General features: G+C 31.3%; 55 protein-coding genes, 1 other RNA gene and 1 pseudogene. 22 read left to right on the top strand and 35 right to left on the bottom strand.

Annotated elements, in window-relative coordinates:
* The first annotated feature begins 61 nt into the window (after positions 1 to 61).
* Complete coding sequence (gene gltX / locus H277_RS0116955) at positions 62 to 1,570, top strand: glutamate--tRNA ligase (protein WP_019976820.1); 1,509 nt, start codon at positions 62 to 64, stop codon at positions 1,568 to 1,570.
* 55 nt (positions 1,571 to 1,625) lie between these two features.
* On the opposite strand, the gene H277_RS0116950 is transcribed toward gltX, so the two are convergent.
* A complete protein-coding gene (locus H277_RS0116950) occupies positions 1,626 to 1,997 on the bottom strand; it encodes a DUF779 domain-containing protein (RefSeq protein ID WP_019976819.1) in 372 nt (123 codons plus the stop codon).
* Positions 1,998 to 2,029: 32 nt separating this feature from the next.
* A complete protein-coding gene (locus tag H277_RS0116945; protein WP_019976818.1) occupies positions 2,030 to 3,535 on the bottom strand; it encodes an aldehyde dehydrogenase family protein in 1,506 nt (501 codons plus the stop codon).
* Positions 3,536 to 3,674: 139 nt separating this feature from the next.
* On the opposite strand from H277_RS0116945, the gene ssrA reads away from it, so the two are divergent.
* Positions 3,675 to 4,072: a transfer-messenger RNA gene (gene ssrA, locus H277_RS20075) on the top strand.
* Between the two features lie 107 nt (positions 4,073 to 4,179).
* On the opposite strand, the gene H277_RS0116935 is transcribed toward ssrA, so the two are convergent.
* The 4 genes from H277_RS0116935 to H277_RS19370 all read right to left on the bottom strand — a co-directional run bounded on the left by H277_RS0116935 (position 4,180) and on the right by H277_RS19370 (position 6,435).
* A complete protein-coding gene (locus H277_RS0116935) occupies positions 4,180 to 4,764 on the bottom strand; it encodes a hypothetical protein (RefSeq protein WP_019976816.1) in 585 nt (194 codons plus the stop codon).
* Entirely contained in the window at positions 4,739 to 5,353 is a 615-nt protein-coding gene (locus tag H277_RS19375) for a histidine phosphatase family protein (protein ID WP_019976815.1), read from the bottom strand. Before H277_RS19375 ends, H277_RS0116935 begins: the two co-directional genes overlap by 26 nt.
* Before the next feature lie 26 nt (positions 5,354 to 5,379).
* Positions 5,380 to 5,592, bottom strand: coding sequence for a hypothetical protein (locus H277_RS0116925; protein ID WP_019976814.1), 213 nt, complete (start codon positions 5,590 to 5,592; stop codon positions 5,380 to 5,382).
* A 228-nt stretch (positions 5,593 to 5,820) separates the two neighbouring features.
* Positions 5,821 to 6,435 carry a hypothetical protein gene (locus H277_RS19370; protein ID WP_019976813.1) on the bottom strand — a complete coding sequence of 205 codons (615 nt, stop codon included), beginning with the start codon at positions 6,433 to 6,435 and terminating at the stop codon, positions 5,821 to 5,823.
* A gap of 108 nt (positions 6,436 to 6,543) precedes the next feature.
* Between H277_RS19370 and H277_RS0116915 the strand changes: the two genes are divergently transcribed.
* From H277_RS0116915 to H277_RS0116895, 6 genes are all read left to right on the top strand, one after another.
* Complete coding sequence (locus H277_RS0116915) at positions 6,544 to 9,234, top strand: class I SAM-dependent DNA methyltransferase (protein WP_019976812.1); 2,691 nt, start codon at positions 6,544 to 6,546, stop codon at positions 9,232 to 9,234.
* Positions 9,235 to 9,259: 25 nt separating this feature from the next.
* Complete coding sequence (locus H277_RS19515) at positions 9,260 to 10,411, top strand: RNA-binding domain-containing protein (protein ID WP_244874907.1); 1,152 nt, start codon at positions 9,260 to 9,262, stop codon at positions 10,409 to 10,411.
* Between the two features lie 131 nt (positions 10,412 to 10,542).
* Positions 10,543 to 10,704 carry a hypothetical protein gene (locus H277_RS20555; protein ID WP_019976811.1) on the top strand — a complete coding sequence of 54 codons (162 nt, stop codon included), beginning with the start codon at positions 10,543 to 10,545 and terminating at the stop codon, positions 10,702 to 10,704.
* Between the two features lie 262 nt (positions 10,705 to 10,966).
* Positions 10,967 to 12,961: a DEAD/DEAH box helicase gene (locus tag H277_RS0116905; RefSeq protein WP_019976810.1), complete on the top strand. Its 1,995-nt coding sequence runs from the start codon at positions 10,967 to 10,969 to the stop codon at positions 12,959 to 12,961.
* Positions 12,954 to 14,150, top strand: a complete 1,197-nt coding sequence (locus H277_RS0116900) for a GIY-YIG nuclease family protein (protein ID WP_033422786.1) — start codon at positions 12,954 to 12,956, stop codon at positions 14,148 to 14,150. The genes H277_RS0116905 and H277_RS0116900 overlap by 8 nt, the downstream gene beginning before the upstream one ends.
* A 20-nt stretch (positions 14,151 to 14,170) precedes the next feature.
* Positions 14,171 to 15,355, top strand: coding sequence for an AbiH family protein (locus H277_RS0116895; protein ID WP_019976808.1), 1,185 nt, complete (start codon positions 14,171 to 14,173; stop codon positions 15,353 to 15,355).
* A gap of 36 nt (positions 15,356 to 15,391) precedes the next feature.
* Here H277_RS0116895 and mobV read toward each other — a convergent pair whose 3' ends face one another.
* The 5 genes from mobV to H277_RS0116870 all read right to left on the bottom strand — a co-directional run bounded on the left by mobV (position 15,392) and on the right by H277_RS0116870 (position 20,573).
* Positions 15,392 to 16,612 (bottom strand): MobV family relaxase, encoded by a 1,221-nt coding sequence (gene mobV, locus H277_RS19360; protein WP_019976807.1) that lies wholly within the window; start codon positions 16,610 to 16,612, stop codon positions 15,392 to 15,394.
* 254 nt (positions 16,613 to 16,866) lie between these two features.
* Complete coding sequence (locus H277_RS0116885; protein ID WP_019976806.1) at positions 16,867 to 17,898, bottom strand: AAA family ATPase; 1,032 nt, start codon at positions 17,896 to 17,898, stop codon at positions 16,867 to 16,869.
* A complete protein-coding gene (locus H277_RS0116880; protein ID WP_026357695.1) occupies positions 17,898 to 18,188 on the bottom strand; it encodes a DUF3853 family protein in 291 nt (96 codons plus the stop codon). The genes H277_RS0116885 and H277_RS0116880 overlap by 1 nt, the downstream gene beginning before the upstream one ends.
* A gap of 169 nt (positions 18,189 to 18,357) precedes the next feature.
* Positions 18,358 to 19,302, bottom strand: a complete 945-nt coding sequence (locus tag H277_RS0116875) for a hypothetical protein (RefSeq protein WP_019976804.1) — start codon at positions 19,300 to 19,302, stop codon at positions 18,358 to 18,360.
* Complete coding sequence (locus H277_RS0116870) at positions 19,299 to 20,573, bottom strand: site-specific integrase (protein WP_019976803.1); 1,275 nt, start codon at positions 20,571 to 20,573, stop codon at positions 19,299 to 19,301. The genes H277_RS0116875 and H277_RS0116870 overlap by 4 nt, the downstream gene beginning before the upstream one ends.
* Positions 20,574 to 20,835: 262 nt before the next feature.
* Between H277_RS0116870 and H277_RS0116865 the strand changes: the two genes are divergently transcribed.
* Both H277_RS0116865 and H277_RS0116860 read left to right on the top strand, forming a co-directional pair.
* Positions 20,836 to 21,534: a Dph6-related ATP pyrophosphatase gene (locus H277_RS0116865; protein WP_019976802.1), complete on the top strand. Its 699-nt coding sequence runs from the start codon at positions 20,836 to 20,838 to the stop codon at positions 21,532 to 21,534.
* A 168-nt stretch (positions 21,535 to 21,702) separates the two neighbouring features.
* Complete coding sequence (locus H277_RS0116860; protein WP_019976801.1) at positions 21,703 to 22,404, top strand: hypothetical protein; 702 nt, start codon at positions 21,703 to 21,705, stop codon at positions 22,402 to 22,404.
* Positions 22,405 to 22,470: 66 nt separating this feature from the next.
* On the opposite strand, the gene H277_RS0116855 is transcribed toward H277_RS0116860, so the two are convergent.
* Positions 22,471 to 22,701, bottom strand: a complete 231-nt coding sequence (locus H277_RS0116855; protein ID WP_019976800.1) for a ferredoxin — start codon at positions 22,699 to 22,701, stop codon at positions 22,471 to 22,473.
* A 12-nt stretch (positions 22,702 to 22,713) separates the two neighbouring features.
* Positions 22,714 to 24,006, bottom strand: coding sequence for a peptidase U32 family protein (locus H277_RS0116850; protein ID WP_019976799.1), 1,293 nt, complete (start codon positions 24,004 to 24,006; stop codon positions 22,714 to 22,716).
* A 152-nt stretch (positions 24,007 to 24,158) separates the two neighbouring features.
* On the opposite strand from H277_RS0116850, the gene H277_RS0116845 reads away from it, so the two are divergent.
* Both H277_RS0116845 and H277_RS0116840 read left to right on the top strand, forming a co-directional pair.
* Positions 24,159 to 24,500 carry a DUF4377 domain-containing protein gene (locus H277_RS0116845; RefSeq protein WP_019976798.1) on the top strand — a complete coding sequence of 114 codons (342 nt, stop codon included), beginning with the start codon at positions 24,159 to 24,161 and terminating at the stop codon, positions 24,498 to 24,500.
* 41 nt (positions 24,501 to 24,541) lie between these two features.
* Positions 24,542 to 25,315, top strand: a complete 774-nt coding sequence (locus H277_RS0116840; RefSeq protein ID WP_019976797.1) for a TrmH family RNA methyltransferase — start codon at positions 24,542 to 24,544, stop codon at positions 25,313 to 25,315.
* Between the two features lie 55 nt (positions 25,316 to 25,370).
* Here the strand turns inward: H277_RS0116840 and H277_RS0116835 are convergent, their stop codons facing one another.
* The 4 genes from H277_RS0116835 to H277_RS0116820 form a co-directional block, all read right to left on the bottom strand.
* Positions 25,371 to 27,758, bottom strand: coding sequence for a GumC family protein (locus H277_RS0116835; RefSeq protein ID WP_019976796.1), 2,388 nt, complete (start codon positions 27,756 to 27,758; stop codon positions 25,371 to 25,373).
* Between the two features lies 1 nt (position 27,759).
* On the bottom strand, positions 27,760 to 28,524 hold the full coding sequence (locus H277_RS0116830; protein ID WP_019976795.1) for a polysaccharide biosynthesis/export family protein: 765 nt from the start codon (positions 28,522 to 28,524) through the stop codon (positions 27,760 to 27,762).
* Entirely contained in the window at positions 28,514 to 30,454 is a 1,941-nt protein-coding gene (locus H277_RS0116825) for a polysaccharide biosynthesis protein (protein WP_244874906.1), read from the bottom strand. The genes H277_RS0116830 and H277_RS0116825 overlap by 11 nt, the downstream gene beginning before the upstream one ends.
* Positions 30,455 to 30,561: 107 nt before the next feature.
* The gene (locus tag H277_RS0116820; protein WP_019976793.1) at positions 30,562 to 31,830 is read right to left on the bottom strand and encodes an OmpA family protein; all 1,269 of its coding nucleotides are present in this window, start codon (positions 31,828 to 31,830) and stop codon (positions 30,562 to 30,564) included.
* 219 nt (positions 31,831 to 32,049) lie between these two features.
* Here H277_RS0116820 and H277_RS0116815 point away from each other — a divergent pair, with 219 nt between their 5' ends.
* From H277_RS0116815 to H277_RS0116800, 4 genes are all read left to right on the top strand, one after another.
* Positions 32,050 to 32,985, top strand: a complete 936-nt coding sequence (locus H277_RS0116815) for a ribose-phosphate pyrophosphokinase (RefSeq protein WP_019976792.1) — start codon at positions 32,050 to 32,052, stop codon at positions 32,983 to 32,985.
* 45 nt (positions 32,986 to 33,030) lie between these two features.
* Positions 33,031 to 33,615, top strand: coding sequence for a 50S ribosomal protein L25/general stress protein Ctc (locus H277_RS0116810; RefSeq protein WP_019976791.1), 585 nt, complete (start codon positions 33,031 to 33,033; stop codon positions 33,613 to 33,615).
* 136 nt (positions 33,616 to 33,751) lie between these two features.
* Positions 33,752 to 34,186 (top strand): RrF2 family transcriptional regulator, encoded by a 435-nt coding sequence (locus tag H277_RS0116805; protein ID WP_019976790.1) that lies wholly within the window; start codon positions 33,752 to 33,754, stop codon positions 34,184 to 34,186.
* A 63-nt stretch (positions 34,187 to 34,249) separates the two neighbouring features.
* The gene (locus H277_RS0116800) at positions 34,250 to 34,747 is read left to right on the top strand and encodes a hypothetical protein (RefSeq protein WP_019976789.1); all 498 of its coding nucleotides are present in this window, start codon (positions 34,250 to 34,252) and stop codon (positions 34,745 to 34,747) included.
* Positions 34,748 to 34,837: 90 nt separating this feature from the next.
* Here H277_RS0116800 and H277_RS0116795 read toward each other — a convergent pair whose 3' ends face one another.
* The 5 genes from H277_RS0116795 to H277_RS0116775 form a co-directional block, all read right to left on the bottom strand.
* A complete protein-coding gene (locus H277_RS0116795) occupies positions 34,838 to 34,981 on the bottom strand; it encodes a hypothetical protein (RefSeq protein WP_154652452.1) in 144 nt (47 codons plus the stop codon).
* 57 nt (positions 34,982 to 35,038) lie between these two features.
* Entirely contained in the window at positions 35,039 to 36,097 is a 1,059-nt protein-coding gene (locus tag H277_RS0116790) for a glutaminyl-peptide cyclotransferase (protein ID WP_019976787.1), read from the bottom strand.
* Positions 36,098 to 36,150: 53 nt separating this feature from the next.
* Positions 36,151 to 36,699, bottom strand: a complete 549-nt coding sequence (gene ruvC / locus H277_RS0116785; RefSeq protein WP_019976786.1) for a crossover junction endodeoxyribonuclease RuvC — start codon at positions 36,697 to 36,699, stop codon at positions 36,151 to 36,153.
* Between the two features lie 30 nt (positions 36,700 to 36,729).
* The gene (locus H277_RS0116780; RefSeq protein ID WP_019976785.1) at positions 36,730 to 39,201 is read right to left on the bottom strand and encodes a phosphoenolpyruvate carboxylase; all 2,472 of its coding nucleotides are present in this window, start codon (positions 39,199 to 39,201) and stop codon (positions 36,730 to 36,732) included.
* A gap of 177 nt (positions 39,202 to 39,378) precedes the next feature.
* Positions 39,379 to 40,890, bottom strand: coding sequence for a GH3 auxin-responsive promoter family protein (locus H277_RS0116775; protein WP_019976784.1), 1,512 nt, complete (start codon positions 40,888 to 40,890; stop codon positions 39,379 to 39,381).
* A gap of 52 nt (positions 40,891 to 40,942) precedes the next feature.
* On the opposite strand from H277_RS0116775, the gene H277_RS0116770 reads away from it, so the two are divergent.
* The 6 genes from H277_RS0116770 to thrC all read left to right on the top strand — a co-directional run bounded on the left by H277_RS0116770 (position 40,943) and on the right by thrC (position 48,382).
* A complete protein-coding gene (locus tag H277_RS0116770; RefSeq protein ID WP_019976783.1) occupies positions 40,943 to 41,734 on the top strand; it encodes a DUF2797 domain-containing protein in 792 nt (263 codons plus the stop codon).
* A 149-nt stretch (positions 41,735 to 41,883) separates the two neighbouring features.
* Entirely contained in the window at positions 41,884 to 42,318 is a 435-nt protein-coding gene (locus H277_RS0116765) for a hypothetical protein (RefSeq protein ID WP_019976782.1), read from the top strand.
* Positions 42,319 to 42,415: 97 nt separating this feature from the next.
* Positions 42,416 to 43,390 (top strand): 3-oxoacyl-[acyl-carrier-protein] synthase III C-terminal domain-containing protein, encoded by a 975-nt coding sequence (locus tag H277_RS0116760; RefSeq protein ID WP_026357691.1) that lies wholly within the window; start codon positions 42,416 to 42,418, stop codon positions 43,388 to 43,390.
* 234 nt (positions 43,391 to 43,624) lie between these two features.
* Entirely contained in the window at positions 43,625 to 46,078 is a 2,454-nt protein-coding gene (gene thrA / locus H277_RS0116755) for a bifunctional aspartate kinase/homoserine dehydrogenase I (protein ID WP_026357690.1), read from the top strand.
* Positions 46,079 to 46,082: 4 nt separating this feature from the next.
* Entirely contained in the window at positions 46,083 to 47,066 is a 984-nt protein-coding gene (locus tag H277_RS0116750; RefSeq protein ID WP_019976779.1) for a homoserine kinase, read from the top strand.
* 2 nt (positions 47,067 to 47,068) lie between these two features.
* On the top strand, positions 47,069 to 48,382 hold the full coding sequence (thrC, locus tag H277_RS0116745) for a threonine synthase (RefSeq protein ID WP_019976778.1): 1,314 nt from the start codon (positions 47,069 to 47,071) through the stop codon (positions 48,380 to 48,382).
* A gap of 217 nt (positions 48,383 to 48,599) precedes the next feature.
* On the opposite strand, the gene H277_RS0116740 is transcribed toward thrC, so the two are convergent.
* The 13 genes and pseudogenes from H277_RS0116740 to H277_RS19875 form a co-directional block, all read right to left on the bottom strand.
* Positions 48,600 to 48,794, bottom strand: a complete 195-nt coding sequence (locus H277_RS0116740; RefSeq protein ID WP_019976777.1) for a DUF2283 domain-containing protein — start codon at positions 48,792 to 48,794, stop codon at positions 48,600 to 48,602.
* On the bottom strand, positions 48,795 to 49,592 hold the full coding sequence (locus tag H277_RS20585) for an RHS repeat domain-containing protein (RefSeq protein WP_260392639.1): 798 nt from the start codon (positions 49,590 to 49,592) through the stop codon (positions 48,795 to 48,797).
* Positions 49,593 to 49,673: 81 nt separating this feature from the next.
* Complete coding sequence (locus tag H277_RS0116730; RefSeq protein ID WP_019976775.1) at positions 49,674 to 50,318, bottom strand: DUF4304 domain-containing protein; 645 nt, start codon at positions 50,316 to 50,318, stop codon at positions 49,674 to 49,676.
* A 1,015-nt stretch (positions 50,319 to 51,333) separates the two neighbouring features.
* A complete protein-coding gene (locus tag H277_RS0116720) occupies positions 51,334 to 51,789 on the bottom strand; it encodes a hypothetical protein (RefSeq protein WP_019976773.1) in 456 nt (151 codons plus the stop codon).
* Positions 51,786 to 52,466, bottom strand: a complete 681-nt coding sequence (locus tag H277_RS0116715) for a hypothetical protein (RefSeq protein WP_019976772.1) — start codon at positions 52,464 to 52,466, stop codon at positions 51,786 to 51,788. Before H277_RS0116715 ends, H277_RS0116720 begins: the two co-directional genes overlap by 4 nt.
* Positions 52,467 to 52,475: 9 nt before the next feature.
* Positions 52,476 to 52,643, bottom strand: a pseudogene (locus tag H277_RS20545) (RHS repeat domain-containing protein); the annotation flags it as partial.
* An 18-nt stretch (positions 52,644 to 52,661) separates the two neighbouring features.
* Positions 52,662 to 53,150: a hypothetical protein gene (locus H277_RS0116710; protein ID WP_019976771.1), complete on the bottom strand. Its 489-nt coding sequence runs from the start codon at positions 53,148 to 53,150 to the stop codon at positions 52,662 to 52,664.
* A 2-nt stretch (positions 53,151 to 53,152) separates the two neighbouring features.
* A complete protein-coding gene (locus tag H277_RS0116705) occupies positions 53,153 to 53,896 on the bottom strand; it encodes a hypothetical protein (RefSeq protein WP_019976770.1) in 744 nt (247 codons plus the stop codon).
* A gap of 72 nt (positions 53,897 to 53,968) precedes the next feature.
* Positions 53,969 to 54,613 carry a hypothetical protein gene (locus tag H277_RS0116700; RefSeq protein ID WP_019976769.1) on the bottom strand — a complete coding sequence of 215 codons (645 nt, stop codon included), beginning with the start codon at positions 54,611 to 54,613 and terminating at the stop codon, positions 53,969 to 53,971.
* Between the two features lie 15 nt (positions 54,614 to 54,628).
* Positions 54,629 to 55,150 carry a zinc metalloprotease gene (locus H277_RS0116695; RefSeq protein WP_019976768.1) on the bottom strand — a complete coding sequence of 174 codons (522 nt, stop codon included), beginning with the start codon at positions 55,148 to 55,150 and terminating at the stop codon, positions 54,629 to 54,631.
* 121 nt (positions 55,151 to 55,271) lie between these two features.
* Complete coding sequence (locus tag H277_RS0116690; protein ID WP_019976767.1) at positions 55,272 to 55,634, bottom strand: hypothetical protein; 363 nt, start codon at positions 55,632 to 55,634, stop codon at positions 55,272 to 55,274.
* Between the two features lie 175 nt (positions 55,635 to 55,809).
* Positions 55,810 to 56,250: a hypothetical protein gene (locus tag H277_RS0116685; protein ID WP_019976766.1), complete on the bottom strand. Its 441-nt coding sequence runs from the start codon at positions 56,248 to 56,250 to the stop codon at positions 55,810 to 55,812.
* A gap of 8 nt (positions 56,251 to 56,258) precedes the next feature.
* On the bottom strand, positions 56,259 to 57,671 hold a 1,413-nt coding region (locus H277_RS19875), incomplete at its 5' end, for an RHS repeat-associated core domain-containing protein (protein ID WP_154652451.1).

Genomic DNA, 57,671 nt, shown 5'->3' with positions numbered 1-57,671 from the left:
TATTGAAATAAATATCTATTATAGATTTGAACAACTTAAATTTGCAAAAATTTTGATTACAATGGCAAAAGAAGTTCGTGTAAGATTTGCGCCTAGTCCAACGGGTGCATTACACATTGGAGGAGTACGTACAGCGTTATACAATTATCTTTTCGCAAAACATAATAACGGAAAATTCTTATTGAGAATTGAAGATACAGACCAAACACGTTATGTAGAAGGTGCTGAACAATATATTATCGATTCGTTGAAATGGTTAGGTTTAACGCCTGATGAAGGTGTTGGTTTTGGAGGAGATTTGGGACCATACCGTCAGTCAGAACGCAAAGAAATCTACAAAGAATATGTAAACGAATTGTTAGCAAATGGAAAAGCTTACTATGCTTTTGATACTGCTGAAGAATTAGATGCAGCGAGAGCAAAAGCAGAAGAGAATAAAGAAACGTTTATCTATAACTGGTCGACGAGAGGAAATTTGAAAAATTCTTTGTCGTTAACAGAAACTCAAACGAACGAATTGATCTCAAACGGAACACCTTATGTTATTCGTTTTAAGATTGATGAAACCCGTACTGTTTTGTTGGATGATATGATTCGTGGTAAAATATCAATAGATGCTTCAACTTTAGATGATAAAGTGTTGTTTAAATCTGACGGAATGCCAACGTACCACTTAGCGAATATTGTAGATGACCATTTGATGGGAATATCGCACGTTATTCGTGGAGAAGAATGGTTACCATCTATGGCATTACACGAATTATTGTATGATGGTTTTGGATGGGAAGCACCTCGTTTTGCACATTTACCACTAATCTTAAAACCAGAAGGAAAAGGTAAATTAAGTAAACGTGACGGTGACAAACATGGATTCCCAGTTTTTCCAATGGAATGGAAGACAGAAGAAGGAATTGCGAAAGGATATAAGCAAGAAGGGTATTTTCCGGATGCAGTACTTAATATGTTAGCTTTATTGGGTTGGAATGCGGGAACAGAACAAGAAATTTTTACAATGGAAGAATTAATTCAGTTATTTTCATTGGAAAAAGTGTCGAAGTCAGGTGCTCGTTTTTCTCCGGAAAAAGCAACATGGTTCAACCATCAGTATTTACAACAAAAATCGGTCGAAGAGTTATTGCCATCATTTGAAGAAGTTTTAAAAGAAAATGGAATTGCAGCAAATGCTACTTTGGATGCAAAAGTGGTTGAGTTACTAAAAGAAAGAGCAAATTTTGTAAAAGATATTTTTGAGCAAGGACAATTCTTTTATATAGCTCCATCTTCTTACGATGAAAAAGCAGCTAAAAAAGCTTGGAAAGATGATTCGAAAGAGATTTTATCTAAATTTATTGAAGTACTAAATTCATCGGATTTTACAGCTGAAGTTTTACATGATGTAATGGCGGATTTTGTTACCACACAAGAAATCGGATTCGGAAAAATAGGAATGCCTTTACGCCTTAGTTTAGTTGGAGCATTACAAGGACCAGATGTTCCGGTAATTATGTCAACTCTAGGAAAAGAGGAAACGATTGTACGTATCAACAAAGCAATTGAAGTTCTAGGATAAATTAATTCTGTCATAGAAATATAAAAAGCCATTTGCATTGCAAATGGCTTTTCTGTTATACGTTGATTTTAATGTTTTCTAATTGACTGGTTTCAGCTGGTGTAAAAAGTCTATAATTGACTTTAAACGTTTTACCAAGCGGAACTTCTAATGAAAAACCACCAGCGCCTATGGCATCAATTACATCTAATTCGAAATGAGCATGTTTCCAATACTCGAACAAATCTTTATCCACCCAAAATTCAATGCCATCTATTTCGCCAATACAAACATCTTTGTAACGAAGATAAAACTCACCTTTACGGAAGCACTGCGGTTGAGTTCCTTCACAACACCCTCCTGCTTGATAGAGCATCAACTCACCGTGTTTTTCTTTTAATTGTTGAAGAAGGCTTATCGCTTTTTCAGTGGCATCAACTCTTTTCATTTTATCATTTTTTGATGATTTGACTGTCTTGACTAGAAGAAACCTAATTTCTTTTTACTGTAAGAAACCAACATATTTTTAGTTTGACGATAATGGTCTAACATCATTTTGTGGTTTTCACGTCCAATACCTGATTGTTTATAACCTCCGAAAGGAGCACCTGCAGGATAACTATGGTATTGATTGACCCAAACACGACCTGATTGAATTGCTCTTGGAACCTGATACAATTGATGTGCATCGCGCGTCCATACCCCAGCTCCTAAACCATAAATAGTATCATTTGCAATTTCTATTGCTTCTGCTTCGTCTTTAAATGTTGTTACGGCTAAAACGGGCCCGAAAATTTCTTCTTGGAAAATTCGCATTTTGTTATTTCCTTTGAATAAAGTTGGTTTAATATAATAACCTGTTTCACATTCTCCTTGCAAATGATTTGCATCTCCACCTGTTAATACTTCAGCACCTTCTTCTTTTCCTAAATTAATATAGCTCAATATTTTATCATATTGAATTTGAGAAGCCTGTGCACCAATCATTGTTTCAGGATCTAAAGGATTTCCGGCTTTAATGGCATTCACTCGTTCAACGACTCTTTCGATAAATTTATCGTAAATAGATTCCTGGATCAATAATCGTGAAGGACACGTACAGATTTCTCCTTGATTTAAAGCGAATAAGACAGCACCTTCAATCGCTTTATCCAAGAAGTCGTCGTCATGATCCATAACCGATTCAAAAAAGATATTTGGAGATTTACCACCTAGTTCTAATGTAACCGGAATAATATTTTCAGTGGCATATTGCATCACAAAACGACCGGTTGCTGTAGAACCTGTAAATGCGGCTTTCGAAACTTTAGGATTTGTGACCAAAGCACGTCCTAATTCTCCCCCGAAACCATTGACAATATTGACTACACCGGCAGGAAGCAAATCACCAATCAATTCAAAAAGATAAAGAATAGAAATAGGAGTTGATTCGGCAGGTTTCAATACCACACAGTTTCCTGCTGCCAAGGCCGGAGCTAATTTCCAAACAGCCATTAATATTGGAAAGTTCCATGGGATAATTTGTGCAACGACACCAATTGGTTCATGAATTATAATTGAAACGGTATCTTTATCCAACTCATTGATTGAACCTTCTTCTGCACGAATTACTGAAGCAAAATAACGAAAATGATCAATCGCCAAAGGAATATCCGCATTTAAAGTTTCTCTTACAGGTTTTCCGTTGTCATATGTTTCAACAGCAGCAATATCCTGTAAATGCTGTTCCATTCTATCTGCAATTTTATTTAAAATAATGCTGCGTTCAGTAGGGGATGTTTGGCTCCATGTTTTAAAAGCTTCATGAGCTGCATCTACTGCTTTAACCAAGTCTTCTTCTGTAGAATGTGCAGCTTTTGTAAATACTTTTCCTGTAAGGGGTGTAATGACATCAAAATATTTTCCTTGTACAGGAGCTGTAAATTGTCCATTAATGTAATTGTCGTACTGATTTTTAAAAGCAGGTACGTTAACTATGTTTCCCATGATATTTAAATTTTTGTTTTATGATTTTCTCTAAGATACTTATTTATACTCAGTCTATATGTTTAAAAAAAGTTAATTCTATTTGGTATAAAATTTGTACATTTGGCATCCGTCAAAAGCTAATTTGACGTTTATCTATGGGGCTGACTGGTTTTGACAGCAGGGCCAATGGGTAAGTAAGCATGCAGTGACAGGTTGTGTACTCACTTTAATCAGGCACTTCAACTTTTTAACTGGCAACGAAGAGTACGCTTTAGCTGCATAATTCTGAATTTTAGTAAGAATACGCCACGTCTATACAAGGTATAGAAGCTGAATGTCCCTCAAAAGCCTTGACTTACGGCGTTTGATACAGGGACACGGGAAAGTAAGTATAGGAATCTTAGTGCTTCGGACAGATTCCGAAATTTTAGAAGCTAAGCATGAAACAGAGTGTTTGTTCTCGGGATTGTGCCGACAATTAAAAATAAACTAAGCATGTAGAAAGCTTATTTGTTGCTTGTTTGGACGCGGGTTCGAATCCCGCCAGCTCCACAAACAATGCTGATAATCAACGAATTAAATCGTTTAATCCCGGTTTTGCACCCAATTATCAAAAAAAATTAATAAAGGGAGAAAAAAAATATTTTTCTTCCTTTTATTTTTTATAATCCTAATGATTCATCGATTGCAAAATTAACGGCTTCTTTTATTTCAAAATACTCAATCTCTTCTTTAAGTGTGATGAAACCGATGAAAGAATGAATAATTTTGATCAAAAATGAGTTAATGCTCTTGAAATCTGGTGCTTCATTTTCAAAGAAAATTGAGAGTTTTTCTTTTACATATTTTAGTAAATAATCGTCATAATATTCATCTTCAACATCGTTGTATGAATATATTTCATCATAAAACATATAACTATCAATGTAAATAAGAATTACTGGAAATGATTTTGAGTTAGTACTTTGGGTAATTGTTTCAATTATTTTCAAATCATTCGTTTGATCACTGGTGTGCGAGTAGTCATAAAGTCGAATAACATCTTCTTCGAGAATAAAAATGTGATGATCTAAATAGTCAGATTTATATTCTAAATCCAATAAATCGAATATTATTTTTTCAATTGAAATCTTGTATTCATTAAGGTTCTTCTGAATAAAATCTTGAGAGAAACCTAAATCTTTTAAAAATTCAGATTCAAGTTTCTTTTTGGTATAAAAATCATATTTCAAAGATGTTCCATCCATTTTTATCAAAAGTAGTTTTGATTATTTTAGTATTCGGAATAGCCAACGATTTCGTTAAACGATAAAAATCTTTCATTGTTGAATCATCTATTGATTGAGGATTCTCAGTTATGAATTGCCAAATCAAGCGCATCACATTACCATGCGTAAAAACAACAATAAATTCATCTTTTTTAGTTTCTAATTCTTTTAAAGAAGCAATAATTCGACGATGAAACTCAACGAAGGATTCAGCTCCAATTCCATCTACAAAATTTGCATCGCAACGATTAAAATAGTCTTCTACTAAGGGTTTACGTTCTTTCGGAGTTAAGTCAATACAACGATCTTCAGCTAAATAATTGTATTCATGCAAATTCAAAATTTCTATTTTCGTTCCATTAAACTTTTTAAAAGTCGGATCAGCAGTTTCGTGAGTTCTCGAAAATTTACTCAAAACGATAAGATCAGGTTTTTTTGTAATTTCTTCAGAAACCTTAATCGCTTGTTCTTTTCCTTTTTCAGTTAATGAAATTGTGGCATGATTGGTAGTCTTAAATCCAGCATTAGCCATAGATTCTCCATGTCGAATAAACCAAATTTCTTTCATAAGAATATTGTTTAGGTAGTATAAAATTACTGATTTCTAATTTTTTCGTTGTAGTAATTTTCAATTAATAATGAAACTAAATCTCTCATAGGTAGCCCCGTTTTTAAAGAAAGTATTTTCAACATTTGATGTGATTTTTTATTCACTTTTAGACTGAAATTTCTTTCTTCTTGTTCTGATTCTGCTTCTTTGAAAAATTTATCTAAATCGTGAATTGAATTAATCTCATTGTTTTCCATGTCTTTTGAAGTTTAAAAAGTAGCGTGGAACTAAATACATTTCTAAAACTGAGGCTTGCGACGGCCTGACAACCAGAAAGACTTAGCCCACGCCATATATAGACATGGGCGTAAGCCTATCGCTGATTGGTTGTCAAATGAAGGTCGCAATTTCAGTTTAACCAAAACGATAGCTTACGCATACGTAATTACTATTTTAATGATGTAAAAATAATTAAATATTTACTATTAGGTATTATATTGTTTATAAATATTATTTAAAGCATCTCGTTGTTTTTCAGTAATTTTCCCATATGAGATGAAATTTTCTTTTACACTTTTGATAAAATCGGTATTGTGATTTTGGACTGTCATCTTTTCAATCAAATCATTTATTTTTTGAAGTTTTTTTGTGAATTCATAACTAGTAAAATTTGTGAACTTTTGGTTGATATCTAACTTCCATTTTAATCTGCCTTGACTTAGATATCTTTTTAATCTAATGTTTTTATAGAAATCATAATCTTTTGTAGTTATCACATTGTTTTTTAATAAATAATCTAATGCAAACATATTTAAGCTATTTTGTTTATCTTTTCTTAGATGCTGTATTGATTTTAATATGTTGTCACCAGTAGTTATTCCTAAAAATTGATTTACACATTTATTTCCAACTTCAGTAATAACTCCATTAATTTTATTTTTTATCACACAGATATTATGTATTTGCTGTGTACATAAACATTGTTGAGTTTCATCCGAATAATAGATATGTAAGAAAGACCATTCATTTTTTGCATTTGCCCAATCTTTAGATTCACTTCGTTGTGTGATTTCTTCAATTAGTTTCAGTCTTTTATTCATTGTATTAGCGTTTAATTGTAAATTTAATAAATTATCAAAATCATTTGCTCTCCAAGATTTTCCGTAAATTTGAAATCAATATACCGATAAGTTAACAACTAACTATTAATGAAAAAATCAGAAATTCAACAAAATCTACATACTTTATCTCAAAACATTGAGCAAGAAAACTTTATTTATGAGTTTTTGTTATCATTTGGACTTTCTAAAACAACAATCACACGTCTTAAAAAAGGAGATTATAACCTTTCTAAAATTGATGGAGAATTATTTTATAAAGGAAAAATATTTTTCAAAGTAGAAAAACAGGCTAACTTATTAAACCTAATCGACGAATTAGCAAAAGATGAAAAAATCAAGAAACAAAAACCTCGTTTTATTGTTGTAACTGATTTTAAAGATGTTTTAGCTGTTGATACCAAATTAGGAAATAATAAAGAGTTCTCAATTGAACAGTTGGGAGAACAGACTGATTTTTTCTTGCCACTTTCTGGTGCTGAGATTTACAGAGTTAGTAATGATAATAAATTAGATCGTGATGCTGCCTATAAATTAGGAGAATTATATGATATTTTGGTGGTTGATAATCCTCATTGGATAGCGCAAGGAAGTCATCAACTTAATATCTTTTTATCACGATTGTTGTTTTGTTTTTTTGCGGAAGATACTGGGATTTTTGAAGTGAAAAGTATTTTTACAGAGTCTCTTGCAAATAACACAAAGAAAGATGGTTCTGATGTTGATTTATTTTTAACAACACTTTTCAAAAAGTTAAATACACCAGAAGGAAAAGGAAGCTTTGAACCTTATTTTGATAAATTTCCGTATGTAAATGGTGGTTTATTTCGTGATGATATTCAATGTCCTAAATTTTCGACTAAAGCACGTCAAATTCTTTTGGACTCTGGTGAATTAGATTGGTCCGAAATTAATCCTGATATTTTTGGTTCGATGATTCAAGCAGTTGCAGATCCATCCGAACGTAATAATTTGGGAATGCATTATACTTCGGTTGTCAATATTCTGAAGTTAATCAAACCTTTATTCTTAGATGAATTGTATGATGAATTAGAAAAAAATAAAGGGAAAATAAAAGGGTTAGAAGCTTTATTGAACAGATTAGGAAAAATTAAATTTTTCGATCCAGCGTGTGGTAGTGGAAACTTCTTAATTATTACGTACAAGGAATTACGAAATCTCGAAATTCAGATTATCAAAGAATTATTGGATCTGAATGCAACTCAACGTAAAATTTATTTTTCTGAAATCAAATTATCTCAATTCTACGGAATTGAGATCAAAGATTTTGCACACGAAATGGCGATTCTTTCACTTTGGTTAGCCGAACATCAAATGAATCAGGTATTTGAGTTGGAATTGTTAGATTACGGAAAATCGAATCCTATTTTACCGCTTAAAGAAAGTGGAAACATAACAGCTGGTAATGCAGCTCGTGTAGATTGGGAAATTGCTTGTCCTAAAAAAGAAAACGACGAAATCTATATCATTGGTAATCCTCCGTATTTAGGTAGTAGAAACCAAGATACAGAGCAAAAATCGGATATGGAATTGGTTTTTAAAAAAGACTACAAAAGTTTAGATTATGTTTCGATTTGGTTTTATAAAGGAGCTAAATATATTGAAGAGATCAATGCGCAGTTAGCTTTTGTCTCTACAAATTCTATTTGCCAAGGATTATTAGTCGCATTGACTTGGCCACGTATTTTGACAGATAAATTAGAAATTGGTTTTGCTTACCAATCATTCAAATGGATAAATAATGCCAAAGGTAATGCTGGTGTAACGGTAATTATTGTTGGATTAAGAAATTATTCAACCAACCCAAAATATATTTTTACAGAATCTATTGCTAAAGAAGTTAAAAACATTAATTCATATTTAATTGATGGAAATAATATTTTTATTGGACAGCAAAATAAATCTATATCAAATTTTCCCTCAATGAATTTTGGGAATATGCCTGCTGATGGAGGTAATTTATTATTTACTCCCGATGAAAAAGAAGAATTAATTTTAAATAATCCATTAACAAAAAAATATTTTAAAAAAGTAATTGGTTCAACAGAATTAATTAATGGTATTGAAAGATGGTGTTTGTGGTTTGAGAATGAGGATTTTGATGAGTTAAATAAAATTGATGAGTTAAAAAATATTTTTGATAAAATTAGAGTGACAAGAAACAAATCATCAAGACCTAAATTAGCTGATATTCCACATCTTTTTGCTCAAATAACACAAAATACTGAAAAAGATTTTATTATAATCCCAAGTGTATCCTCTGAAAGGAGAAGATATATTCCTATTGATTTTTTATCAAAAGATAATATCTCAACTAATTTATGTATGATCATTTCTGACGCCCAACCTTGGCTATTCGGCGTATTACATTCAAAAATGCATATGATTTGGGTAGACGCAGTAGGTGGTAAGTTAAAAACTGATTATCGTTATTCTGCAAAACTATGTTACAATACTTTTCCTTTTCCAACATTAAGTGAAAAGAAAAAGGAAACGATCAATCAATATGTATTTGCAATATTAGACGAGCGTGCCAAGTATCCAGAAAAAACAATGGCGTGGATGTATAATCCAGAAACAATGCCAAGTGGACTAAAACAAGCACACAAAGAATTGGATTTGGCAATAGAGCAAATTTATCGTTTAGCTCCGTTTTATTCAGATGAAGAGCGATTAGAGTATCTTTTCAAACTCTATGACGAAATGACAACGAAAGAAACTTTGTTTGCGAAACCTAAAAAGAAAACAACGAAGAAATAATAGAAAAAAATATAACCATATTGATATGAATGAAAATGATTTAGTAAAACTTCTTGAAGATTTAGTTCAACAAACTCAAGAAGCGGAATGGTTAGAATTTAAACATAATTTCCATACACGAGAAGAAATAGGGGAACGCATTTCTGCTTTATCAAATAGTGCATCTATTTTGAAAAAAGAATTTGGTTATTTAGTTTTTGGTATTGAAGATGGTACTCACAATATTATAGGTACAACTTTTAAAGCGAAATCTCATACAAAAGGTAAAGAAGAGCTAGAGATGTGGCTAATTACAAGGTTAAAACCTCGTATTGATTTTCAAATTTACGAGTTTGATTATAATGATAAACATATTTCACTTTTTATAATTCCTGCAGCTAAAACACAGCCAGTAGAGTTCTTTCATAAATCTTATATTAGGGTGGGTAGTTATACTAAACTATTGAATGAATTTCCCGAAAAACAAGCTAAAATATGGAGAAATACTGGAAAGCCATATGAAATGGAAATTGCGAAAGATGGATTAAGTACTTCAGATGTAATAAGACTTTTAAGTACAGAAACATATTTTGATTTAATGAAGATTCCATTCCCTAATACTCAAAAAGGAGTGATTGAAAAATTGATGGAAGATAACATTGTTGTAAAAATTCATTCAAAATATGCAATCACAAATCTTGGAGCTTTATTATTTGCTAAGGAATTAAAAGATTTTGAATCAGTTGAGCGAAAGTCTGTCAGAGTAATTGTTTATAAGGGGACAAATAAAGTCGAAACTGAACGTGAACAGATAGGTGCTAAAGGTTATGTTCTTGGATTTGAAGGTCTAGTTACTTGGATTAATGGGCAATTACCAGCTAATGAGGAGATTGGTAAAGCACTCAGAACAGAATCAAGAATGTACCCTGAAATAGCTATTCGTGAATTGGTTGCTAACTTATTAATACATCAAGATTTGAATAGTAAAGGTTTTCCAATGATTGAAATTTTTACAGATCGTATTGAGTTTACTAATCCAGGAGAACCTATTGTTAATCCTGATCGTTTTATTGACGCTTATAATTCTCGAAATGATAAATTAGCTGATTTAATGAGAAGAATGGGATTCTGTGAAGAAAAAGGATCTGGTATGGATAAAGTCTTTTTTATAATGAACTATATCAATTACCTCCAATAAGTGTTATTGTTGTAGAAAATAAGACAAGGGTAACAATATATTCTTATAAAACTTTAAATGATTTAGATAAAAAAGAAAAAATCCGAGCTTGTTACCAACATGCTTGTTTAAGATATGTATCAAATGATAAAATGACTAATCAATCTTTACGTGATCGTTTTAAAATTGAAGATCAAAATGCAGCTATTGCATCCCGAATTATTAAGGATGCTCTAGAAGATGGAGTTATTAAATTAGAAGATCCTGAAAATAAATCTCGTAAATACACAAAATATATTCCATATTGGGCATAAATCTTATTTGATGGTCATTTGATAAAAACGTTATTTTTAAACGTAACAAGCTGATAAACAGTAATTTTTTATTTGATGGTTATTTGATTTTTTACTGGTTCAGGAGAAATCTTATTTGATGGCTATTTGATAAAAAGCTACTTTATAAGTATAAATAACTCATAATCAATATATTTTTATTTGATGAGATGTATTAGAATTATTACAACTAGATTTAAAAGAAAGAGAAAACTTTTAATGATTAGTATAAAAATATAAATAAATGGAAACCAATACAACAAACAACTATAAACAACCAATTAATCTAGTCAATGTTAATTATAAACAGACTGGACAAAGTAAATCTACAAATGAATATGGAATGCGTGAAATGCAAGAAAAAGCATTTGAAGCACGTTCTGCACAATACTTATTATTAAAAGCTCCTCCTGCTTCAGGAAAATCAAGAGCTTTGATGTTTTTAGCTTTAGATAAATTAATTAATCAAGGAATAAAAAAAGTAATTGTTGCTGTTCCAGAAAGATCTATTGGAAATTCTTTTGCTCCAACTGAACTTTCAAAATATGGATTCTTTGCTGATTGGGACTTAAATCTAAAGTATAATTTATGTTCTCCTGGAAGTGATAAAAGTAAAGTTCAGGCATTCAAAGATTTTATGCAATCGGAAGAGAAAATATTAATTTGTACACACGCTACTTTACGTTTTGCTTTTGAAGGATTGACTGAAACTGATTTTAATAATTGTTTGATAGCAATTGATGAGTTTCACCACGTTTCTGCTGATGGAGACAACATATTAGGAAATGTAATGCGTAAGATTATGGAAAAATCAAATGCGCACATTGTGGCAATGACTGGTTCTTATTTTAGAGGAGATAGTGTACCAGTATTATTACCTGAAGATGAAGAAAAGTTTATCAAAGTAACCTATAATTATTACGATCAATTAAATGGATATGAATATTTAAAATCTTTAGGAATTGGTTATCATTTTTATCGTGGAAGATACTATAAACACGATGATGAAAGAGGAATGTCTGCATTAGAAGAAATCTTGGACGAAAATCTCAAAACTATTATTCATATACCAAGTGTAAATTCTGCTGAATCTTCAAAAGATAAATTAGAAGAAGTAAATCATATCATTGATTGTTTAGGAGAATTAGAATATCAAGATACAGAAACTGGAGTTTTATTTGTAAAAAGTAAGCGATCAGGAAAAATTTTAAAAATAGCTGATTTAGTTAATGATAACCCTAAAGATAGAGATAAAATAACAGCATATTTACGTGGAGTAAAAACACCTGAAGATATCGATATGATTATTGCATTAGGAATGGCAAAAGAAGGTTTTGATTGGCCGTTTTGTCAGCATGCTTTAACAATTGGGTATAGAGGTTCATTAACTGAGATTATTCAAATTATTGGTCGTGCTACGCGAGATAGTAACAATAAAACACATGCTCAGTTTACAAATTTAATTGCCCAGCCTGATGCAGTGGATGATGAAGTAAAATTATCAGTAAATAACATGCTAAAAGCAATTACGGCTTCTCTGTTGATGGAACAAGTCTTAGCGCCGAACTTCAAGTTCAAACCAATGGACGATGATGAAGAGGACGATTTAGAAAATGACGATGAAAATACAATTAAAATTAAAGGCTTTAAGAAACCTAAATCTCAACGAGCTAAAGATATTATTGAAAGTGATTTAAATGATCTAAAGGCTCGTATTCTTCAAGATGACACGATGATTAAGGCTATGCCAGGAAATATAGAACCTGAAGTAATTAATACAGTTTTAATACCTCGAATTATTCGTGAAGTTTATCCTGATCTAAGTGAAGAAGATGTAGAAGCAGTTCGTCAATATGTAGTGGTTGATTCTGTGATTAAAAATGGAGAAGTTGAAGAGCAAGGTTCAAAAAAATTCATTAAAATGGCTGGAAGCTTTGTGAATATAGATGATATTAACATTGATTTGATTGATACGATTAATCCATTTCAGAAAGCTTTTGAAATATTATCAAAAAACGTAACAACTTCTGTTTTAAAATCAATTCAGGACACAATTAATGTGACTAAAATTGATATGACTGAGGAAGAGGCTGTTATTTTATGGCCTAAAATCAAAGAATGGGTTAAACATACTGGAGATAAACCAAGTATTCAATCTTATGATCCAAAAGAGCAAAGATTAGCTCAGGCTTTGTTGTTTATTCAAGATGCTAAACGTAAAAAAGCACAAAATGGCTAAAACATTAGACGATATTTTTGATGATGATGATTTGGGTTTACTAAATTCAAACCAACCTCAGAATTATATAAAAACAGATGAAGATCGGTTAATAGATGCTTTTGAAGAGATAAATTCGTTTTATGAAACGAATAAAAGAGAGCCTTCGAATAGCTCTATGTCTGAATATTCTTTATCTTCTAGATTAAAAGAATTAAGAACAAATGACAACAAAAAAGGTGTATTAAAAGCTTTTGATCGATACAATTTATTGGGCGATTACGAGCCTAAAATAGAATCATTGGATGATATTTTAGCTGATGATGAGTTGGGTTTACTAGATACCGATGGAGATTCTTCAATTTTTGAATTTAATTATGTTCCTAAAGAACCAACAAGAGATAAGGCAGATTACATCGCACAACGTTCATCAATTCCTGAAAAAGAGTTTACCAAATATGGTATGATGTTCAAACAAGTTCATCAAGAATTAAAAGAAGGGAAAAGAAGATTCAAAGAATTTAAAAATGCTGAAACTAATCTTAAAGAAGGTAATTTTTATTTAGTTGACGGACTTTTAGCTTATTTAGAAGTTTCTAAGGCTGAAAAAGTTTTAAAAGAAAACACTTCAGGTGATAGAGTTCGTTTAGAAGGTAGAACTGTTACAATTTTTGAGAATGGAACTATTTCAAATATGTTGTTTCGTTCATTAGGAAAAGCAATTCAAAAAAACGGAAAATTAATTACAGATGTGATTGATGGTGGTGAAAAAGAATTGTTCAAAAATGCAGGAGTTGATTATCAAGAAGATATTTCGTCAGGATGGATTTATATTTTAAAATCCAAATCAAAGAATCCTGAAATAGCTTCAATAAATGATTTATACAAAATTGGTTTAAGCACAACAACTGTCAAAGAAAGAATTAAAAATGCTTCAAAATCATCGACTTATTTATTTGATGAAGTAGAAGATGTTTATTCTTGCGAAATAGCGAATGTCAACATACATAAATTTGAAAGTCTTTTACATCGATTCTTTGGTAATGTTTGCCTTGATTTAGATATTTATAACAATGGTGAAAGAATTAATCCAAGAGAATGGTTTGTAGCGCCATTGCATATAATTCAAGAAGCAATTAATTTATTAATTAACGGAACTATTGTTAATTATAAGTATGATAATGATTCTCAATCAATAAAGTTAAAATAATTTTTATTCTGAATTAATAGATGAAAAAAATATTAGTTACTGGAAATGGATTTGATTTACATCATGAGTTACCAACTTCGTATAACAATTTTATTGATATATTAGGGGTTGTAGACGAATCAAATGAGTTTGATTTTGAGAAGATTTTTAATACCGTTTATAAAGATATTCAAAGTGTTAATCAATTTGATTTAAACATAGAAAAGATACGAAAGTTAAAAGAACTTTTAAATGATAATATTTGGTACAAACATTTTAAAGAAATTAAAAGTGATTTAACTTGGATAGATTTTGAAAATGAGATACTAAGTGTTATAGACATAATACAATCTTTTATTAAGGGATTTAATTCTGAAATTTTTCCAAAAAAATATTTTTCAGGATATTTAGATAATAATCTTTTATTTCAACACTATCTTGGTGAAAACGAACTAATTAAGACTGCTCTTTTAAAACTGAGAATATTAAATGTAGGCAGTTACCATACTGGTGTAAGATACTGGATTGACGATACTTATTTGATTCGAAAAAATAGTCTGAGTTATTTAGATATTGAAAAAATTGTTAAACTATTAGTTTCAGAACTTGAAAAGTTTAAATTAATATTCAATATGTATTTTGACTGTTTTGTCACTCCCTTTTATGAGATTAATAAATATAAGATTAATGAGGATATCGTTAGAAATATTAATGAGCATTATACTTTTAATTATACCCAAACTTTTGATAAAGTATATGAAAAGGATTTTACAAGACATATTCATGGAAAAATCGGTGAATATCATTCTATTGTTTTAGGAATTGATAGTTTGAATGATGATATAGAAGATAAAAAATACTTTATACCCTTTACTAAATTATATCAAAAACTAAATTATTCAACTGATTATAAGTTTATAGGGACGAATAATAAAAATAATGATTTTTATGTATTCATTTGGGGACATTCATTAGATTCATCTGACTCAATATATTTAAAGGAAATATTTACTCTTTTAGATGATGATTCCTATGAAAGAAAAGTTATCATAATCATTAGAAATCAAAGCTCAAAAGGAAAGTTATTGGTAAATCTAATTGATATATTAAGTCCAGAAAAAGTAGATACTTATATGAAAAATGATAAACTAATTTTTTCAGAATATGATTCAATTGAGCTAAGTATATATTTAAATTATATACCTCGGGCTAAGTTTTTCATTTAAAACAAAATGATTTTGTAATTCCAAAATATAGTTAATCTAAATCCTCTTCCCTTTATTTCTCTGATGATACTGTTTTAGAAGATCATCTAGGTTCTTACCATTTAGGAAAATGATAAAATCGTTGTTGATTTCTTTAATTTCGAGATGATCATTATTGATTTTGATGGATTTATTTTCAAATAGTTTAATGATATTTTCATCAGTAACTTGGTGAGATTTTAGTTTATTGTAAGTTTTAATTTTGGCTTCAATTTTAGGATCAAAATGATTTATAGTTCTAAGAAATGAAATTTTAAAATCTTTTAATTCCTTTATTTTGTTAGTTGCTTGAGATATTAAATGATTTTGATTATCAATTTTTGAATTTAAATCACTGATTCTTAAAAGCAATTCTTTTTCTTTTTGCTCGGATTTTATTGTTTGAGTATTTAATTTTTGTTGGAATTCTTCAATTTCATGATTTAGTTTTTTGGTCTTAGTACCAGTAAATAAATTAACAATGTTTTCTTTAACTTTTTTAGAATCAATTTCATTATTAATTCTAATCAAATCTTGTGTTTTTAGAGATTTTTCTTTATTCAAATGTTCATTGTCAAGAATAAGTTGCCCATTTTTTCGAGATAAATACTGATAATATTCCGCAGTGGTGGTATGTTTAGCTGTAGATCCTTCTACACCTCTTTTTAAACCATATTCTTGCATTGCTTCAGCATATGATGTTTGATATTGTTTTAAGTTTCCTCGTGTCATAATATCATTTGCAGAAAGTCTATTTCCAATTTTCTTAGAATAATTCTTTTTGACTGATAATTCAGATTTTTTCTTTTTTCGTTCGCTTGAAACTATCAGAACTAAAGTTGCATGTATATGAGGAGTACTTTCATCGAGATGTATAACAGCTGAGACAACATTTTCTTCTCCAAATGTTTCTTTTAACCATTTGATGTTATCATCACACCATTGATCTATTTTATTTTGTTTAAATAATGAGTTCATCTCATCGTTAGAACCACTTAAAAGTATTCGAATTGCTCTTACTTGATTTTTACTAATTTTTCTAGACAAATTAGCATTTTCAATTCGATGTTGAATTGCTTGCGTTCTATTGATTATTCCTTCAGGGAAAATAATTAATTCTTTGTTTAGGTGAGTACGACTTTTGTCAACATAATCTGGAGTGATTGTCCTTTCTATGTGAGCTGACATAGCAGAGTCATTTCCTATGGCTTTGTCAAAGTGTAAAACTGCATATCCCATAAATATAAATTTTTAGGAGGATTCCAAAGGGGGAAAACCTTTGGCTCATGATGATTTTTAGTAAAGTGAAACGGAGCGTTTAGAAAATCATCTAATGAGCTAGGACATTTTCAAAATGCTCTTACTCTTAGATGCGATGTAAAATAATAAAGGAGAAAAAAATAGTATTAAACCTCTTATAAAAAATTATAATAAAATCGGTTTAGTTTAGGTTAGTATATATATAGGGTAAACTAAACTAAACCTTTTTCTTTTTAATAATAAAACTCTTCATTGAAGATGTAATTTTTACCTTCCTTTAAAATCATTCGCTTGTTTTCTAAAAAAGATTTTAGATTTTTAGCTTTATTAACTCCAAAAGTATAACCTAATATGGAATAATATTTTTGTAATAAATCGACCAAGACTGGATATGAAACAATCTTATTTTCCTCAAATAATTTTGTTAAAGCTTCTCGATGTTTTTCTTCAGATACTTCAAAATAATCAAATCCTTTTGTCTTTTTAGCGGATTCAGAAAAGTCATCAATTATTTCAGGTAGTTCGTCTTCATTAATTTCAAAAGCAAAAGAATCAAATTCTTTATCACGAACTATCAAAGGTCTTACTGTGCTTATATTTCGATCAATACTATCTTTTGCAACTTGGATAATTGTTTCAGCTTTATTGTTCAGTTCAGTTCCTAAATGCCCTCGAGTATTTTCATCATTTTTATTTTGATGTAAAACTGTATGAATATGTATTTGATATTCTTCAGTCCAATTCATAAATTTTGTAATCAAATCAGTTGCTTCAGATGGACTATTGATGTCATAAGCTAAATCTCGTAAACCATCAACGATCACAAGTCCTAGATCATTCGTGTTTTTGATTGCTTCTTCGATGATTGAAATTCGAAGTTTAGGACTAAAGCGTCTTAATGATAAAAATTCAAGATTGTCGGGATGAACATCCGTTGACAGATTACTCAATTCGACAATTCGTTTTACAGACTTTTGACAATGATACAAGCTTTGTTCTGTGTCAATGTATAATATTTTCCTCTTTTTAGAAGGAAGAGTTGCAGTGTATTTCAAAACGGTTGAATTGATTAATGCAGCAGCGGTAATTCCTCCAATATTAAAGGTTTTACGAGATTTTGCTTTTCCAGTTGACGCTGAGAAATTACCTAACGTACCAATAGTAACATTTTCTACTCTTAAGATTACTGGAGGAAATTCCAGTTCGTCTGTCACTTTTACACGAGAAGAATTGATTAATTCAGAGATGTTTTTGCTTGAATCCATTACTTTCTCTGTTTTAATCTAAGATTATGTAATGCTCTTTCTTTATCAATGATTATTTTACGTTTAGACTGTATTACAGCATCACCAAAATCACCATCTAATAACATTTTTTGAGCTTTAGATCTTCCACAATTCATCAACGCCATAATACCAGCATAACCATATATTAGTTCGGTTGATTTTGAAATTTGAGATTCCTCTAAGTTCCCTTGATTATTATTCTGAAGATGTAAGAACTCTTCACCTGTCATTTGCCATAACGGCTTTTTTAATAACTCTAACTTATTCATTTTATATGATTTGTTTAAGTCAAAATTAGTATAGATTTTAAGTGGAGATAAGTGAAAAAAGCTAAATAAAATATTTTTAAACATTTATTAATCAATATTATAACCTTTATAATATCGGAAAAATATAAAAAAATAGTGATGATTGTGAATTATGACACCTTTAATAATCTTAAATAATGTTATTTTTATTTTTTTTGTCAACCTTTGTTATTAAAGGTTCATTATAAGTCTCTACTTGAGAAACAAAAAGCAATTTTAAATTTTTTATATAAAGTTTTAGGTCATCAGTTAATTCATCATCATTTTCATAATTTTTTTTATCGTATGTATTATAATTTATCTTCAAGTAATACACTATGTTTTCTGCCCAGTGCTCATTATCACCAATTACATTTTTTACAAGAAATTTGATCAAATAACTAACGCGTATTATCTGTTTTTTATTTACTTTAAGTTCATCTGTATAGAAATTTAGGTTAAAAATATTGTATAGAAGTACAAATTCAGAATTATTAAATAGATAATATGCCTTGTTTAGTTTAACTATTTGTAAAACAATTAAAGGTGAGATGTAGTAATTATCACTGTAATTAAGTTTAATTTTAGACTTGTTTTCAATTAATAATAATTCGCGAGAATAATTTTCTTCAACTTTTTTGAATAATTTGACAAATTTCTTATAATAGTTGATATGCAAATCTTGGTTGTAAATAATAGCATCTATTTCTGATTCAATTTCATTCTTGTTTAATATATTTTCATCAACATCATTATCTTCAATTATTATTAATTGATTTCTATATAAAGTATCACAATAAATTTTAAAAGAAACTTTTAGGAAGTTTAAGTCATCATATTTATTATAAAAATCTTTTTTTTCTTCAATAAGCTTTACGATTTTATTTAATTCTTGAATAATATTTCTAAGTTGAAAACCATTCTTATCACTTTCAAAGATTTCTTCAATTAACTTATCAAAGAAGTCTTGATTTAAAGTGTTTGAAATATTAAAAAAATTAAATTGATTCAAATATATATTTGAACTAACTTCAAAATTATCCGAATTAATTATTATAGAAATTAGATTTAGATTTTTGTATAAGATTTCTTTCATAACGTGTTAAATTTATCCATTGACACTGCTTTTATATTGTCTGCTACATCGATATAAGGCTTCATTGATTTATAGTCACTATGCCCAGTCCATTTCATTACAACTTGTACTGGAATACCTAAGGATAATGCAGTACAAATAAAAGTTCGTCTACCAGCGTGCGATCTTAATAATTCATATTTTGGAATAAAATCATCATGTCTAACATTTCCTTTGTAGTAAGTAATTCGAATTTCCTCATTAAATTCTGCTAGTTTAAATAACTCTTCTAAGTAATCATTCATTTTCTGATTAGATATTACCGGTAAAGCTTTATTAGTTTTTGAAACTAATGTTGAATATTTTTCAAGAATCCGTTTACTTTCTTTGTTTAGTTCGATTTGAAGTATATCTGAAGTTTTTTTAGTAGTAACTTCTATTAGTTTACTTTTAACGTCTGATTTTTTCAATGCTTTAGCATCTGAGTAACGAAGTCCAGTGTAGCATAAAAATAAAAAGATATCTCTAATTTTATTTAAATATTCTTTTGAGTCAGGAATTTCAAGATTTTTCAGAGCTTTTTGTTCTTCTATGGTTAAAAAAATAACTTTCTTTTGAACAGTTTTTAGTTTTGGTTTAAATATGAACCCAAGATCATTTTCGTAGTAATTGTTTTTATTTGCCCACCTTAAAAAAGTCTTTATAAAGCTAATGTTTTTCATAATAGTAGAGTTTTTTAAGTCAGCTTTAATCTGAAGATGTACTATAAAATCATAAAAAGTATTTTCGTCAAAGCTTTCTAATTTTAATTTTTTATTGAAAGCAATAAGATGATTTTTAATTGTAGTATGTTTTGCGTAAGTACTATCTGTCCAGTTATTTTGAATACCAGTCTTGTTAGTGAAAATATCAAAAACAGAAAAAAAGTCTTGTTCTATTTTATTTCTAGTAGACTTCCTAACTTCAATATTGTAAAATTGTTTTAATTCATCTAACGAAGGAACATTATCTTCAATTTCTTTTCTTTTAAAAAAGTCTTGAATCTTTGATTCATAATCGGATAAAGTGCTATTAATTTCTGTTGAAGATTGATTAAGCTTATTAAAGTGACCATTTTTAACTCTTTGTTTTTTTTCGTCCCATTTAGAAAGATTTATTCTTAAGCCAGAATTTAAGTCTAATCTAACTCCTCGAAACATAATTCGAATTTTAATTGGAATATTATCGACAATTAGGATGCCATTTCTCTTTCTTTTTTCGGGGGTAATAATGATGTTTCTTTTTATAATCATACTTATATATTTACTACAAGTTTACAACCAATAAATCAAATTTTAGACATTTTTATTCAACCTTAAAGAACATAATGTTTATTGTAAACATTTGTTTATCAGTGTAAAACAACCTTAAGTAATTTTATTAAAACTACAGGTTCGAATCCCGCCAGCTCCACGAAAATATTAAAAAATCCATCTTTTTAGATGGATTTTTTTGTTTGAACAGTATATTTCTTCGTTAACTTTAAAAAGTGAAGAAGATGAAAAAGGAGTGTAAATGAAAAAAGAATTAAAAAAGGCTGTATTCAATTGGAGCGGAGGAAAAGATTCTGCATTGGCTTTGCAAAAAGTTTTAGAAGGGAAAGAGTTCGAAGTAATTGCATTGCTGACCACGATAGCTGCTGAAACGAATACTTCTTCTATTCATGGAATTCCATTGGAATTGTTGAAAAAGCAGGTAGAAAGCATTGGTATTCCGTTGTATTTGGTTACGTTAACAAAAGATATAAAAACATATGAAGACGAAATGTTGAAAGCGGTCAACCATTTTAAACAGTTGGGTGTCGCACATTTTATTTTTGGAGATATTTTTTTAACAGATGTAAAAAAATACCGGGAGAGTAAGCTTCTTCCATTGGGAATTGAAGTTGTGGAACCGCTTTGGGGAAAAACATCTTTAGAAGTGATGGATGAATTCTTAAAATCAGGAATAAAATCTAAAATAATCGTTACACAAGCTGATAAGTTAGATCAGTCTTTTATAGGAAGAGATCTTGATAGGAGTGTCATAGATTCTTTTCCGATGAACGTTGATGTTTGTGGTGAAAATGGAGAATATCATACGTTTTCTTATGCCGGAGACCTTTTTAAAACACCATTTGATTTTGCGATCTTAGAGATCGTTTTAATTACTCACGAATTTAAGTTGGATACGGGAGAAATAAAAAAATGTGATTATTGGCAAGCTAAATTATAATCGTTGAAAAAATAATTTTTAACTATAAGATTTATTGTAAATCAAATTTAAAAATAAAAATTTTAACCGAAAGATTTTCATCTTTGATACTTATCATTTTATCATTTTTAAAAACTATCTTATCTTAGTCGAACAATTAACACCTACTTAGGATAAGACTAGTACATCATGAGTTTATACGATTATTATAATTTCCCGATACAGTTGGTCAATGGTTTTTTGGATGATTCTAAAAAAGTATTGATTGATATTTCACATTATTGTATTTATAGGGTTTTTAGTGACAATTTCGAAAAGTATTCTGGTTCTTTTGCTGGCTATCAAAAAGCCTGTGATGATTTTGGAGTTGAGTTTAAAAATGTAGCAACAGCTTATCAAAATGGAAAAACGCTTTATGATGCGACAATTGATAAAAGTCCTATGGTAGGAATGAGTTCTGAATTATATTGGGACTATATGAATAACGAAAAGACAGATTTTGAGAAAGTGTGTTTATTGGGTGATTTAGCTTTTAAAAGCATATTGGGAGCAAAATCTTATATCAAATTGGATAATAAATATTGGTTCAGCCGAATGGATGGTTCTGTAAAATCGATTTCGAAAGAAGAACTGTCGCCTAAATTACAGCGTTACCTGAATGAATACCAGACAAAGAAGATCAAAAATCAATTGATTGCGAATTGGGGGTTAGCATCTTATTCTCGTTACAATAGAGGTTTTTATGTGAGTTATCGAATGTCGTTGGACGATTTGGCTTATCACGCTGAAAAGATTCGAAAGTCAACTCAGGATAAAAAGATTAAAAATGACGTGAAATCTGCACATGAAAAGGCAATGGAGCGCTTAGAAAAAGAGAGTAAAATAAGCTAACATAATTTAAATTATAAAAAAGTCCGTCAATTTTGACGGACTTTTTTATAGAGTTGATGTTTTAATCTATATCTCTTTTACAGTAATAATGTTTACAGGGCAAGCTTTGGCTGCACGCTCACAATTTTCTGCAATGGTATGGTCAGGATCTTTTAAGGTGTGAAACCCTTTTTTATCAATCGCTTTTAATAAAACAGATTTACCATCTTTTTTTGACATTCTGAAACGTTCTGGTGCTAACTCGTAACAATAGTTGCATCCGATACATTTATCGCGTTGTAACGTAATAATGACCATGAATAACTATTTTTAATGAGAATAAGCGCCTTCTTCAACACTATTTTGTTGTGTTCCGGGTTCTTCTACTTTTACTAATTTATATAACTTATCAGAAGGGCGAATTCTAAATTCCATCGGAATTGTAATCGAATCACCTTTTTTAGCTGTATCAGATTTTACATCTTCAACCATCATTTCTGTCACCACCATTTCTTTGGCTCCAGTTGTTGGGCCTGTTACTAAAATTAAATCACCAACTTTTAAATCGTATGCATCAATTACAAATTGACCAATACTTGGTTTTGGGAAGAAATGAACTCCTTTTCCAATATAAACTTTTTTCTGAGTTGCCATAGAACCTGGAACAGCAGACCATTCACCCAATTTCTGACCTAAATAATAACCAGACCAAAAACCACGGTTGTAAACTGTTTGTAATAATCCCATCCAGTAATCTACTTTTTCTTTCGAATATGTTCCGTCGGCAATAGAATCTATAGCTTCTCGGTAACAGCGAATAACAGTAGCGACATATTCCGGAGAACGTCCGCGACCTTCTATTTTCAATACTTTAACACCTGCATCTACAACTTCATCCAAAAATTCCATAGTACATAAATCTTTTGGAGACATCATGTATTCATTATCTAATTCGATTTCGAAACCGGATTCCTGATCGATAACGGTATATTTTTTACGGCAATTTTGTTTGCAAGCACCACGATTTGCAGAAGAGTTGTGAGAGTGCAGGCTCAGGTAACATTTTCCTGAAACGGCCATACACAAAGCTCCGTGACCGAAAATTTCGATTTCAACTAAATTTCCACTTGGTCCGCGAACATCATCTTTGATAATTTGTTCGCAAATCTTTTTCACTTGCTTCAAACTCAATTCACGAGACAGTACCATTGTATCAGCAAACATGGCATAAAATTTTACTGTTTCGATATTTGTCACATTAATTTGAGTCGAAATATGAATTTCTACATCGATTTGTCTTGCGTATGCAATAACAGATTGGTCCATTGCGATAACAGCTGTAATGTTAGCTTCTTTGGCTCTGTCCAATAAGTTTTTAATTAAAGATAAATCGTGGTCGTATATAATTGTATTTAAAGTAAGGTAAGAACGCACACCTTTTTCTTCACAACGTCTTACGATTTCTGGTAAATCGTCCATTGTAAAGTTTATGGATGCTCTCGCACGCATATTCAACTGCTCGACTCCGAAATAGACAGAATCAGCTCCATTATCTAAAGCTGCTTGCAACGATTCGAAATTCCCAGCAGGAGCCATCAACTCCATTTTTCCATCTTTGGTCATACGAAAATTCTGATTTTAAGGTGCAAAGGTACAAAAAAAATGTAAGTAGCTATATTATTTATAATCAAGTTAAATTTGAAAAATGAACCGAAGATAGAGAAGTATCTTGGTTTTGGTATAGTCTTTGTCTTTCAAAATGAAAACTCAATTTTATGAAAAAAATAATCTTATCAAGCATTTTAGGAGTAGGTTTATTCACTTCTTGTGCCTCAACTAAAACTACTAATCAAGGAGAGGAACTTTTAACAATTGCTCCGGAAACGAGAGAATGTTCGGCAGGTGCAGGGAAAATGCAATGTATGATGGTGAAAGAAGGTGATGCTGCAGAATGGCAATATTTCTATAATTACATCGACGGGTTTACGCACGAACCGGGATATGAGTATAAAGTTGTAGTAAAAAAATCGAAAGTAGAAAATCCACCAGCGGATGCATCTTCTGTAAAATATGAATTGGTAAAGGTTGTCAGCAAAAAATTGGCAACAATGAAATAGTTTTGAAGTTTATTTCAAAGAATTTCGATTAATTTTGCAAGATGTTAATAGAAAGTCTTCAAAATCCAAGGATTAAAAACTTGCTGAAACTGCAGGAAAAATCGAGAGAACGCAAAAGCCAAAATTTGTTTATTGTGGAGGGAACACAAGAAAATGAATTGGCGGTAAAAGGTGGTTATGAAGCGGTCGAGATTTATATCTGTGAAGATATTTACATCAAATCGATTGATTTTGATCAGGCTAAAATCTTTACAATTACAAAACAAGTTTTTGAGAAATTAGCTTACAGAAAATCAACTGGTGGAATTGTAGGTGTTTATAAAACTAAATCTTCTTCACTTGCAGATTTGCAATTACCAGAAAAGCCGTTGATAGTTATATTGGAAGCTGTTGAAAAACCGGGGAATCTTGGTGCGGTTTTACGAACAGGGGATGGAGCTAAAGTAGATGCTGTTATTGTTTGTGATGAAACCGTGGATTTCTTTAATCCTAATGTAATTCGTTCTTCGGTTGGTACGTTGTTTACGAATCAAATTGCTTCAGCAAATAAAGAGGCTGTTTTAGCTTTTTTACAGTCAAATCATATACAGGTCGTTTCGACTTTTTTAAGAGAAGAAACGAAAAGTTTATATGAAACGGATTTTAACCAATCATCTGCGATTGTTTTAGGAACAGAAGCGACAGGGCTTTCAGACTTTTGGGCAGATCATTCAGATTCATTAATCAAAATACCAATGCTAGGTTTTGTCGATTCGCTAAATGTAAGTAATGCAGCTGCAATTTGTGTATACGAAGCAGTGAGACAAAGACAATAGTAAATCTTAAAATAAAAAAAGCCATTTCATCATGAAATGGCTTTTTTTATTGAATTTATTTTTTCTTAAATAGGTTTTTCAACCAAGAATTATTTTTGTGGTTTTCCCCATAACCGTAACCATATCCGTAACCATATCCGTAGCCTTTTGTAAAATCTACGTCATTTACAACCATGGTCATATTATGAAGGCGATCTTCCTGGTATAAATCTCTAGGAATTGCTAACATGCGTTTATCTAAATAGTTTGCACGAACGACATACATGGTAATATCTGCACTCTTAGAAATTAATAAAGTATCTGTAACCAAACTCACAGGAGCAGTATCAACCAAGACATAATCATAATTTTCCTTACCATATTTGATAATATCTTCAAAACGTCCATTCATGAGTAATTCTGATGGGTTTGGAGCAATTTGACCAGAGTAGATAACATCAAATTTATAATCGGCAGGATTTTTAATGACGATATCACTGATGTTAATATCATTAGAAATCAAATATTCAGTTACACCGTACTGGTGTCTATATTGATCTGTAATACCTAAATAATCTAATACTTTTGGACTTCTGATATCAGCACCAATCAACAAGACTGATTTACCGGACATTGTCAAGATTTGAGCTAAATTCGTTGAAATAAATGTTTTACCCTCTCCACTTGTTGTTGATGTAATGTAAATTGATTGCGGATCTGTAGAATTTTTAAGAAGAAAATTCATATTTGTTCTAAGAATTCTAAATGCCTCAGCTACACTCGAGCTGTCATTGTGTTCAATAATAGAAGTATCACTTTTTGGTACTTGTCCTGCAATAGGTGCGCCAACAGCATTTTCTACATCCTCTTTAGAATTGACATTATTATTAAGTAATTTATAGATGTATATAAAGGCAAATGGTACAACTAACCCTAGAATCATTGCGCCTAATAGAACGATATTCTTTTTAGGTGAAACAGGAATTTTTGAATCATAAGCAAAATCAATGACTTTGATATTTTCCGGAGTTGCAGCAGCCTTTATTTCATTTTCTTCTCTTTTTTGCAATAAGAACAAATACAAAGCTTCAACAATTTGTTGTTGTCTTGAGATGTCCCTGAATCCACGCTCCTGACTAGGTACTTTTTGGATTCTGCTTCTTATTTGATTTTGTTTGTTTTGGATAGAACTTAAAGACGTTTGTGTGTTATTTCTGTATAAACGCAAACTATTTTTTAAGTTTCTCTTGATATCGCTGATCTGCTCTTGAAGTTTTACCACATTTGGGTGTTCGTTCGTTACAGATTTTAACATATCATCTTTTGTTAAAACCAGTTCATTGTAAGAAGCAATTTGCGATGCGATGGTTTGATCTTGTAATCCGATATTAGTAGGTAAAAGATCAGATTTATTAGAACTCAAAGCAGAGTTCATGTAGTCAACTAACTGAAGTTGAGTTGAAGATTCTAATAATTTTTTCTCATTTTCAGAGGCATTTTGTAGAAAAATATTCGCTTCAGAAGTGACATCTGTAATATCATTACTTTGTTTATATCTTTCTAAATCTTTATCTACCCCTTGAAGATCTCCTGTAACTATGGCTAACCTGGAATCAATAAATTTAGATGTTGCTTCCGTCAATTTATTATTATCTGTGACAAGATCTAAATTATATTGTTTAATCAAATCATTGATAAACTGTTTTGAAATTTCAGGAACAGTACCGACTAAATTGAAGTTAACAATTTTAGAATTTTTGTCACTATTTGGTTCGATCAAAATTTTATTTTGATAGTAAGTTACTGTAGAGTTTAAAGAATTTAATTTGATTAAATACTCAGCATCTATACTTTTAGATATATTTTTATTCGGACTAATCACAATATCTCCAAAAGGAGTTTTTATTTTCTGTCCAAAAGAGTAGGCTTGTGTTTCTTTGGTTTTATGGTTAGTTAAACTAAACTTTGTTGTTGACTCTATTTTTATATTCAGCTCTTCATTTAATTCTTCATTAAGTTTATCAGCTTCATTTAAAAATAAAATTTTAATTGGCGAGTTACTGGCAGTTGTTTCTAATTCTGCAATACGTCCAACGCTAAAATAACGAATATTCAAGTTGTTTTGTTCAACAACTTTAGAGATAAGTCTTCTTGATTTTAGAACTTCAATTTGATCACCAACTTCAGAGTTAGCACTTGTTCCAAACATGGTTGCAGCATCAGCTAAACCAGCCAATTCACCAGCAGCTGATTCTTTTTCATTTAATAAAATTTTAGCAGAAACCTGATACTGTTTTTGTGTATATTTTAAATAAAATAAGGCCCCGATGATTGCAATGATTAAACCTAATACAAACCATTTCCAATAATATAAATATTGCTCTAGTACTTGTCTTAGATTAATACTTTCTTCCTCTTCTTCAAATGAAGTGTTATTTTTTATAGAATTATATTTTTGATTCATTTTACCTTGTTAAAACAGAAATTACAGAAATAATTACACCAGCCATCGAAATCCATAATGTGTAGTTGGGTGTAAACTTTGAAGCTGCTACTTGCGCGGAATTCGGCTCAACATAAACAACATCATTTTGTGCCAAATAGTATACAGGAGAATTTAAAGCAGATTCTGATGTTAAATCAACCATGTGACGTTCTTTCACCCCGTTACTTTCTCTAATTACTGTAACATTTTCCCGTTTTCCTTTAATGGTTAAATCTCCTGCCATTCCTAAGGCGTCTAAAAGTGTGATTCTTTCAGTCGGAACAATAAAGCTACCAGGACGAGTGACTTCTCCCAATACACTAATTCTAAAGTTTACAAAATTTACGTTAACTCCAGGGTTAACAACATACTTACTTACTTTTTCTTTTATAGTTTCTATTGCTTGGCTTCTTGTCAACCCGGCTAATTTTATACTTCCCACCATAGGTAAATTAATATTTCCATGTTCATCAACGGTATAAGTTGGACTATATGGAGAAAGGGTATTACTGTTCGCTGTGGTTTGTATCGTACTTAATTGATTAAATGGAGCGGCAGCAGCTACATCAGCAGCAGAAATAACAATTGCTAATTGATCAGTAGGCTGTATTTTGGGTATATACTGCTCAAAGCTGGTTGTTAATTGTTCTTGGTTTTGAAAATAAACGATTTCTTTTCTGGAACCACAGGCTGTGATTGCAAGTAAAGAAATAATACATAAAAATTGGAAAATTCTATTTTTCATAAGTTATATTATCAAGCTTCTCAAACTCAGAGTTTTGAGAAATAAATTCTGGTACAATTTCTTTTATTTTGGCAACTAAGTTCATGACTTGCTCATGCTTTTCTATAGTTGATGACATTAAACATAATTCTTCAATTAATTTTTTATTGTCTTTGCATTTATATGTATTGACTTTAGCAATCATGATTTTTTCATGATGAGTCTTTACGGTGTTTTCATCATTTGCTAATAATTCTTCGTAAATTTTTTCTCCAGGGCGTAAACCTACAATTTTAATATCAATTTCTTCAGGATATTTATAGCCGCTCAATCTGATCATTCTTTTTGCAAGGTCAATAATTTTCATTGATTCTCCCATGTCAAATACAAAGATTTCACCTCCTTTTCCCATTATAGCAGCTTCTAATACAAGTTGACATGCTTCAGGAATGGTCATAAAGAAACGAGTTATATCCGGATGCGTAACAGTTAACGGACCTCCGTTTTCTAATTGTCTTTTAAAAAGAGGAATTACAGATCCATTGGATCCTAATACGTTACCAAAACGAGTAACAATATAATTTGTTTTAGATATTTCGTTAATACAGTTTACATAGATTTCCGCTGCCCGCTTTGTGGCACCCATTACATTTGTAGGGTTAACAGCTTTGTCTGTTGAAACCATTACAAATTTTTCAGCATCAAATTCATTTGCTAAATCTGCAATTATTTTTGTTCCACAGATGTTTGTATTAATGGCCTCGTAAGGGAATTTTTCCATTAACGGAACATGTTTGTAAGCCGCTGCATGAAATATGACTTGTGGATGATATTTATCAAATAGACTTAGCATTCGGTTATGATCTCTCACGCTTGAAACGATATAGTCTATTCTTTTTTGTTTTTCTTCTGAAATTTCATTTTTAAGAGACTGTTGTACATCATAAAGAGCAGACTCAGCCTGGTCAATTAAAATTAATTGATCAAAATCCATTATTGCAATTTGTTTAGAAATTTCGCTTCCTATAGATCCGGCAGCTCCAGTGACTAAGATTCTTTTTCCTTTAATATTTTCATTAATGATAGGATTCTTCAACTTTATAGACTCTCTTCCTAATAAATCCTCAATCTTTAATTGTTTGATTTGATTTGGTTTATAAGTTCCGTCAATCCAATTTGATATTGGAGGAATTATTTTTATGTTCACATTTAAATCTTCCAAAGATTTAGAAAGATGAAGCATTTGATTTGTCTTGATGTTTTGAATCGAGATAATAATTTCTGAGATATCGTTTCTGTCAATAAATTTATCATCAATGTCATGAATGGAATAAATTTTAACACCATCAATAAATGTACCTATCTTGGATTGGTTATCGTCAATAAATCCTATAACTTTATAATTATGTTGAGTATCGTTTTGGAGAATGTTTCTTGTAATTAATCCAGAATCCCCTGCTCCATAAATTAATATCTTTTGAGCTACTTTATTTTTAGAAAAAAAGTAATCATAAATCCATTTATAATACAGCCTTGCTATAACCATAGCGACTGTAGAAATAAAAAGATGAACAAATATTACAGAATATGACATTCTGAAAGTTGAAGACAATGCTGACGAACTTGATAAATTATGTTCTAAAAATTGCCTATAGATAAAAGAAATAAAAAAAAGTATAAGAAAAGCTGTTGTGTTAGATACAAATACATTTTCAGCATCTTTTAAGCCTGTTTTCCTTACAACTCCTTTATATGTCTTAAAATATATAAAACAGAAGAAGTAAACTAATGTTATGAATGGTAATTTATAAACAAGTTTTTCAACACTAAACGTATTTAGAAAACTATTCAAAATAAAATTACTTATGATATAACTTAGAAAAACAATTATTATATCTATCACCAATACTACCCATCTAGGAGTATTAAAGTGTTGGCTAAAAGGGTTCAATATTATAGTAATTTAAGTAACGGTAAAGTTAAAAAAAAATCAGGAATAGACCACTCCAAAATTGGAAAAATCTATCCCTGACTAGTAATTCTATTTTAGAATAATTATTATTTTACTCTGAAAACAACTCGTCTAGCTAATTGATGAGAAGAAACTTGAGAATTTTTGAATTCTTTGTCTTCACCTTCACCGATTGTTGTTAATTGAGATGCGTTCGCTCCTTGACTAACTAAAATTGCTTTAACGTTTTCTGCTCTTCTACGAGATAAGTCTTTATTGAAAGCATCACCTCCTACTGGATCAGCAAAACCTAAAATATCAATTTGAGCGTTTGGTTTCGCTTTTAAGAATTCAGATACAAATTTGATCCCTCCAACTGATTGTTGGTATGGTTTATCAGAATTGTAATCGAAGTATACATTGATAATTCCAGAATTAATCATTTGTTCTAAGAAATCAGCATCGTTAACAATAGTTGTGTTTCCTCCTGCATTTTGTTTGATGTATTCTTCGATGTTATCAGGAATTCCATTTCCATTGTGGTCAATAGTAACACCTTTAGTGTCAACAACTGCCCCTGGAGCTGAATCTGGTTCTTGATCTAAATAATCAGCAACACCATCTCCGTCTGAATCTTTTAACATTTGTTCAATATTAGCGATACGATCTTCTAAGTCAGAACGTGTTGGCTCGTAAACCCAGTCGGCGTGTTTTTCATTTTTACCTAAGTAAAATGTTAACCCTAATGTCGCATTCCATAAAGAACCGTCAAAACCTCTTCTAGCTGAAGGATCTGAAGACTGTCCGTCCCAAGCTGTGTTTTGGCGGATTGTTTTTGTGTAAGATAAATCACCAGTTAACACAAGTCTATTTGTTAACTTAACTTGTGGTGTTAGACCTAAAGAGATCAATCCCATTTCGTCGTTATCATCTAATAAACCAGCTGAATCTCCTTTTGTAGCATCGTTATTCATAAACCCATAACCAACACCACCATGAGCTAATAAACCAATAGTGTTAGTCCAAGTTTCAAAATTCATCATACGACCTAAGTTCGCTACTCCTGATAAATCTACACGATAGAAATTAGATCTAAAATGTTTAGAACCTTCTCCTTCTTTCAAACGATCATATCCACCAGATAGTTTTAGACCGAATTTGTTGTTAAACATGTAACGAACACCAAAGTTTGCGTTATAAAAACTTGGAGTCTCATTGTAGTATCCATTTGTGAATGGAGCAGTGGCTTTATTAGCACCAGCTTGTGCTTCAATAGACCACTTGTTGTAATCATTGTTAACTGTTTCAGTAGTTTCCTGTGCTTGTGCAAAAACTCCTAATCCAATTACACTTAATAGGTATGAAATCTTTTTCATGAGGATATATTTAATTACAAAATTATATAAATTGTTAAAAACGAATAAATAAATAATGTTAAAAAAGCTTACAACTAACGAAAGTCATAATATTTTTTTGTGATTATTTTAACGTGCTAAAAAAGACTTCAAGAACTGTGCCGAAATTAATTTTTGTATTTTTTATCTCTTCTTTGAATCATTTAAATTATTTTTGCACAAATATTCCCAAAACAAACAATGGAACAATCAGCATTTCTTTTTTCAACAAGAGGATCAGTAGATTTGGCAACAAAAATAGCCGATTATTATGGTCAAGAACTTGGTAAGTCTAAAATTGTAGAATTTAGTGACGGAGAATTCGTGCCGGCTTTCGAACAGCCAATTCGTGGAGCTCGTGTATTCTTAATTGGTTCTACAATGCAGCCAACAGACAATTTAATGGAATTACTTTTAATGTGTGATGCGGCAAAAAGAGCTTCAGCAAAAAGTATTACAGTTGTAATCCCTTATTTTGGTTTTGCTCGTCAAGATCGAAAAGATGCGCCTCGTGTGCCAATTGGAGCAAAATTAGTGGCAAAAATGTTAATGACAGCAGGAGCGACTCGCGTAATGACAATGGATTTACATGCGGATCAGATTCAAGGATTTTTCGAAATCCCTGTTGACCATTTATTTGCATCAACAATTTTTGTCGAATATATTAAAGGATTAGGTTTAGATGATATTTGTATCGCTTCTCCGGATATGGGAGGTGCTAAACGTGCAAATACCTATGCGAAATATCTAAATGCTGATATTGTCATATGTCACAAAGAGCGTAAAGTTGCCAACCAAGTAGATAGCATGATGCTGATTGGAGAAGTAGAAGGCAAAAACGTTATTTTGGTAGATGATATGATTGATACGGCTGGTACATTAGCTAAGGCAGCAGAATTAATTATGTCTAAAGGAGCTAAATCTGTTCGTGCTATTGCGACGCATGGAGTATTATCAGGAGCTGCTTATGAGCGTCTTGAAAACTCTATGTTGGAGGAAATTGCTATAACGGATAGTATTCCATTAAAAAATACTTCCGTATCTAAAATAAAAGTATTATCTTGCGCTCCGCTTTTTGCAGATGTTATGCATTTGGTACACAGCAATAAATCAATTAGTCAACGATTTGTTATCTAGTTGTTTAGCTTTAAAATTAAATTATTTTTATTTATATATATTATTATGAAGTCAATTACAATTCAAGGTGTAAAAAGAGAAGACTTAGGTAAAGTGGCTACACGTAACCTACGTAATGCTGAACAAGTACCTTGTGTGGTTTACGGTTCTGGAGAGCCTATCCACTTTTCAGCTGATGAAAAAGCGTTTAAATCATTAGTTTATACGCCAGACGCTCACACAGCGACAATCGAGTTAGCTGATGGGGCTAAAATTCAAGCAATTTTGCAAGATATTCAGTTTCACCCGGTAACAGATAAAATTTTACACGTAGATTTTTATCAATTAAGCGAAGACAAACCAGTAACGATGGAAGTTCCAGTTCGTTTAGTAGGACGTGCTCGTGGTTTAGTAGCTGGTGGGGTTTTACGTTTCAATATGCGTAAGTTAAAAGTTCGTGCTATTCCAGCAAACTTACCAAATGAAATCGAAATCGATATCACGCCAATGAGAATTGGTCACAAAATGTATGTTGAATCATTGAAAAATGATAACTATACGTTTGCTCATCCAGATAACGCAGTAGTAGTAGCTATCCGTACTTCTCGTAATGCTGTTAAGGATGCAGATCAAGACGAAGACGAAGAATAAGAATTTTCTTTTCAGATATAAAAAAACCACTCTGTTTGAGTGGTTTTTTTATTTTAAAAATTTAATGAGATAAATTTGTCCGATTTAAAATTAATTGTATATTTGTGGTGTAATTTTTAATGAATAAAAGAAGTTAATGTTTTCAAAGGCTTGTGAGTATGGAATTAAGGCTTGTGTGTTTATTGCACAAGAGTCTGTAAATGGGAATAGAGTAAACTTGAAGCAAATAGCAAATTCCATTAATTCGCCTGAAGCATATACTGCCAAGATTTTGCAGCAATTAGTAAAAGCAAATGTCATATCGTCTGTAAAAGGCAAAATGGGAGGGTTCCTAATGGATGCTGAACATCTGGAAGATATAAAATTAGTAAATATCATTAAAGCGATAGATGGAGATGGTTTATATCACAGTTGCATTTTGGGATTGGTAGAATGTGATGCAAATAGACCTTGTGCTTTGCATAGTCGCGTTTTTGCTATTCGTAGTGATTTGAGAGCTATGTTAGAACAAACTTCTATGTTTAATTTGATTGATGACCTTGAGAAAGGTTTGGCTTTTCTTAAGCATTAAAAAAAAAATATCTTAAAACAAGATAAAAATATCCGAATATCCGAATTAAAAAAATATCATGATATGGAACTAGCTGTAGAAATTCCTCAAACGAAATTAGCCCATCTTACTTATTCAGTTGGATTGAATTTGAACGAAGCTTGTGTAAGACACCACAAAACATTGTTTTTTTGTTGGAATATTCGAGCAGGAATAGATAAAGGAGTTGATTTACAACGTATAGTTGATTATGTGAATTGGTATGGACAAGAAATATTGTTCAAGAAATTTGAAATAGAAGAGCACTTTCTTTTTACCTTATTAGATGAAGACCACTATTTGGTAAGAAGAGCGTTAAAAGAGCACCGACGCCTAAAGCGATTATTTAAAATAGATGTTAAGAATCCAATGAAAAGTTTGATTTACATCGAAGAGGAATTGGATTTGCACATTCGATTTGAGGAAAAACAAATGTTTCCGGAATTCGAAAAAAATGCTACACAAAAAAAGTTAAAAGTAATTAAAGAACAATTTAATACACTTTTAACCAATACAGATTGGAAAGATCAATTTTGGTTATAGATCTCTCATAACCAAAAATTTTTACTTATAATTTTTTAGATGATTTTTGAAAAGAAAAGCTCGATTTTGCAGGTCGAGCTTTTTGTATTTTTAGAAAAAAATAGTTTCTCCTGTTTTTGTATTCTTGATTTTTTCGATTATTTCTTTACCTTCTTTAATACTAGAGCAAGGAATGATTATTTTATTTGGAGCATTTTTAATGTCATTAATAACAGCTAATGTTCCTGACATCATTCGTTGAATTTTTAAAGTCCCTATAATTTTCGGCCGAATAAATCGCATAAAATACTATTATTTCTTAATCTTTACTTCAAATATTTTGTCCCAAAGCTTACCCGTCAGCAACATGTTTCCGTTTTCTTTAAACGCTATCCCGTTTAATTCTTGCGCTTGCGGATTTCCTTGTTTTCCTTTTAATTCGGCGAAATTAAATTCAGCTTTTACTGCTCCGGTTTGAGGATCAATAACAACAATATTGCTGTTGTCAGCATGCCCGGATTTTAAATAAACATTCGCATAAACTAAACCGTCGTGGTATTCAATCTCGTTCAAATAACTATAAGGTTGCTGGCTGTCAAATGCCTGAACAGTTCTTAAATAATTGAAATTCTCATCAAAGAAATGAATACGCTGAGATCCTTCTGTTACAGCCAATTCTTTTCCAATTGTCGTAATTCCCCAACCTTCGATAATCTGAGGAGGCATTTCAAATTTTTGAACCTGATTGAAGTTGGAATCATATTTATATATCACACGGTCTTGCCAAGTTAATTGGTAGATAAAACCATTCAGTTCTGTAATTCCTTCACCAAAAACATCATCTTTTATTTGGTATAACTTTGTAGGTTCTGTTGCGCCTAATTTATACTCGATTAAACGTGTTTTTCCATCACGAAGCCCGGTTCCTTCAAAAATATGACCATTTTTGAAATAAAAACCTTGCGTAAAATAATCGTTGTTATGTGGGTAAGTACCCACAATTTCATACGACCATTTTGCAGCAGGCTCATTGGCATAAACCACAAATGTAAAATCGCGCGAATTGGTTTCTTCTTCGCCTTTGAAGAATTTTAAATTAACCGTATGATTTCCTAATCCAATGGTTTTTCCATCAATTGTAAAATCTGCAGGAACCTCTTGTCCGTCTACAGCAACAACAACCTTTGTAATTCCTTCTAAATTTGTCAGCGGAATATCAATTTTGTCACCAATTTTATACTTGTTTTGTTCTATTTTTGAAACAATTTCAGTAATAGCCGTATTGTTTTTTCCGGAAGAATCTTTACAAGAGAATAATAGCGAAGAGAAAACTGTTGCACAAACTGATGCGGCGATTAAATATTTTTTCATTTGATATTTTTTAAATTTAAAGAATTAGAGTGTTAATTCTATTACAAATATATTTATTTTGTTCGATTAGGATTATTTTTTACGAAAGCATCCCAGCCGGAATAAGAGTTTGATGCTCCTGCTGTTTTGCCAGAGTTTAAGTAATGACAGACAGCAACGGCAAGCCCATCCGTTGCATCCAGACGTTTTGGAATTTCTTTTAAACCAAGTAAATGCTGTAACATTCCGGCTACTTGTTCTTTTGATGCATTCCCGTTTCCTGTAATGGCCATTTTTACTTTTTTTGGGGCATATTCTACAACCGGCATATCACGATGTAAACAAGCTGCTATACAAACACCTTGTGCCCGTCCTAATTTTAGCATTGATTGAACATTCACGCCAAAAAACTGTGCTTCAATGGCCAATTCATCAGGATGATACTGATCGATAATAGCAAGGGTTTTTTCGAAAATCTTTTTCAATTTTGTTTGTTGATTTGGAAGTTTGTGCAATAACAATTCGTCCAGTGTAATTAACTTGATCTTGTTGTTTTTTACTTCAATCAAACCAAAACCCATCACCATCGTTCCAGGATCAATCCCTAAAATAATTTTTTCCATTGTTGCGAAGGTATTAAGATATTCTCAAAATTAAGCCGAATTTCGACTTGCATTAATATTTCCGAATAATGAACGCATGACAATTTGTTCATAAACTGCTTTATACTCGCTGTCATGATGAATTTTGTTTAAAGCAAATTGTTGAATCGTTAACAAAGGCAAGACAATTTTTTCACGCATTTGTACTGAAGCTCTGTTCAACGGTTCGTCTTGCATCAATTCCGAATAACCCGAAATTTCTAAACACAATGCTTTGGATAACTCGAATTCGTCATATAAAATAGTCCAGAATTCACCATATTCAGGATCATTTTTCATATAAGAAGTCAAAGGGAAATAAGTTTTTTCCATCGACATCATACTGTTTTGAATCAAGGTTTTGAAGAAGCTTGAATTTTTAAATAAATCTTTTACATCTTCTAAATGACCTTGTTTTTTCAATTCATGAATCGCTGTTCCAACACCAAAATACCCTGGAACATTTTGTTTCAATTGACTCCAAGAGCCGACAAAAGGAATGGCTCGTAAATCATCAAATTCCAATTTTTTATCACCGCCACGTTTACTTGGCCGACTTCCGATATTTGTTTTACCATAATAGTTTAAAGTACTCATGTTCTCTAAATACGGAAGAAACGAAGGATGCGCTTTTAACTCTTCATATTTCTGATAGCTAATTGTCGCTAATTTATCAATAAGAATACGTTCTTCAGGCGAAATTTGACTTGTGCTTGTTGCAAAAATATCTGAAATAATTCCTGCAGTATACAATTGTTCAAAATTGTATTTTGCCTGAGGAAGTGTTCCGTAATTTGATGTAATCGTTTGGCCTTGAATTGTGATTTGAATTTCGTGATTGGCAATTGTTTTCCCTTGTGAAGCATAAAATTCATGTGTTTTTCCGCCTCCACGTGCAGGAGGTCCACCTCGCCCATCAAAGAAAATAACCTCGATTTGATTTTCATCCGACACATTTGAAAGGATTTCTTTGGTGCGATAAATTTCCCAATTAGCTTTGATGTAACCACCATCTTTTGTTCCGTCCGAAAAACCTAACATGATGGATTGACGTTGTTTTCTACGCATTAAATGTTGTGCATAAACAGGTAAATTATACAAGCTATTCATGGTGTTTTCAGCACCATCTAAACCGCGAATAGTTTCGAAAAGGGGCATAATGTCAAATTTAATTTCTTCATCATGATAACCACAAAATTTGAATAAAGCATAGACGTTTAGTACATCAAAAATTGTTTCGGAATTTGAAATAATGTAACGGTTAGCACCTAACTCTCCATTTCGTTGTTGAATCGTTTTTAATTGGTAGACATTTTTGATGGTATCGACGACAAGTTCATCTTCAAAATCTTCAGGTCTGGCTGTGAAAGAAGGATTAGTTAAGAGTTCAATTTTTTCTGCTTCGTTTAAATCTTCTAAATTTATTCCGGTGTATTTTTCAACAATTTGGTTGATGACTTTTTGATGAATGCGAGAGTCTTGGCGAATGTCTAATGAAGCGAAATGCAATCCGAAAATATTTACCCGTGTTATAAAATCATCTAATACATCTAAGAAGATTCCGTTATGTTGTTCAATTAAAATGCTACGGATGGTTTGAAGACGTGTTTTAATTTCGTCAATCGTAATGGTACCGTTTTCGTTGAACATATTGTCATAAATCAAATTACTCAATTCTTTTAAAGGCTCTGTAAGGTGTTTGAATGTTAATCTTCTCTGAACAATTTTAATATGATTGTAGTAATTTTTTAAAACACTTGTCCGTAGTAAACCAGCAACTTTCCAAGTAATTTCTGCGGTTACAAAAGGATTTCCGTCACGATCTCCACCCGGCCAAAAACCTAATTGAATAACAGGAGATTGAAGCGGATGACTTTCTGTAAAAAACAATTGATTGATTTCATTGTATAACCGACCAATTGTTTGGTAATAAACATTGCGTAAATAATAAATAATCGAAACAGCTTCATCGTAAGGAGTCGGTTTTTCTTCGTTAATAAAAGGTGTTTTCCCCAATTGCTGCAGCAATAAATCAATTTTACTAACAGAATCCTGTTGAATAGCGTCGCGTAAATCCTGAATAATTTGTTGGACATTTGTCGGATAAAATTGTGTTGGATGTGCTGTAAAGACGACTCTCGTTACAAAATCTTCAATTCGATTTTTAACTTGCTTCATTTTGCCTTGCGCTTGTGCAATATGATAAATACTCTCTAAACTTCCTTTTTCATTTTCAGAATGTAATGAAGGAAAAGCAGCATCTTCTATGCTGTCAAATAACACAACTTGACGTTCGATGTATTGAATCATCCGAAACATTAAGTCAATTTGTTCTTGTTCAGTTCTTAAGTCCGTATATTTTTCAAAAAAATTCTTGATAATTTCGTTTGGTGATTTTCCTTCAGGTAAACCTTTTCGACTTTCTTCATATAAAAAAGGAATCAACGATCCAATGTTCTGCATCTTTTCGTAAGGCAGATTCATAAAGAGACTGTTGTAAATTTGAAACTTATTTTCTACTATCTGGTGAAACTTAAGTTCAGATAAATTCGTACTTCGCATCAATAGGTATTTTTTCTCTCCTAGTAAATTTACTGGTTTCGAAATAATTATCCTACTTTATTTCAAAACAAAAGAGAATCAATCTGATTCTCTTTTTTCTTATCCTATTTTGTTTAATTCGATTAAAGGCTCAATAAATTCTCTTGTATTGGACAAGCGTGGAACTTTATTTTGTCCACCTAATTTTCCGCGAGAAGCCATCCATTCTATGAATAGTTTTTTTCTGGCAATATGTATGACAGGAGGATTTAAGGTCATGTTGTTAAAACGTTTTGCTTCGTAATCCGAATTAACGTCTTGCAAAGAAGAATCAAGGATATTTGCAAATAATTCGAAATTATCAGGTTCTTTATCAAATTCAATGATCCATTCATGTGCTCCTTTTTCTTTTCCTTGCATAAAGACAGGCCCTGCGCTGTACTCAGAAACGATAGAATTGGTTTGCTCACAAGCTCTTTTTAGTGCCTCTTCAGCATTTTCAATCACCAACTCTTCTCCAAACGCATTGATATAATGTTTTGTTCGGCCTGAGACGACAATTCGGTGTGGATTTGTAGAGGTAAAACGTACGGTGTCTCCAATGATGTAACGCCATAAGCCTCCGTTTGTCGTAATTACCATGGCATAATTTTTTCCTACTTCAACGTTACCAATTGTTAAAAACCGCTGATTTTCAGCTCCAAATTCTTCCATAGGAATAAATTCGTAAAAGATTCCGTTGTCTAACAATAACAGTAAATCTTTGTTATGCAACTGGTCTTGAATTCCAAAGAAACCTTCAGAGGCATTGTATAACTCGAAATAATTTAAATTTTTCTTCGTGATTAAATGATAGTTTTCAGCATAAGGTTTGAAGCTAATGCCACCATGAAAGAAAACTTCCAGATTAGGCCATAATTCATCCAAATAATTTTTACCTGTTTCGGCTAATAATTTGTTTAATACAACCAGCATCCACGAAGGAACACCTGTCAATGAACCAACATCTTCATTTTTAGTTGCATTGATAATTGCATTCATTTTTACATTCCAGTCAGACATTAATGAAATTTCACGATTCGGAATATTTTTCATTTCAGCATAGAAAGGTAAATTATCAATCAAAATCGCGGATAAATCACCAAAACGAGTATCGTATTTTTGATAAAGTTCACTACTCCCCCCGATGCGAAGGTTTTTATGCAAGAAGATGTCTGTTTCAGGATACGCATTCAAATACAGCGCAAACATGGTTTTTCCTGCTGCGTAATGACAATCTTCTAAAGACTCGTTACTAATCGGAATAAATTTACTTTTGGCATTTGTTGTTCCGGAAGATTTTGCAAACCATTTTATTTTTCCATACCAGGTTACATCTTTTTCTCCTTTTCTTGCCAATTCAATATAAGGTTGAAAATCTTCATAATGTACAGCCGGAACTTGTTCTTGGAATTTTTGTATGGTTTTGATTTCTTCAAAATGAAATTCTTTTCCGTAAATAGTCGATTTGGCTTTTTTGATATTTTCAAATAACACACGTTCTTGTGTACCAACTGGATTTTTGATGCTTTCCTCGATGACATTCATTCGACTACGCATCATAATTTCCATAATCTTATTGACTATTCCCATCCGTTAAAAGTTTTGTAGATTTACACAAAATTAATTAAACTTTTTTAGCAAGATGCAGTTTGAAGGACAAATTCGTAAAATGACAACTGAAAACGGAACTCCAATTAATTATTATTGGAATTTCAAGAATGATTTTATCGTAATGAATCAATTGTTAGGGAAGAAAATAAAAATTAGTTTTGATCATTACGAGTGTTTGAATTGCCACGAGGACAAAGAAATTTATCAGATGGGGTATTGTAAAAATTGTTTTTTTACAATTCCGGAAGCTAATCCAAGTATTATTAACCCGGAGCTTTCTACGGCACATTTGGGAATTGCCCAACGAGATTTGGAATTTGAGATGAAATTCGAATTGCAACCGCATATTGTTTATTTAGCAAACTCTTCCGGAATAAAAGTTGGCGTTACTCGTTTAACACAGGTTCCTACCCGTTGGATTGATCAAGGAGCGTCAGAAGCGATTATTATTGCACGAACAGACAATCGTTACGAAGCGGGAATGATTGAGGTTTCGTTAAAAAATGTGATTGCTGATAAAACGAATTGGCAACGTATGTTAAAAAATGAAGTGCCGGATATCAATTTACCTGAACAGTATCATGAAATCAGAAACGTTGTTAATGAAGAGTTTCAACAATTTTTGGTTAATGAACCTGAAGTGTACACATTAGAATATCCTGTTTTATCTTATCCTGAAAAAGTAAAATCATTGAATTTGAAAAAAACACCGGAAATAGAAGGTGTTTTGAAAGGGATAAAAGGGCAGTACCTGATTTTTGAAGATAATACAGTATTTAATGTCAGAGGCCATGAAGGGTTTTATGTGAATGTAGACGTTTAAAATTACAGCACAATATTTCAATAAAACGTCGATTCTGCATAGAATCGACGTTTTACTTCTCTATAGTATTGATTTTTAAAAAAATACTTGTTTGTAATTTTTTTTATTATTAAATTAGTTACAGTCAATTAACACAAAAAAATAGAATTATGAAAGCAAGTGCATTACTTATGGTTGGAGTTATTTTAGCGTTAACAGCTTGTAAGAAAAAGTCGGACTTACCAGACTATAAAGTCAAAGAAGCTGTTTTGGATGTTTATAAATATAGAGCAGATAAGCCAGATTCTCTTTTTGCGAAAGTAGAGGGAGTAGAAGTAGATAATTTGAATGCTCCAATTAAGCAGTATGGTCCGGTAGATGTTTACAATTTTGAAAAAATGACACCACTTGAAGATGGCGATAAAACGGTTTATGAAGCAGTTTATAAAGTCTCTTTCAAAGGTGCAGAAGGTACAGAAACCTTTAAAGTAAGAAGAGTAGATAAAATGGACGGAATTGTTGTTGGCTATTCGAATGATATCAAACCAGTTGCTATGACTGATTCTACTGCTGTTAAGAAAGATACGGTAGCGGAAAAAAAATAATATTATAATAACTATTTTTTAAACACATTCAGGAAATTGAATGTGTTTCTTTTTGAAATAATATTTACCTTTAACTAATATTGATAAAAACCGATAAATGAAACTACATCACACATTTTTCTATTCTCCGTCTACCATGGAAAACAATGAGGAAATCATTCAACACTTTGAGGAAAAACAAGTCTCAATGCAGAAGATTCAGGATGCCTTAGGACGCCATACACGATTTGTCTTAACTGAAGATTCTTCTGAAACGACTTTAACGATGGGAATTAATGCCGCTAAAGGGGTATTAAAGGAAAGCAATATTTCAATTGAAGAGATAGACGCAATAGTTTTTGTTTCCACTACGCCGGAACACCGTATTCCAAATGACGCAATTAAAATACATCATGCCCTTGGAGGAAAGACAAATACATTGTGTTATGATATCAATGTTAATTGCATTGGAGCTTTTGTAGCTTTAGATTTAGCATGTAAATATTTAACAGGTACCCAATCTGCACAGAATGCTTTAATAATATGTGCCGAAAAATTATCAAACATATTGGATCGAGAAAATCCCGTTACAGCATTCTGCTTTTCGGATTCTGCTTTTGCTTTTATTGTAGAAAAAGATTTTTCTGCATCAGGGTTAATCGATGTTCTGTATCATACGGACAGTACTTTTTCAGAAGCAGTGTTATTCCCGCCAAAAGGTTACTCCTGCTATCATACAGATGATCTTGCGTTATGGGATACTTCATTTGACGGAAGCGGAAGTGTTGATTTCGCTCTGAATCACATCGAAGAGTTTCTAAAACGAAACGAGTTGAGTATAGAACAGATCGATTTGTTTTTGTTTTCACAGCTGTCAATAAAAAATATCAATAAAATACGCGATCATTTTCATCTTCCCGAAGAAAAAATTCCATTTTGTTCGAAAGAGTTAGGATATACAGGAGCTTCTAGTCCTTTTTTGGCATTAGATCAATACCAGAAAAATACCAGACAATTAGAAAAAGGAGAATATGTTCTTATATGGACGTTAGGAGCAGGCTATCAAGCAGGATTAATGCTATGGAAATATTAATTTGAGATGAACTATTTGTACGAATTAAAATAAATCAATAAAAATTTTATTGATTTATTCATAAAGTTTGTATATTCGTTATCAACAATGAAACAAAACGGATTAAATACGATTACAACGATTACTTCTGGTGAGCACACTTAGAGGAGTCTTGTTATGTTTTAATTCTAAAAAAATAATGCAAAAGCATCTTCTCAAAAGGAAGATGCTTTTTTTATGGTTAAAATTCAAGATATGAAGATTTTAAAATTCGGAGGAACATCAGTCGGATCAGTAGAAAGCATCCGCTCAGTGGTAGAAATTGTGAAACAAGAAAAGCAGCAAAATAATTCGATTATTTTAGTTGTTTCAGCGATGTCAGGTATGACTAATCTATTGACCAAAATGTCCGAGGAAGCTTCATGGGGAAATTTAGATGAGAATGATTTGAAGTTCTTTCAAGAGAAACATTTTGAAATTGTAAAAGCATTAATTAACATTTCTGATCAAAACCCAATTCTAACCAAACTAAAATTATTGATGAATGAACTGGAAGATTTGTTACAAGGAGTTGAAACGCTCAAAGAATTAAGTCCTCAAACAAAAGATTTGATTCTCAGTTTTGGAGAAAGATGCAGTGCATTGTTACTAACGGAAATCATTCAGCAAAATGTAGGAGAAGCGAAAGCTGTTGATGCTTCTGATTATATTGTGACGGATAGTAATTTTGGACAGGCGAATGTGATGGAAGAAATGACGTACCAAAACATTCAGCTACTTGCAAAAAAATATTCCGATAAGTTATTTGTTGTAACAGGATTTATCGCTGCCAATGAAGAGAATCGCATCACAACTTTGGGACGTGGAGGTTCTGATTATACGGCAGCTTTATTTGGTGCAGCTTTGCATGCAGAGAAAATCGAAATTTGGACAGATGTGAATGGAATGATGACAGCCGATCCCCGTTTTGTAGCGAAAGCTTTTTCGTTAAAGAGTTTGTCCTATACTGAAGCAATGGAATTGTCTTATTTTGGGGCAAAAGTAATTTACCCGCCTACGATGGCTCCTGCATTCAAACTTAGAATTCCAATTGTCATCAAAAATACATTTCAACCGGAATTTGAAGGAACAAAAATTCAGTTCAATACTGAACCAACCATTTTTCCAATCAAAGGAATTTCGTCTGTCAAGAATGTAGCACTGATTAATATAAAAGGAAGTGGCTTGGTTGGAAAGCTTGGCTTTAGCGGAAGACTTTTTTCACTTTTAGCACGGCATCACATCAACATTGTATTGATTACACAATCTTCGTCGGAACATAGTATAACATTAGCGATTCATCATGATGAAGTTGAGAAAGCAAAGCAATTAATAGAGGATGAGTTTTATTTAGAAATCGATGCGAAATGGTTGGAACCTATTGAAATAGAAGAAAAGCTTGGAATTATGGCAATTGTTGGAGAAAACATGAAAAAAACAGTTGGGGTTTCGGGTAAATTGTTTTACGCTTTGGGACGAAATGGAATTAATGTCAGAGCAATAGCCCAAGGTTCTTCCGAGTATAATATTTCTGTTGTGTTGAATGAAAATGATTTGTCAAAAGCTTTGAACGCTGTTCATGATGCATTTTTTTACCATTTAAAAAAGACGATTCACGTTTTCAATGTTGGGATAGGAAACATTGGGGCTACTTTCTTGAAACAATTGGAAAAACAGAAAGATTTTTTAGCAGAAAATAACGACATCGAAATTAAATTAGTCGGATTATCTGATTCAAAAAAAATGATTTTTGATGAAAAAGGAATTCAATTAACTGCATGGAGAAATGCGTTAAACCATTCGTCTTTAGAAGCCAATTTAGATGAATTTATGCAGGAAATGAAACGACTTAATTTACCCAACTGTGTTTTTGTGGACAATACAGCAAGTTCAGTCGTTCCGAAATATTACAAACAAATTTTTGAACATAATATTTCTGTGGTGACGTGTAATAAAATTGCAAATTCCTCTTCTTACCGGGAGTATTATGAGTTGAAACAGACAGCACGTAAGTACGGGATAGACTTTCTTTACGAAACAAATGTTGGGGCAGGTTTACCAATAATAAGCGTTCTGAAAGATTTACGAATGAGTGGAGATCAAATTCTAAAAATTGAAGCCATTCTATCCGGTACAATTTCGTATATCTTCAATCATTTTAAAGGTGAAAACACGTTTGCAGAAGTGGTTAAAAAAGCACAGGAACTGGGGTATACAGAACCTGATCCCCGTGATGATTTGAGTGGAATCGATTTTATGAGAAAAATGTTAATTCTAGCGCGTGATAATGGCTATCAGGTAGAAGCTGAGGATGTGAAAATAGATGCTATTCTGCCGGAAAGTTGTCTGACTGCAGAAACAGTAACAGCTTTTTATCAGATATTAGAAAACGAAAATGATTATTTCGAACAAATAAAAAAACGAGCAGAATCAGAACAAAAAGCAATTCGCTATATCGGAGTTTTAGAAAATGGGAGGATTTCTATTTCTTTAGAATTAGTTGATCATCAACATCCTTTTTATGCTTTGTCAGGAAGCGATAATGTGATTTCTTTTACAACAGAACGTTACAAAGAAAGACCACTGGTTGTAAAAGGCCCTGGTGCCGGAGCAGAAGTTACAGCAGCCGGTGTTTTTGCAGATTTAGTTAATATAAGCTCAATAAAATAGAAAGATGAATCAAATAATCGAAAGTAAATATAAGCTTGATCAAGCTAAAATTTTAGAAGAAGTACATGTTTTTGCCCCTGCAACAGTTGCTAATATGATTTGTGGATTTGATATTTTAGGTTTTGCAGTTGATGAACCTGGAGATGAGGTGATCATGAGAAAGACAGAAAAATTAGGAATTGAAATTCTTAAAATCACAGGAGATGACGGTAAATTGCCTTTGGATGCAATGAAAAATACGGTTTCCCATTCAGCCTGGAAATTATTCTGCGATTTAGGTTTGCAAAATTCATTTGGTTTATCGATAGAGTTGCACAAGAAAATGCCTATTGGTAGTGGGTTAGGTTCAAGTGCGGCAAGTACAGTTGCAGGTATTTTCGCTTTAAACGAATTGTTAGGGCAACCACTTTCTAAAAAAGAACTTTTACCCTATTGCATGGAAGGAGAGCGCTTGGCTTGTGGTGCAGCGCATGCCGATAATGTTGCGCCGTCTTTGTTTGGAGGGATTACATTAATTCCTTCATATGAACCACTTTTGGTACGCTCATTACCGGTTCCGGAAAATTTATATGCAACATTAATTTATCCAAAAGTAGAAGTCCAGACAAAAGAAGCACGCAAATTAATAAAAGACAAAGTACAGTTGAGTAAAGCAATTAAACAATGGGGAAATATTGCCAGTTTGATTTCAGCACTTTATGAAAATGATTACGAGGAGATTGGACGTTCGATGCAAGATGAAATTATAGAACCTAACCGTTCTCTATTGATTCCTTTTTTTGATGAAATGAAACAAATTTCTCTTGAAAATAATGCTTTAACATTTGGAATTTCAGGTTCTGGCCCAACAGTCATAGCATTAACAAATGATAAAGCAAATGCGGAAAGAATAGAACAACATCTTCATCATTTTTTGCATATTCACCAAATAGAGCATCAGACATTTGTTTCTAAGATTAATGAACGAGGTCCTTACGTAAAAAACTAAATATGAAGTTATACAGTACAAATAATTCTAAAAACAGAGTCGATTTTAAACAAGCTGTTTTTCAATCGTTGCCTGAAGATAATGGATTGTATATGCCGTTATCACTGGAAAAAATTGATCGAGACTGGTTAGATTCGATTGAAAATTATTCATTCCGAGATATTGCAAAAAGAGTGAGTATTGAATTGTTAAAAGATGATTTTTCTGAAGAAGAACTCTATCCTTTGATTGATGAGATCATCAACTTCCCTGCACCATTAGTCTTCTTAGAAGATGATTTAGCGGTTTTGGAATTATTTCATGGACCTTCTTTTGCATTCAAGGATTTTGGCGCAAGGTTTATGAGCCGTATAATGGCACATTATTCAAAAAAGAAGGATCAATTGCTCGATGTTTTGGTTGCTACTTCCGGTGATACAGGAGGTGCAGTGGCATTAGGATTTTTAGGTGTAGAGGGAACAAGGGTGACCATTTTGTATCCAAAAGGAAAAGTATCTCCAATTCAGGAATTGCAGTTGACAGCCAATGGAAATAATATACGTGCAATAGAGGTTGATGGAACATTTGACGATTGTCAAGCTTTGGTGAAACAAGCTTTTTTGGATAAAGATTTAACGAAAACCTTAAATTTAACCTCAGCCAACTCGATTAATATTGCGCGATTGATTCCTCAATCTTTTTATTACTTTGAAGCTGTTGCACAAGCAAAAAGAAAAGGATTTCACCAGGTTTCTTTCGTTGTTCCGAGTGGAAATTTTGGAAATATTACGGCAGGAATTTTAGCTTCGAAATTAGGACTGGAAGTTCGTCAGTTTATTGCAGCAACGAATGCAAATGATACGGTTCCGATGTTCTTAAAAACGGAAAAATATCAACCAAAATCAACTGTACAAACATTGTCTAATGCAATGGATGTTAGCCGTCCGAGTAATTGGGTTCGTGTAATGGAGTTTTTTGAGCAGAATGTGGAACAGTTAAAAACAAAGATGACTTCTAAAGCTTATTCAGATGACGAAACACTTGAAGCTATAAAAGAGATTGATAAACGATACCATTATATTGCTTGCCCACATACATCGATTGCATGGTTAGCGGCAAAGGAATACCAAGAAAAAAAGGAGGCGAACAATGAAGCTGTCATCTTTTTATCAACTGCGCATCCGTGTAAGTTTCCGGAAGTTTTTCCGAAAGAAATCAGTGAAAAAATCGTCTATCCAAAAGAAGTCGAAGAATTAAAATCTAGATTATCACAGAAAGTTAGGTTGAAAAATGACTTTAGTGAGTTGAAGAATTGGTTGTTCGTAAATCGTTCATAACTTAAACCGTTTATATATTAATAAGCTTCTACTTTCAAAGAGTGTAGGGGCTTATTTTCGTTATGAATTGACGATTTGTTTTATCCTGAGTTAGTTTTTCTTTTATAAAACGTAGCAATTTTATACAATAACACCAAAGGTAGACCAGCATCTACCTTTTGATTTATTGTGAATTAATTTGTTTTGTAAAATAACAATATATTTACAAAACTAGCTCTTATTTTAAAATTTCAATACCTATTAAAAAACCATCTTTATTAAAGTCTAAGTATACAGGAGTTCCTTTATATCCTTTAATTAAAGAAGCTATATCAATATTTTTTTCAACAATTCCGAAAATATTTTTTTTTGGATGTTCTTTTAATTGGATATAAATAGTTTCTTCATTTTCTTTTATAATAATATCTTTCATTTATTTTTTATTTAATACTATTTTTAATTTAGCTGTGCCGTTTGGAGCTACTTGGTAAGAAGCCATGCCGTTTTTTCCTACTTCTTTAGAAAGTTTCTCTAATGAAGCTTTAGCTTCATCCATATTTTTAAAAACTCCTCTTTCGACGCCTCTTTCAACTGCATGTCCTATATTGCTATTTACAGCTTTTAATATTTTAGCAACTTTACCTCCTTTTATCACTAGATTTAACTCTCCTGCTGGAGAAGGATCCAATATAGCTACTAAAACAATGGCTGAATAGTATGTAGTGACTTCTAATTTATTGTTTGTATCTAGTTCATTTGGAATTAAAGCATCAATAAGAGGGTTGGTAATTGCCCCAATACCTATAGACCCTCCTAATAACTTAGTGTTATCTTTTACACTATCTATGTACGCTTTTTTTAAGCCACTTAATATTCCATTTTTACAACATTTTTCCTCTTCTTTGTTTTTCTCATCTTCTCCACCTTCGTAAGTTCCATCACCATTATTCGTCCATGTACTTGAAGAAGTTGTATTATCCCACATTTCTTGGAGGCTACTAACAGCCATCATCCCATCGGGATCAATAAAATAAATAGGGTTATTATACGCATATGTATAAGGAGACCATCTTCTTGATATTTCCGCCAACGGATCCACAACGCTCAACCTTCCAATCGCCGGATCGTAATTTCTCCACTGGTAATCATACCAGCCTAAGCCAAGTTCCTCTTGTAGCTCTTTCCCGTTGTACTTATACTTATAATTTGCGGGTCCTGAATTACTTCCTATACCAATGCCGATTTCTACATTTCTAAAAAGAACGTCGTTATAGTTTTAATCCAAGGTAGAAATCTACCTTGGGTTTTACTATCATTTTGTAAATGAATATTTTATTATTTTTAGAAATTCATTTTTGTAGTTTTCTTCAGCATTTTCTAGTTCTTTCATATATATATCAACTAATTCATCATAGTTTGGATTATTGTTAAGTTTTGCAGCGATTATACCAATATTCGCTCTCAACGGATATAAATAATTATGTATTGACATTTTTAAAGGATAACTATTAAGTAAGTAATCTACTCGTTCTATACTAGAATTATCATTAAAATATGGTAAAATAATTTCAATTAAATGTGATTCAAAATTATTTACTATGTTTTCTATATCATTATCATTTTCTATTAACCAATAATTAGTAGGTTTCTTTTTGTAACAAAAATCATCTGCTTTATTTTTTAAAATTAAAAAATCATTACCTAAAGTTAAATATGGTCTTCCTTCAATATTAGTAATAGATTTATATACATTTTCAATCTCTGAAAGTTTGATAATTATTTCAAGTTTTAAATAAATTTTATCAGATTTTTTATGGAAAAAAAATCTAATAATTTGAGCAACATCATTATTAGAACGTTTAAATTCTTGTTTATTTTTATTACAAATAAAATTATATTCTATAAGAAAAGGGGCTATTCCATTAGCTATAGAAGTAAATACATTTTTTATATTCATGGTTTTCTAGTTTCTCTATCAGGAGTATTTTTAACATCTATTTTCTGACCTTTTGCAGATCCAGCATTTTTACCTCTTAATTCTACTGATTCTCCATTACGATATCTTTTTTGTTGTGTGGTTTGTTTTGCATTTCCACTTTTTGTTTCATTTGTTTGTTTAGCCTTACCAGTTTTAGAATCAATGACTACATTATCAAAAATAGTTTTAGATCCATCTTCAAATTTACCTGTTACCTGTGTTAGTACTTCATCTTCTGGAAATTCTTGTTCTAATTCACCAGTTACTTCTTTTTCCGCTTCTTTACCTTTCCTTTGATTTTCTTTAAGAGTTTCTTTTTTAGAATTATCAGAATCATTGTTTAATACCCAATTGATACCAGAAATTATTCCTGCAGCTATTTTAGAGAAAAATCTCCATTTTTTTTTTGGAAATTATTTTCAGCTTTTACATAAGCAGTACTTAATTCAACGATTTGTTCGAATTAGTTTGCTATGTATAGCTCAAATTATTGATGAAAGGAGCATTAATAATCTCATTGTTTTCCATTTTTATCGTATCCTTGTTATCGTTTCAACATGCATTGAAATGATGAATAATGCTTACAAATAAAAAGTTTAAGAATTTCTTTGATAAAAATATAGTAACTTTATAAAATAACAGAAGGTAGACATTTGCCTATCTTGATGGATAAGTATATAATTTAATATGTTATTTTATCTTTTTAGCACAATAATCCCTATTGGGATAACTTTTCTAACCTTTATATGTATATACCCTAAAAATTTTAAGCAATTTGTAAAAGCTTATAATTACTCATTATTAGGGGTATTTCTATACTTAATAATCATTTATCTTTTAAAACATTTAGGAGTAGCAATTGATACTTGGGCTATTTATTCGATTTTGGTATTTATGATACCCGCTATATTTCTTTTTATCTTATTCAATCTGATTATCCTTATTAGAAGATTCTAATTTTCTAAATATTCCGTTCACACTATCACTTCCTCTATCAATTATTTCCTCCGACTTTATCTAAAATAATCAATGAATCATTTTTTATTTGATAAATCCAAACAGGGTATAAAAGATCTGAAATAAAAATATTATCAGTAGTATAATTATTTAATTTATGTTTAGTTTTTTTATAATATTTTGAACCTAGATTCTTATTATCACTAATAATTATATTATTTTCATAAATACCATATATACTATCATCATTTTCCATTTTAATACCCATAGGCTCTAAAGTTAATGTAATAACAGTATCATTATTAATTTTATCAAAATGTATTAGATAATGGGATTTCGCATACATTTTTTTATCTGTCTCTAAAAGATTGTTTATATTATTTTCTTTTTGATAAAAATTCATCTCTTTAAGTAGATTGTTTTTCAGAGAATCCTTTTTTTTACAGTTTAGACATACTAGCATAAGTAATTGTATAACAATTAATCTATTCATTGTTTTAGATCTTTAGATTTATTAATACTTTTTATTAAATTGATAGATTTTCTAGTAACTTGATATAAATTACCAGTTTTAGGAAAATATACATAGTTATTGAGAACTCTATTGTCGGCATTTTTAAAATCTCCTGCTCTATATGCAGTTCCATTTCTTGAATAATTTCCCATACTATTTATTTCAGTATAATCTTCTTTATAAATTGTAGAAGCAGGATGATTGTGATATATTTTTGAAGCATTATCAACATCAACTCCTATATAACCAAAACTAGGAGAGTTTTTTTTGTATAAAGTAGGGTTAGTAAACCTTTGTAATGAAATCCAATCTTTACCATTATTCCTAAAATAAGTTAAAGAGAACTCAGAATTTTCTGCAATATCAGCAGAGAATTTGAACATTTTTAATAAATCTCTTTCAGTACTCTCTGAATATTCCGCAATTGATTGATTATAACTATAATCATAGTCATTTTGACTTTTTCTTTTTAAAAGCATTTGCGATAATAAGCCTTTAGTTTGAATGATTAAACCATCTTTTGAATTTACTTTTCCATCTTCATTATAATCTTTTATTGTTTGATTTTTAGAATCATAACCATATAAGACATCTGTTTTATTTTCTCTCTTAGCTAGAATATATTTACCATTTTCATCAACTAAGTAAACATCCATTCCATCCTTATCAACAAATCTAACAGGATTATTTAAAACGTAATTATATGAAGAATAGTCAAAGAACTTCTCGGCTAACGGATCAATATTGAACCATCTTCCAATCGCCGGATCGTAATTTCTAGCGCCGTAGTCGTAAAGATTTAAGTTTAACTCCTCCTGTAATTCTTTTCCATTATAACGATACCTATATTTTTATTTACATTTTGGCAAAATCTTTTTAGCTCTTCTCATACCGCTACCGGGATATTCATACTCATATGTATATTCTTTTCCGGGTAAAGGATTGTAAATCCTTTTATACGCCTTCTTATTAGTATTATATACATTTAGAACAATGTAATCGTGGTCTAACCAATTTAACTTAAAGTCTTCTATTTCGTAGTCATAATACTCTGTATTTCCGTTACAGGTTTCAGAATAAGAAAATTTTAGATAAATAGTTTCTATATTTTTTAATAAGAGTTTATCATAATCTGAACTATTCATTTTTACACGTCCAGGAACTATCGTAACATTTATAGTATCTTTTACTCCAGAAGATTCTTCGTAAATGATTTTACCATATGTGTACTTTACGATATTTCCATCTACTAATACTATAATATTGGATTCCTTTTCCTGAGCATAAGAAGTAGCACAATAAATGCTAAAAATGATAAATATAAATAATTTGAACTTCATTGTTATTTTCCTAAAATTTTTTGAACAGCTTTTACTTTTAACTGAATGGGAGTTGTACTACTACCATTATAAATTCCAATACCTTTTGATGGTGAACTTATGGAGGTTTCATTCTGCCCAGTCATAGGATTTGGTTTAATAGTTCCTTCCGCTAACCCTAATCGTCCTGCAATTATATTTGTTCCAAATTGTTTGAATGTATTTTGATCATTTGATGATGGTTCCAAAGCACTCGAACTATATGTCTTTTCCCCTATGGCTTCAGATGCAGTAGGATGAGAATGTATTGAGGCTTCAACATCAGCTATTGTCTTTCCTTCAGGAATGGCGGGTAATTTTGCAGAAGCATATTCATCTGCACCAAATTGAACTTCCGGTCCCGCTTCTCCTTTAACTACCGTTCCGTCTTTCATGACCAATGAACTTTCTTCTTTCTTGCCACCATTGGCATCCGTTCTATCTAATACTGCTAAGGATTCTTTTAATGATGCATCACTTGGTAATAATGATGCAGAATCAACATCTGATGCCTGAGTTGTACCTCCTTTTTTATTTGTTTTCTTAATGGATTTTACATCATCTTTATTGGTAACAACATATTTTTTCTGATCATCTATTCCGTCTGTACCAATTTTATTTCCATCTGTATCGTAAAAATCTCCTGGCGGTGTAGCAAACATCCCATCTGGATCTATAAATCGTAAAGGGTTATTAAATGCATAATTATAAGGCGAATGACGTCTCATTAATTCATTGACAGGGGTCGATATAAATCTCCCTCTAATAGGAGGGAGTATAAATCTGAACTATCTTGTTTTCTAGAATGTAAATTTCTGATATTCTTTTATAACTCTTCCGTTCTTTGCATTAATTTGAAGAACTTTTGTTCTTCTGTTATTTTTTTGTTCCTTTAAAGTCCATATTAAACGAGGAAAAAATATTTTATAGTCATTGGAATTTTGTTTTGTTTCATAATCTATTTCCCATGAAGTAATTTCATATCCTCTATTTTTTGATATTTTCAATGCTTTTTCTAAATTAATTACTTTTCCCTCTATTACCTTAAGTTGAGGCTTCAGATAGTCTTTTAATCCTTTCCATTTATCAGCCCTAATTAAATTATCCTGATAGTGACAGCCTACTTTAACAAAACCTATTTTTTGGTCATTATGTATTACATTTAATATTAAAACATACTCTGTAGGAATAGCTTTGATGGTATCTAAATTTTTTACTTGGGCTTTCAAATAACTTTCATTTGTTGTATAATCAATGTAATTAAAATAGCTATTGACAGAATCCATTTTAAAATGCTCTATTACAAATGATTTTCCAAAAATGGGAAATAAAGTTTGGATATAAAAACTCTCTTCACAGGATTTAAAACCTGATGTAATTCTATTATTTTGTGCATTTGATATAGAAAATAGGAATAGTAGTACTATAAATGATGTATATTTCATAATTATTAATGTTTTCTATTGGTTAGGAGCAAAAACTAATCGACCAACCGATCCTTCTGTTATAGTGTTATTTTGCTTATCATTTAAATATCGTGATGATGTCTGTCCATATCCCGCTCTACTATTATTTATAACATCGCTTGTAGAAACAACTCTTCCCATTAATGCTTGAATTCCAAGACTATTCACACCAGGAAGTGTATATGTCGTTTTCTCTATATTATTTATACCACCACCTGGATTGTATAAACTGGTAGCACCTGTCATCATATTTCCAGGGTCTCCATGATTTCCTCCTAAGTTATGACCTATTTCATGTATAGATACAGCAGCATATATCGTTTGTAAAGATGCTTGAGGATTAGGAGAATTGTAAAATGAGTTTACAGAGGTTGAGTCTAAATTTATATGCTTACTATCAGCATTTCCTAAATCTTTTGAATTTCCCGCAGGGCCATTCGTTACAGTATTTCCAAATCTTAAATAACGGTCTGCTCCATCTGGATTAGATACTTGTATCTCATCATTATTTGCCATTTGTTGTGCTGCTGACTCATCTGCTACCTCTGTAGCTGATAAATTAAAACTAACATAAACTTTATTTCCATCTCCATCTTTAAGCCTTTGAACACAAGATGAAGCAATACAATTATTATTTCTATTCTTTTTTTAATGTTATATTACCAAAATTTAGTTTATCCTTATTTACAAGCTTAAATCGATAGATTGTATCAGTCTTGAGATTGTAACTTGTGAGATAATCAGTTGGATATTCTGGTTTTTCACAATATAAGACCAATATTTCATTTTCTAACTTCCAAGACCCCATACAAAATTCTCTTAACAAATCTTGTTTAAGCAAAAAAGTTTTATTTGACTTAACAGTTAAACTTACTTTTTGTTTAGCATTAATATAGCTACCATATATTGTTTTTTCTGATACAACAAAACTTTGTGCTGCACAAGAAAATAATGTAACAGACATCAAAAAGGCAATAAACTTATTTTTTATAATGTACATTAGGATATGTTTTTAGTTTAAATTGTAATCTAAAAAGGACGTTTTTATAACTTTATTTGTAAAGAGAGGGTTCTTTTTTAGTCCTCCTCTTTACTTTATTGTGAATATATAAATGATTAATTATTATATAGTAAACAGATTGTAGAATAAAATATATTTATAAGACGATTTGTCCTTAATAATTTATAGGATTTTTATTTTTCCATAATTCTGTATAGAGTTTAGGGAATTCACTTTTAATACTTTTATTAACATTTTCATAATGTATACCTGAATTTAGTATAGAATAATATGATTTTAATTCATTTTTATTCATGTCTTTAAGTAAAAAATATACATGATTATCACCTAGTTTTTTGGTTATGACATATATATAATAAGAATGTAAATAAGCAGATTCTCCATCTAAAAAATTAACATCTAAAAAGATAATTTCTTTAAAAGATAATTTGTCTCCTTTTAAACTATTATTCACTAATGCACAATACTCTATATCATGTTTGTACATTTTATCTAAAACAATTTCATCTATTTTTATAGTTGAATTTTCACATTTTTTAGGATAACAATTACTGACAAAAAGTATAATAAAAATTAATATTTGTAAAACCTTCATAATAAAATTTAATTAATAGGACCTAGTACTGTTGGACTTATCATTGGTATTCTTGTATTGTTAGATTTCTTAGGATTAATACTTGTTCCTATAACTCTCATGGTACCATATTTAGTTCTTGTAGAGAAAGGATTAAATCTTTGTCTACCTTGCCTATCGGGAACCTCACTTTTTGAAGTTGTATCCATTATTTGATTAATAACATTCCACTCTAAATTTCTATCACTTGAGCTATCTGAGCTACATAATGTGACACATCCCCAGCTTTCAAGACCTAGATGTAGTCTAAAATTACTTCTATTAGTTCCATCCTTTTTTTTAGAATTTTGATGAGTATCATCATATCGAAAACTATCTTGTGGATCTAATCTGTACCAATCATCATGTTTTCCTCCTTTATTATCTAGAATATCATATTCTCCATTAGGAATAGGAACTTGTAGACCTCCTGTATTAGGATGATTAGTTCCATTTTCGTCACCTTGATTGATATTTCCATTTTCATCTGCAATTCCTCCACTGAATACTCCTTTTATTACTAAAACTTGGTTTGCTATAAGTTTACCCTTTTTATCTCTAATCCCTTTTACGTTATAATCTTTAGCAGAGACATTAACCGTTTTTAATCCTTTTTTATAATTATCCATATCCATAATCGATAACTCTCCTGTTTCTGCATTGTATGATATTCGAACTTCTCTTCCGTCAGGATCTATATAATTTATAGGATTATTTATTGTATAATTATATGGAGTTAATGAAGCATACTTCTCCGCCAGCGGATCAATGTTGAACCATCGCCCTAAAGCCGGATCATAATTTCTTGCGCCGTAGTCATAGATATTTAAGCCAAGCTCCTCCTGTAACTCTTTCCCGTTGTACTTATACTTATAATTCGTGGAACCGGAAGTATTTCCAATTCCTACACCAATTTCAACCCGTTCACGTTCTCGTATCGTAATATCTACTGGCGGTTTATTGTAACCTTTGTGTTGTAAACCAAACGGATAATAATGGTCTTCGTTGACGGTTTTTAATTTACTGTTCACATCATCCCATGCATAACTTACGCGCACATTTCCCAAATGATCGGTTAAATTATAAACGTAATTATACGCCACTGATCCTGCTGTTATGGCATTTACATACCCCTCTGTTGTCGGAAAAAACTGCAACACCCCGTCTTTGTACTGAAATCCGTCCAAATACTCGGTTGTGGTAGTGGTTAATCCGGCATTTACACCTTGCTGTGCTTTTACAATTTTCCTTAACTTAACACCTGTTGCACTGTACGCATACTCTATTGTCTGCGCACCCTTTTTCACTAAGGTAGGTAAATTTAAGTGATTGTAGTCGATTTCGATGCCTTTATTTAAATCTGTTTTCAGGTTTCCGTTGACATCATACGTGTAATCATTCCC

It is taken from the genome of Empedobacter brevis NBRC 14943 = ATCC 43319 (assembly GCF_000382425.1).
GTDB classification, from domain to species: domain Bacteria; phylum Bacteroidota; class Bacteroidia; order Flavobacteriales; family Weeksellaceae; genus Empedobacter; species Empedobacter brevis.
The sequence above is the reverse complement of the archived record's forward strand: the minus strand, read 5'-3'. Positions and strand labels throughout refer to the sequence as shown.

What these genes read in the sequence shown, in the direction of transcription:
- gltX (WP_019976820.1), top strand. Translation starts at nt 62, where the DNA reads ATGGCAAAAGAAGTTCGTGTAAGATTTGCGCCTAGTCCAACGGGTGCA.
- H277_RS0116950 (WP_019976819.1), bottom strand. Translation starts at nt 1,997, where the DNA reads ATGAAAAGAGTTGATGCCACTGAAAAAGCGATAAGCCTTCTTCAACAA.
- H277_RS0116945 (WP_019976818.1), bottom strand. Translation starts at nt 3,535, where the DNA reads ATGGGAAACATAGTTAACGTACCTGCTTTTAAAAATCAGTACGACAAT.
- H277_RS0116935 (WP_019976816.1), bottom strand. Translation starts at nt 4,764, where the DNA reads ATGGATGGAACATCTTTGAAATATGATTTTTATACCAAAAAGAAACTT.
- H277_RS19375 (WP_019976815.1), bottom strand. Translation starts at nt 5,353, where the DNA reads ATGAAAGAAATTTGGTTTATTCGACATGGAGAATCTATGGCTAATGCT.
- H277_RS0116925 (WP_019976814.1), bottom strand. Translation starts at nt 5,592, where the DNA reads ATGGAAAACAATGAGATTAATTCAATTCACGATTTAGATAAATTTTTC.
- H277_RS19370 (WP_019976813.1), bottom strand. Translation starts at nt 6,435, where the DNA reads ATGAATAAAAGACTGAAACTAATTGAAGAAATCACACAACGAAGTGAA.
- H277_RS0116915 (WP_019976812.1), top strand. Translation starts at nt 6,544, where the DNA reads ATGAAAAAATCAGAAATTCAACAAAATCTACATACTTTATCTCAAAAC.
- H277_RS19515 (WP_244874907.1), top strand. Translation starts at nt 9,260, where the DNA reads ATGAATGAAAATGATTTAGTAAAACTTCTTGAAGATTTAGTTCAACAA.
- H277_RS20555 (WP_019976811.1), top strand. Translation starts at nt 10,543, where the DNA reads ATGACTAATCAATCTTTACGTGATCGTTTTAAAATTGAAGATCAAAAT.
- H277_RS0116905 (WP_019976810.1), top strand. Translation starts at nt 10,967, where the DNA reads ATGGAAACCAATACAACAAACAACTATAAACAACCAATTAATCTAGTC.
- H277_RS0116900 (WP_033422786.1), top strand. Translation starts at nt 12,954, where the DNA reads ATGGCTAAAACATTAGACGATATTTTTGATGATGATGATTTGGGTTTA.
- H277_RS0116895 (WP_019976808.1), top strand. Translation starts at nt 14,171, where the DNA reads ATGAAAAAAATATTAGTTACTGGAAATGGATTTGATTTACATCATGAG.
- mobV (WP_019976807.1), bottom strand. Translation starts at nt 16,612, where the DNA reads ATGGGATATGCAGTTTTACACTTTGACAAAGCCATAGGAAATGACTCT.
- H277_RS0116885 (WP_019976806.1), bottom strand. Translation starts at nt 17,898, where the DNA reads ATGGATTCAAGCAAAAACATCTCTGAATTAATCAATTCTTCTCGTGTA.
- H277_RS0116880 (WP_026357695.1), bottom strand. Translation starts at nt 18,188, where the DNA reads ATGAATAAGTTAGAGTTATTAAAAAAGCCGTTATGGCAAATGACAGGT.
- H277_RS0116875 (WP_019976804.1), bottom strand. Translation starts at nt 19,302, where the DNA reads ATGAAAGAAATCTTATACAAAAATCTAAATCTAATTTCTATAATAATT.
- H277_RS0116870 (WP_019976803.1), bottom strand. Translation starts at nt 20,573, where the DNA reads ATGATTATAAAAAGAAACATCATTATTACCCCCGAAAAAAGAAAGAGA.
- H277_RS0116865 (WP_019976802.1), top strand. Translation starts at nt 20,836, where the DNA reads ATGAAAAAAGAATTAAAAAAGGCTGTATTCAATTGGAGCGGAGGAAAA.
- H277_RS0116860 (WP_019976801.1), top strand. Translation starts at nt 21,703, where the DNA reads ATGAGTTTATACGATTATTATAATTTCCCGATACAGTTGGTCAATGGT.
- H277_RS0116855 (WP_019976800.1), bottom strand. Translation starts at nt 22,701, where the DNA reads ATGGTCATTATTACGTTACAACGCGATAAATGTATCGGATGCAACTAT.
- H277_RS0116850 (WP_019976799.1), bottom strand. Translation starts at nt 24,006, where the DNA reads ATGACCAAAGATGGAAAAATGGAGTTGATGGCTCCTGCTGGGAATTTC.
- H277_RS0116845 (WP_019976798.1), top strand. Translation starts at nt 24,159, where the DNA reads ATGAAAAAAATAATCTTATCAAGCATTTTAGGAGTAGGTTTATTCACT.
- H277_RS0116840 (WP_019976797.1), top strand. Translation starts at nt 24,542, where the DNA reads ATGTTAATAGAAAGTCTTCAAAATCCAAGGATTAAAAACTTGCTGAAA.
- H277_RS0116835 (WP_019976796.1), bottom strand. Translation starts at nt 27,758, where the DNA reads ATGAATCAAAAATATAATTCTATAAAAAATAACACTTCATTTGAAGAA.
- H277_RS0116830 (WP_019976795.1), bottom strand. Translation starts at nt 28,524, where the DNA reads ATGAAAAATAGAATTTTCCAATTTTTATGTATTATTTCTTTACTTGCA.
- H277_RS0116820 (WP_019976793.1), bottom strand. Translation starts at nt 31,830, where the DNA reads ATGAAAAAGATTTCATACCTATTAAGTGTAATTGGATTAGGAGTTTTT.
- H277_RS0116815 (WP_019976792.1), top strand. Translation starts at nt 32,050, where the DNA reads ATGGAACAATCAGCATTTCTTTTTTCAACAAGAGGATCAGTAGATTTG.
- H277_RS0116810 (WP_019976791.1), top strand. Translation starts at nt 33,031, where the DNA reads ATGAAGTCAATTACAATTCAAGGTGTAAAAAGAGAAGACTTAGGTAAA.
- H277_RS0116805 (WP_019976790.1), top strand. Translation starts at nt 33,752, where the DNA reads ATGTTTTCAAAGGCTTGTGAGTATGGAATTAAGGCTTGTGTGTTTATT.
- H277_RS0116800 (WP_019976789.1), top strand. Translation starts at nt 34,250, where the DNA reads ATGGAACTAGCTGTAGAAATTCCTCAAACGAAATTAGCCCATCTTACT.
- H277_RS0116795 (WP_154652452.1), bottom strand. Translation starts at nt 34,981, where the DNA reads ATGATGTCAGGAACATTAGCTGTTATTAATGACATTAAAAATGCTCCA.
- H277_RS0116790 (WP_019976787.1), bottom strand. Translation starts at nt 36,097, where the DNA reads ATGAAAAAATATTTAATCGCCGCATCAGTTTGTGCAACAGTTTTCTCT.
- ruvC (WP_019976786.1), bottom strand. Translation starts at nt 36,699, where the DNA reads ATGGAAAAAATTATTTTAGGGATTGATCCTGGAACGATGGTGATGGGT.
- H277_RS0116780 (WP_019976785.1), bottom strand. Translation starts at nt 39,201, where the DNA reads ATGAATCTGCCTTACGAAAAGATGCAGAACATTGGATCGTTGATTCCT.
- H277_RS0116775 (WP_019976784.1), bottom strand. Translation starts at nt 40,890, where the DNA reads ATGGGAATAGTCAATAAGATTATGGAAATTATGATGCGTAGTCGAATG.
- H277_RS0116770 (WP_019976783.1), top strand. Translation starts at nt 40,943, where the DNA reads ATGCAGTTTGAAGGACAAATTCGTAAAATGACAACTGAAAACGGAACT.
- H277_RS0116765 (WP_019976782.1), top strand. Translation starts at nt 41,884, where the DNA reads ATGAAAGCAAGTGCATTACTTATGGTTGGAGTTATTTTAGCGTTAACA.
- H277_RS0116760 (WP_026357691.1), top strand. Translation starts at nt 42,416, where the DNA reads ATGAAACTACATCACACATTTTTCTATTCTCCGTCTACCATGGAAAAC.
- thrA (WP_026357690.1), top strand. Translation starts at nt 43,625, where the DNA reads ATGAAGATTTTAAAATTCGGAGGAACATCAGTCGGATCAGTAGAAAGC.
- H277_RS0116750 (WP_019976779.1), top strand. Translation starts at nt 46,083, where the DNA reads ATGAATCAAATAATCGAAAGTAAATATAAGCTTGATCAAGCTAAAATT.
- thrC (WP_019976778.1), top strand. Translation starts at nt 47,069, where the DNA reads ATGAAGTTATACAGTACAAATAATTCTAAAAACAGAGTCGATTTTAAA.
- H277_RS0116740 (WP_019976777.1), bottom strand. Translation starts at nt 48,794, where the DNA reads ATGAAAGATATTATTATAAAAGAAAATGAAGAAACTATTTATATCCAA.
- H277_RS0116730 (WP_019976775.1), bottom strand. Translation starts at nt 50,318, where the DNA reads ATGAATATAAAAAATGTATTTACTTCTATAGCTAATGGAATAGCCCCT.
- H277_RS0116720 (WP_019976773.1), bottom strand. Translation starts at nt 51,789, where the DNA reads ATGAATAGATTAATTGTTATACAATTACTTATGCTAGTATGTCTAAAC.
- H277_RS0116715 (WP_019976772.1), bottom strand. Translation starts at nt 52,466, where the DNA reads ATGGATGTTTACTTAGTTGATGAAAATGGTAAATATATTCTAGCTAAG.
- H277_RS0116710 (WP_019976771.1), bottom strand. Translation starts at nt 53,150, where the DNA reads ATGAAGTTCAAATTATTTATATTTATCATTTTTAGCATTTATTGTGCT.
- H277_RS0116705 (WP_019976770.1), bottom strand. Translation starts at nt 53,896, where the DNA reads ATGAGACGTCATTCGCCTTATAATTATGCATTTAATAACCCTTTACGA.
- H277_RS0116700 (WP_019976769.1), bottom strand. Translation starts at nt 54,613, where the DNA reads ATGAAATATACATCATTTATAGTACTACTATTCCTATTTTCTATATCA.
- H277_RS0116695 (WP_019976768.1), bottom strand. Translation starts at nt 55,150, where the DNA reads ATGGCAAATAATGATGAGATACAAGTATCTAATCCAGATGGAGCAGAC.
- H277_RS0116690 (WP_019976767.1), bottom strand. Translation starts at nt 55,634, where the DNA reads ATGTACATTATAAAAAATAAGTTTATTGCCTTTTTGATGTCTGTTACA.
- H277_RS0116685 (WP_019976766.1), bottom strand. Translation starts at nt 56,250, where the DNA reads ATGAAGGTTTTACAAATATTAATTTTTATTATACTTTTTGTCAGTAAT.